Source organism: Bacillus sp. 5w2, assembly GCF_054353775.1.
In genome coordinates this window covers 115,343-173,013 of record NZ_JBTIWT010000004.1, presented here as the reverse complement: position 1 = coordinate 173,013, position 57,671 = coordinate 115,343, and the positions used below count along the sequence as shown (strand labels likewise).

Here is a 57,671-nt window from a genome sequence, read left to right as displayed (position 1 = left end):
TGATTTCAATCACCTTTGTTAAATTTGATTCCATCAGTTAACATACCTAAAAATACAGAAGCACCAAACCAAATGCCAACCACAACTATAGTGCCAATTGGTCCCCCTATTGCAGCACCAGTCCGTTCACTAACAGCAGTAGAGCCAATCCCAATTGATGCATAGCCTAAAGCATTTGTTTTTAATTTCAATGAATCTTAAAGAATTTCTTTTGGTGATAAAATATGTCTTTTTACATCGTCTATTTGCTTTACTTCGGCTAAAGGAAATGTAGTATGTAATCTCTAGGAAATATAATACAATAAACAAATGATTCAATCTAGTAATTACCCACACTTATAACTAAAAACTAAAAAAATTCTAATAACAACAAAAGGAAAGGGAATTAATTCACATATATTTTTATCATAATAATGTCTCTTCACTACACAATTTTTATTTTGCAAACTAAAAAAATAAAAGTATCGTCCTATATAAGACAATACTTCCGTAGTTACTTAAACATCACATAATAAATTACCCATAACCTCTCCAAGCACTACATCTGGATTTACTACCTCTTTTACCGAACGCCATCCTATGAAGCCATCTGGTCTAATTAATACAACTCCGTCATTCTCTATACCATATAATTTGCTAAAAATATCTTCTTGAGCAATAAAGTCTCCACTTAAACCAACGCGATACACTTTTATATTTACTCCTAATTTAGCTGAAACAGTATGTGCTGGTTCAGCCCAAGAAGCATTTTCTACTCCAGTAAGTAATACAAAATCATTACCGAATAAGTCTAGTATAGAAACCTTCTGCCCTTCATACATTCCAAGAAAATGTGGTGCTCGCGTTCCAGGTCTTCCGTTCAACTGTACTATATCCATTCTATGCGGGGTAACTAAGTCATCTATAATCGCCTCTGAACTATATTGATACCCAACAGTTACAGCTAAACCGTCCATGATATTCAAATTACCTTCCTCCCTATTAGCAGCACGAAACAGTAAACTACTCGCATAATCTGTCGTTAATTTTGCAACAGGGTATCTCTCTTCATGATATGTTTCTAACAATTTTGGTTGTGCTTTCCCTTTTATAACAGCCGCTAATTTCCAAGCTAGATTGTGCGCATCTTGTATCCCTGTATTTGAACCAAACCCACCCGTTGGCGGCATAATATGTGCAGAATCGCCAACTAAAAAAATGCGATTATCTTGAAATTTTGTAGCAGTACTTTCAGTCGCCTCCCACGGTAAAACACTTACTATTTCTGACTTAACATTTGTACTTCCTATTGCGGTTTGAATAATTTGTTTACAACGTTCTATCGTGAAATCCTCTGGCCCCTCTCCTTTTAATGGATCGTAGGATACATGATAAATCCATCTTCTTGCGTTATCGACTGGAATAAGTGCACCAAGAACTTCCGGATGAAGTACCATAGAAAAACCAAATGCATCTCCTTGTATAAACTCACTTAAATCCGCTTCAAAATAAATATTCATATAATAGCCACCGATTGTACCTCTTCCCTCCGTACTTATCCCTAGCTGCTCACGTATTTTACTTTTTGCACCATCAGCTGCAATTACATAGTCACAATGAATAATACTTTCTTCTTCCGTTTCGCGATTCCGAATCGTTGCTATTACTTCGTGCTCATTTTGTTCATAAGAAACTAATTGATGATAAAAGGATAATTCTCCGCCTAATGTTTTCGCTTCTTGCAACATCATCTCTTCTAAAATTATTTGATAACAAGCAGTTTGTTTTGATGGACTAATCTCTTCTACCTTTTGAAGTAACTTTTCATCGTTTCCATACTGAGTCGCCCTCATTTTTGCCAACGCTTCCTTACTCGCCTCAGCTATTGTATGAACCGCTATTCTTCCTCGGCAATTTTCTAACGCTTTACCCGCCGATCTAATTCTTTGTTCTAAACCCAATTCTCGAAATAACTCCATCGTACGAAAAGTGATTCCACCTGCTTTTGGATGAATTGCAGTAGACAGATGCCTTTCAATAAGTAAATAATCAATATTATGTTTTGCAAGAAATAACGCAGATGCTAACCCCGATAATCCCCCTCCAACAATTAAAACTGGTACATCATTCGATTTCATATATTTATCCCCCACATCATTGTTCTGAGCTCAGTGATATAAATATAATCAAAAAAGCAACAAAGATATAGACTTATATTTCATATTAAATTATCATATAGATAGATTACGCCCCAAATTACTTTTACTTTTTCATACAAATATAATCCGCTTGAATTATGCGTGTATGAAAAAGTAAAACGAAAGAACTCGCTTTAGTAGACACCAAAATAATGAAAACATTATAAGCGGTCGTAACCCTAAAAATTATACAGGGTTACGACCGCTTAATTTTTTGCCCAATGGCTTAACCATCCTCATCTGGAAACAACGTATTATTAAATCATTTTCTTTTTTAAAACTTTATCCATTCTGGTATGTAATCTTTTTCTATCCCCCTATCATTTTCAACATAAAAAATTCATTCGTCTCGATTTTCTTTCCCAATATTGCAGCTCATTCAACAATCATGTAGCATTACCGTATCGAAGTAATGGTTCATCATCTTAAACCTTTCGACTCATTACCAGGAGGTATAGTGATTGAAATGAATAAACAAGAACAATTAAATGTTATAAAAAAAGATTTTGTTGATTCTCAAAAAGTATTATTGGCAATTGGCGATGAAACACGTCAAGCTATTTTGTTAGTTCTCATGGAAACGGAATGTCAAACCGGATTACGTGTAGGAGAAATTACGAAACAAACACACCTTTCTCGACCAGCAGTATCACATCACCTTAGAATTTTACGAGAAGCCGGTATTATTTTAATGCGAAAAGAAGGTACAAAAAACTTTTATTATATTGATATACGTACAAAATTAAGTTTATTAAAAAATCTTGTATTAGATATTGAAAAGCTATTGCACAACTTTTATTGAAATTTGGAGGGATAAGAAATGAAAGCAATGATAATTGACAAGTATGGAAAAGTCCCAATGCGTATGGCAGAGGTACCTACTCCTGAAATAAATGAGCATGAAGTGCTCGCAGAAATTCATGCAGCTAGTATTAACCCGATTGACTTTAAAATACGCGATGGAAAAGTGAAGCTGTTACTTAAATATGAAATGCCCCTAATCCTTGGTAATGACTTTTCCGGTGTCATCGTGCAGGTTGGATCAAAAGTAACTCACTTTAAAGTCGGCGATGAAATATATGCACGTCCAAGAAAAAATAAGATCGGTACTTTCGCGGAATATATAGCCATTCATGAGGATGATATAGCTTTAAAACCAGAGAATTTAAGTTTTGAGGAAGCGGCGTCTATTCCTCTCGTTGGCTTAACGTCATATCAAGCATTACATGACATCATGCAACTAAAAAAAGGGCAAAAGATTTTAATTCACGCTGGATCTGGTGGTGTTGGTACTTTCGCAATTCAGTTAGCAAAAATAATGGGTGCTACCGTTACAACGACTGCAAGTGAAGCTGGTGCGAATTTAGTAAAATCTCTTGGCGCAGATGAAATTATTAATTACAAAACAGAAAAATTTGAAGATATACTAACAAATTATGATGCAGTTTTTGATACAATCGGCGGTACAACACTTGAAAAATCATTCAACATTATAAAAAGCGGTGGCAACATTGTTTCCGTTTCAGGTATGCCGAATGCTCGATTCGGTAAAGAATTTGGTTCTGGATTTTTTAAAACACTCTTATTTTCATTAGCAAGCAAAAAACTTACTGCACTTGAAAAAAAGCATAATGCGCAATATTCATTTTTATTTATGAAACCAAGCGGAGATCAATTACGTACTATCGCAAATTATATTGAAGATGGAAAAATCAAACCGGTAATCGATCGAGTTTTCCCTTTTCAAGATGCTCAAAAAGCAATGGAATATTCAGAGGCTGGAAGAGCAAAAGGAAAAATAATCGTAAAAATTAAGTAATAATAAAAACTCCATTTTTTTAAAATGGAGTTTTATATTTGCTGTTAAATAGACATAGGGCAATGAAGTCCTTACAATAGATTGCAAGGGGAAATATCATATTATACTTTTAGCTAACTTTACAAAGAATACATACGTACAAATACATAATAAAAAATAAACAAGGAGGAGATAAAATGACTAAAAATAATGAAGCTGGTTGGAATTTAGATAATAGTTATAAGACTTTACCACAATCATTTTATACAGAAATCCCCCCTACTCCAGTAAATTCACCGGAGCTAGTTAAACTAAATCATTCACTAGCAATATCTCTTGGCTTTAATCCTGAAGAATTGAAAAAGGAAGCTGAAATTGCTATTTTCGCTGGTAATGCACTCCCAGAAGGAGCTCATCCATTAGCTCAAGCATATGCCGGTCATCAATTCGGACATTTTAATATGTTAGGCGACGGTCGTGCTCTTTTAATTGGCGAACAAATTACACCTTCAGGAAAACGTTTTGACATTCAACTGAAAGGTTCTGGCCCTACTCCGTATTCACGCCGCGGTGATGGTCGTGCTGCACTTGGTCCAATGCTACGTGAATATATTATTAGTGAAGCAATGTATGCACTTGATATTCCGACTACCCGCAGTTTAGCAGTTGTCACAACAGGCGAGCCAACATATCGTGAAACAAAGTTACCTGGAGCAATTTTAACTAGAGTAGCAAGCAGCCATATACGCGTCGGCACATTTCAATATGCTGCAGCTCGTGGTTCTACCGAGGATCTTCAATCACTAGCTGACTATACAATAAAAAGGCATTATCCAGAAATTGAAGCTCATGAAAACCGATATACTGCATTACTACAAGAAGTTATAAAGAAACAAGCAAGTCTCATCGCTAAATGGCAACTTGTTGGATTTATCCATGGTGTAATGAATACTGACAATATAACGATTAGTGGAGAAACAATTGATTACGGCCCTTGTGCATTTATGGACAATTACGACCAAGGAACTGTATTTAGCTCAATCGATACACAAGGTCGCTACGCATATGGAAATCAGCCATATATGGCCGCATGGGATCTCGCGCGACTAGCTGAATCTTTAATACCGATTCTACACGAAGATGAAGAAGAAGCATTAAAAATTGCTCAAGACGAAATTTCAAAATTTAGCGTACAATATGAAAACCAGTGGTTCATTGGAATGAAAAAGAAATTAGGACTATTTAGCAGTGAGGAACAAGATCAATCACTTATTGAGCAACTTTTAAAAATGATGGAGAAACATAAAGCAGATTACACAAATACATTCCGTTCATTAACTCTTCATACGATCGAAAATACAGCTCTATTTGAAAGTCCAGAATTTAAAGAATGGTACAAACTATGGCAATCTCGATTAGAAAAACAAGAAGAATTGAAAGAAAACGCCTACGAAATGATGAAAAATAATAATCCATCCATCATCCCAAGGAACCATCGCGTAGAAGAAGCACTAGAAGCAGCTGTCACAAATAGCGACTATAGCGTAATGGAGAAACTTCTTGAAGCTCTATCAAATCCTTATGCGTATGCTACAGATCAAGAAGAATACTGTGTTCCACCTGCGCCGACGAATCGTCCTTATCGTACTTTTTGTGGGACTTGATTGTGTAATATCTTTTAATGTGCTTTCAATTATTGAAGGCACATTTTTATTTTATTCACCATTGACGAATGAAGGAATTATACTCCAACTTATAATTTGTACCCCTAACAAAATATCTTTTCTATTTTAGAATAACTATTTCCTCTTTTCTTTACGAAATGAAACAAAACATAATACCAATTATTCCGATTACCCTAATAATAAACTTACTTAACAAATGTTGAGAAATAATATTTCCACTTTTAAGTAGTATCATTTCTGTTATTATATTTTATAAGAATATTCAAAAAAGGAAGAGCTTTTATGTTTACATCCACTAAAAGTGAACAAATCACACAACTGTTAAATGAATGGTACATAGAAATACGATCTAGACATATAAATAATGCAACTCGCCTTAAAGAGCAAATAGATATTAAAATCAATGAATTAAAAACTACTTCTCAAGAGATTGGACAAGATCAAAATCTTTTGCTTTATTATTCTTTATTATTCTTTATTAGACTTTCGTTATAACTATTTAATTGATAACTTAGGTGTATCTAAAGCTAGTTTTAATCAAGTTGAATCATTTGAAATCCCAACAAATAATTTCTTATCATATTACTACCATTTCTTTAAAGCAATTCATTCTGACGCAGTCGGAAACTATGTACTAGCAAAAGAGCATTATTATAAAGCCGAAGCTTCGCTTCAATATGTTCCCGATGAACTTGAAAAGGCGGAATTCTATTATAAACTAGGGTATTCTTACTACGATAATCAACAAGCACTTCAAGCTATCAAAGAAGTAACAAAAGCTAAAGATATGTTTTCTAATCAATCTGGATATGAACTGAATACGGCTTTTTGTGATAACATTTTAGGCCTAGCCTGCACATATTTAAAAGAATGGGAACTAGCCGAAGAGCACTTTACAGCTGCAATGGATCAATTCCAAAAAATCAGCGAAAAAAGATTTATTTTAATGGTTCGACACAACTTAGGATGGATGTATGCAACACAAAATCTCTCCGCTTTAGCTATTCGTTATCTTTCGGAAGTTGTTGAACAGTCTCCAACTCACTATAAAGCTATCTATGTTAAAGCAAAAGAACATTACAAAATAAATCAGCCTGATATCGCTCATGATCTAATTGAAAAAGGAATAAATATTTGTAATAAATTAGAACAAAAAGAATATCAACATCGTAATTTCATTTTAAGAGAAATGAACAATAATTCACCAGCTGAAGAGTTAGAAAAAGTAATTCTAGCAGGAATTTCTTATTTTAATAACGAAGAGCTATATGATAATGTTCAAGAGTATTATGAAACTCTAGCAACTAAATTTCATGAAGAAAATCAACACTCTAAAGCAAGTGAATATTTTTATTTAGCATTACAAGCAAGACAAAAATCTTTTGAGAAAGGAGCATTAAAATGAAAAAAATACTATTGAGTCTGATGGGAATTATCACTCTATTAACTTTAACAACTAATGTAGTAAGTGACAATTCATCTAAAAATTCTGACATACAAAGAGTTATGTTATCAGAAGGCGACGGTGGTGGTTGATTTTTATAAGATTTTATGAAATACTTTTGCAATTCCCACTAAAAAAGAAGCTTATATAAACACAGCTTTCTTTTTAGTGGGAATTCATTTAATAACATTCAACTCTAAATGCTTTGACTAATATACTCACTCCCTCATTATTAAACCCATATTTTTTTGATAAAATTAAAAGATTCTTTCATCGCCCCTCTTACTTATTACAAAAAACTTCTCATCAACTCCGCAATCCCCCTACTCCCCTCACTACCAACTTTCTCAAGTTCCTCCACAACTACATTCCGTCTCTCTACAGAATGATTTTGACTTAACTTCGCTTTTCCTTCTATTTTACTAATCTTAATTTTAAAACCAACTATCCCCTTACTTAATCCTGCCATATAATTCGGATCTACATCGTTTAGTGAGTACGTGCTCTTTGAATCTTCATATTTATGTACTAATTTTTGAAGAGAGTCTATTAATTCCTGTTCATCCTCAACAATTTCTAATTCACCGTATACATGTACAGCAACGTAATTCCATGTTGGTACTGCATTGTTTGTTTCATACCATGACGGAGAGATATAACTATGCGGCCCTTGAAATATAGCTAGTACTTGCTGATTTCCACTATCTTTCCACTGTTCATTCGGCCGTGCGAAGTGACCATGTAAAGTAAGAGTCTCCCTATTTAATAACAACGGTAAATGCGTTGCATATGGTTCCCCGTTATGTTGAGAAAATAATGTCGCAAAGCTATTTTGTTCCATTATTTCGTACTTCATCTCTTCATCTTGTATTGCGAAATATTTTGGTATGTACATAATCTCCCTCTTTTCCGGTCTTTTATTTCTCATTATATTTAAGTCTCGTAGCATTCAACAGGGCCAGTTTGTATTTGTTTTATAATGGCAGCGTTCTATTTCAAAAGAATAGGCAGCATGTATTCCATGCTGCCTTAGTTTATCTTTTCTAATATATTTGTAATAAATTCCGTCTTACCTTTACTATAGCTCGTTCTACTTTTTGACTCTCTTGCTAACGCTTCCTTTAAACGTCCATATTCAAAAGCAACATCTTCATGTTCACGAAGGTAATCCCGAAATACTATATGTCTTCTTAGCTCTTCGCTATCTTGGTCACATACATACAAATGATGTTGCATCCAAACTGTACTTTCCCCGCCCCAAGGAACGAAAGCATCCTTTCTGCCAAACGCCTCTCTTCCTTTAAAGCTCCATTCCACTTGATGATAGTATCCTATGGCTTCAAGCTTTTTTACTACTCCAGGAAAAATTTTGTACTCTTCTATTACTATATCAATATCTAATATTGGCTTCGATGCAAGTCCTTTAATAGATGTACTTCCAACATGTTCAATGGATAAAATGCTGTCTTCCATTACATCGTTAATGAGAGTTTGTAGCTTATTAAATTCACCTTCCCATTTGGTGTTATATTCTTCAATAGTAATTCTCTGTTTCAATATATCCCTCTTCCCAATACAATTTACAACCTTTGAATATGAGTATCTTTAAAATCCGTCTCATATTTCAATCCATATCCAAACATTCGATCCATCCCAATATGTGCTGTCCATATTAAGCCAATCATTATAACGGTATCTATCTTAAAATAGACACCTATGATAGCTATTAATATAGATATAATATATGTGTGACATATATTATAAATTTTAGCACCAACACGATTATTTATACCGTACGCTAACATTGATAAATCCGGTGCTAAAAGGAATACCCAAAATATAATCCAACTATATTCATATATCGAATATGTATAGATCGTAGCTAAGAAAACAACAAGTCCTTCAAAATGTACAATACGTTTTTGCATTCTTTATCATTCCTATTTTTCTATATTTACCGATAAATTTTCATCACTGAAAGTATTCTTTGCATTTTTTGACCAGATGGTTGCTAAAATCGGTCCTGCAATGTTATGCCATACTGCTGCTAATACACTTGGAAGTGCAGCGGCTGGTCCAAAATGTGCTGTTGCCAGCGCAACACCTAAGCCTGAATTTTGCATTCCTACTTCTATTGAAATAGCTCTTCTTGTCCCTTCGTCTAGTCTCAGTACGAACGCTGTTATATATCCGAGTAAAAAACCAAATGCATTATGAAGCATAACGGCGATAAAGATAAGAAGACCTGAAGAAGTAATGCTACTTACATTCGCTGAAACCACCGCTGAAACTATAATGATAATTGCTACAACTGATATTAAAGGAATAACAGTCATTCCTTTCGTAACAGTTGTAGGGAAAAACTTCTTCACTACTAATCCTAAAATAATAGGTAGGATAATAACTTGTACGATAGAAAGAAACATAGAAATAGCATTCACTGGCATCCATTGTCCCGCAAGTAATAATAAAATAAGAGGTGTAGCAATTGGTGCTAGTAACGTTGATAATGACGTCATTGCAATAGACAACGCTAAGTTCCCTTTTGCTAAATAAACCATAACATTTGATGCAGTGCCACCCGGTACTGAACCGAGTAACACTAATCCAGCTGCTAACTCAGCTGGCAGATTCATAACGTAGGCTAGTACGTATGCGACAAGTGGCATAATGATAAACTGAGCACATACACCGATAATAACTGGCAATGGTTTTGTAGCAATGATTTTAAAATCAACAGCTTTTAGTGTTAATCCCATCCCAAACATTACAACCCCGAGTAAAATTGTTATGTAACTAGTTAACCCGAGAAATGGTCCAGGAATGAAATATGCAATAGCTGCAATACAAATAACCCAAAATGCAAAATACTTTCCAGCTATATTACTTATCGCTTCTAGTACTTTCACCCCATCATCCCCTATCCTTCAACTGAAAAACTTTATTCGGATTCAAAATGTTTTGCGGATCAAGAGCTTTTTTTATTTTTTCCATTACGAGTAATGCCGCCCCATGTTCTTCTTCTTGATACTTCCGTTTTCCGATTCCAACGCCATGTTCTCCCGTACACGTTCCCCCTCGTTTAAGAGCATATAAAACGATACTTTCATTTATTTCGTCTGCCTTTTCCACTTCTTCTTTATCGTTTGGATCAACCATTAAGAGCACGTGGAAATTCCCATCTCCTACATGGCCAAGAATACCGCCAACAAGGCCAACCTTATCTAATGTCTCTTTCGCATGTTGAATTGCCCCAGCCAATTCTGAAATTGGTACACATACGTCTGTACTCATAAGTTTTTTGCCAGGATAACTATGAACGTAAGAGTATGCTAGGTTATGCCGTGCATCCCATAATTTATTTCTCGCTGCAGTTTCCGTTTCAAAAGCAACTTCTTTACATTTATGATCAAAAACAATTTCCTTCGTAAATTCAATATCTTGCTTTAGCCCTGCTTCATTACCGTGAAACTCTAAAAACAATGTAGGTTCTTCTCTGTAACTTGTTTCACTGTAATGATTGACTTGTTTCATAGATAGTTCATCAACGAGTTCAATTCTCGCAATCGGAATACCGGCTTGCAGTATGTTAATAACAGCTTCTACTGCATCATTTATAGCCGGAAACGACGCTCTCGCGGCCATAACATGTTCTGGTATACCGTATACTTTTACAGTTAATTCCGTAAAACATCCAAGCGTCCCTTCTGAACCTACGAAAATACCATTTAAATGATAACCTGATGATGACTTCGCCGCTAAATTCCCGGTATGTATTACTTCTCCATCAGCAAGAACAACTTCTAAATCACGAACTTGATCACGCATTACCCCATACTTCACCGCTGTCGTTCCGCTTGCATTTGTAGCAGCCATTCCACCTAACGTTGCATCTGCACCTGGATCTACACTAAAAAACAATCCATACTTTTTCAATTCTTTATTAAGCTGAGAGCGAGTCACTCCCGGCTGTACTCTCACAAGAAAATCTTTCTCTCTTATTTCGAGTATTTTATTCATAAGAGAAAAATCCATTGTAATTCCTTTTTCATATGGAATAACGTGTCCTTCTAAACTAGAGCCTACCCCAAAAGGAACGACAGGTTTTTTATGCTCACCCGCCACTTTCATTATTCTACTAACCTCTTCAGTCGTTTTCGGAAAAACAACTACATCAGGTAAACTACTAGTATGATAAGATTCATCTTTACTATGTAACTCTCTTACTGTCGTATTTACAACTACTCGATCTTCGGGAAGTACTCCCTTTAATTCATTTACTAAACGCTCTACCGTTATGCCCATTGTACACTCTCCTTCTTTCTATACATTCGAATTACAAAATATGTTAACTATTTTATACATAATAATCCGAAAAATTAAATAATTCAAGTTTTATACATATAAAATTCGTTTCCTACTGTCGAATAAACAAAAAGAACTCGCAATAAATATTGCAAGTTCTTTTCTATAAAACTATATTTTAAACGACTTCTTTATTAACAACATAAACCAAATTAAAGTAACTGCCATCAACGAATGAGAAAAACCAACAATATAAGTTAACCCTTTAAAGTCCGCTCCATTTAACTGAAGAAGCCCTCTTGCTGCCAATGAACCTAACATTAAAATTAATGCGATATTATGTACAACAAACCACTTATTAAAACTTTTCGCTTCATGAAACGCGAATACTTTTGCTAATCCTAAAGCAATTAAGAAGAAGAAAAAGCCAAGTACAAGTGTATGTGTATGCAAAAGATTTAACAAAGTAGATCCTACAATCCCCTTATACTTTCCATACTCCCTAGCGAAAATTCCTGATAATAAACCGATAATCAAATACGTAAACGATGCATTATATAATTTCTTCATTATGTACCTCCTTGAGTAGAATGTGTAGTGTGTCATATTTAGTAATAATGATAGTTATATAGTAAAAACTCCTAGTCACCTAGGAGTCATTGTATAAGCATCTCACTCTTTACAATCAAATCTAATTATAAAATATCCTTTTATACAAAACAAACGAACTTTATGTGAACAAACAAAGCCCCATTAAAATATGTTGCACTTTTGCATTACACAATCCATACTAATTGTTATAACTTTTAAAGGTGGTGCAATAGATTGATAGTTCTTGAAACTGAACGCCTCGTTCTTCGCTGGTTCGAAATTAAAGATGCTCCATTTATTCTTGAACTAGTAAATGATCCTGCATGGATTCAATTTATCGGTGATAAAGGCATTAGAAATTTAGAAGATGCCCAAAAATACATCTTAAACGGACCCGTAGATATGTATAATAAAATGGGCTTTGGTCTTTATTTAGTTGAACGAAAAGAGGATCTCACACCACTTGGTATGTGCGGCCTTATTAAAAGAGATTCATTAGAAGATGTTGATATCGGTTTTGCCTTTTTAGAGAAATTTCGTTCAAAGGGGTATGGCTACGAGTCAGCTTCTGCGGTAATCGAATACGGTGTACAACAGCTCGGACTGAAACGAATAGTAGCAATTACTACTATCGATAACATCAATTCAGGAAAGCTTTTAGAAAAAGTAGGATTACGATTTGAGAAGATTATTTCAGAATCTGGAGAAAATCTAAAGTTATTTGGATATAACGTATATTAAATTGACAGAGTTCTCTTTTAACCTAATCAAAAAATATTTCTTCAATATACATTCCTAAAAGTTATTATGATTAAAATACTCATCTGTTTTTTAACCATATAACCACGCAAATATTTAAATCACAATCCTGATTTTCAGTACTGTATTTATTCTTAAAAACTCTCTATCTTGTTCTTAAATTTGTCAAAACTCTTATGTAGTCACATGAAAAGTTTATGCTACTATATTACTAAGAAACTATGCGTTCCCTTAACCCTGTATCCGGCCCTGTATTTTTTACAGGGCCTTTGTTTATTTAATTTACTTATCACGTGCTTATACACATTAAAAGTCATTTCAAATGTAATAAACAATAAATCATAAAACAATTTAAGAATGAAGTGTCCAAAAAAGCCTAATTCCTCTACAATACATTGAGAAATTAAGCTTTTTAATAGGAAAATTAAAATTCATAAACAATGAATAATTTACATGTTAGGCTTATCTGTTAAAGCAGAAATAATCCTGCTCACCAAGTCTTCTGGCATCCATTCATAATTTGTATCATTCGTTTCATTTGGTCCTAAAGAATCAATGAACTTTTTAAACTTTGGAAATAAAACAATAGAAGTGATCCAATGTATCGTATGATTTATAGAGAAAAAATGAAATACTTCTTGTTTTTCCCCCTCCTGCAATATTTCTTTTAACTGTTCAAAACTACCTATAAAATACGGTTTAATCTTTTCTAATCTTGCACTTTCCTTAATAATCTCCTCATATGCTAATGTGCCAATTTCAGGATTTTCTTTTATATGTGTAGTAAAGACTGTTAAATATTCTCTTAGAGCATTAATAGGATTAAATTGATTCTTCTCAAGAAAATTAGGTAACTCATTAGCAAGGCCATATTTCTTAAACACCTCATAATATAGGTTTTCTTTCCCATTAAAATAGTAAGAAGCCATAGCAACATTCACTTTCGCTTCTTTTGCAATTTCTTGTATGCTCGTACCTTCATAACCACGCTCTCCAAATTTTTTCTTAGCAGCTTTCAAAATATTTTCCATCGTCTGCTCTCGAGATTTCCCCATTTCACACACCTCAAATAATATATATTTCACTTCAAAAATCCAATAAGGACTTTGAATAGAGTATCTTTTTAATGAAATTTAATTATATATTTAAAGTATTAACTTAACAACCGATGAAGTCTTGATTACTTTAAACTATTCACCACACAACGTAAGCCTCAAAAAGAAACATCTCCCGAAACTCTCCTATCCTAGGTCATCATACAAAGAATTCATTTAAAAATGAAATAAAAATAAACACCATACTTAAAACGACATCCCGCTGTGTAGCATGAACAACTTTCAAATACTTCACGCTCCTTTCTAATTGAGTATAAGAATGAACAAAAAATAATAAGGACCAAAGTTTATCTGTTTTTACAGATAAACTTTGGTCCTTTCATTACATTATGCAGATTTAAAATAAATCTTTATACTCATATTTTGATGAAATAATTATCCATCAATTGTACTTCATTTACTGATTAGATTTGTTTAATCTCAATATAAGGTCCTTTGATATTTAATTTGTTAATGTCATTTGAGATATTGCCTACAGTTGTTTTTTCATTAAACGTGTAGACCTTTTCACCATTTACAAAGATACCCCAATTTTTATCTTCGTAACTGATACCATAACCAGCATTGCTAGATGTCGCTTTGAGTTGGCTTCCATTCATTGAAAAAGATAATTTCCCTTTTCCTTTGTTAAGTTGATTATTCACATTGTTGATACTACTCATTTGTTCTTCAAGGGCTTTTTGGTTATCAAGAGTAACTTGATGGTTTTTCCAGTCTAATTTATAGTTGTTTGTAAAGAACTCATTATATGTATCTTTATTATTTGTTCCCCACCATTTTGAACTTACCCATTCAATATTGTACTGATCTGAAATTCTACGATTTGTTATTTTTAAATTTGATGTAGATTCTGTTTTATCAGCAGTAATAACCGCTACTACATTAGGAGAAAAACCATACCCTGTTAAAGCTGGTACTGTATCTTTTGAAACAAAATTATTCATTCCTTCATTATAACTACGTGATTTCATAAATAGTTGATTACCGTAGAAAGTATTAAATGAATCACGATTATAAATTCCCCACTCCGGGTAATTAAATGATTGGAATCCTACTTTCCAATTTAATTTTTTATCTGTGTGAGTCTCTAATACCGTTTTATAGTCTACTTGATCGTAAGATACACTTTCTTTCCAAGCAAAGCTACCCGTAATACTCGCATCGGCATTGGGTCCTTTATCATTTACTCCAACTTTAACACTTCCACCAAGTGTATACCCAACCTCGGAAGTAACCTTTGCTGAAGTCATTGTATTAACTGGGGCAGCTTTATGAAATTGAGCGCTATCACCACTTGTTATTTCTGCTTCCGTATGATACGCCGATGGCCATTTTAAACCTGCGTTATAGTATCCGCCATTAATTGTATATTTAGCATCTATATTACTACCATCAGTGGTAACAATTGCAATCTTTTTGTCTGCGTAAGGATCCTCAATAAAAGAAACCTTTATTGAATTTTTGATATTCTGCTTCATGTCATAAGTAGTTTTAAAACTATTATAGACTTTTCCACCATTTTGAAGATTTTCTACAGTTCCTTTAGAATCTGCAAATGCAGATGTTGCTTGTAAACCAAGTGATCCAGACATAATAACGGACGCTACCGCAACACTTTTAGCTATTCCATTTGCTTTTTTCATACAGACAACCACTCCTTTTTAAACATTTATAAGATATAAACGTATTATTTTTAGCTCTCAATACTAGAGATAGGTTCATAACGTTACAATGTAGAAATTTATTAATCTTTATGACAATAACTATCAACACTTGTTTTGCTAATTTCCATCTCTTTTTTACTGATAACTATTATCAATATTATTAAAACACATAATAACGATTTAAACAAGAATTTTAAATACATATTTAAAATTCTTGTTTAAAAAAGTGCAAAAAAATTATAGAATTCTTTATTTCGAGAATTACTATATTTTCATTTACTTATTGCAACCTATATTCAGATACATTATTTCCTTTCCATTCATAATAATCTAAAATCCCCTCATAAATGGCTTCTGCTGCAATCTGCCTTCCGTTTTCTGTAGATAACTTACTATAATCGATACCATTATCTATAAAAGCAAGTTCCGTTAACACAGCTGGCATGTCATTTTCTCTTATAACATGAAGATCTCCATGTTTAACACCTCTATCACGTGTTTGAAGTGCGTCTACTAATCGTGTTTGAATTTTTTCAGCTAAAACACGACTTTCTTCCACATGAGGATTTGTTTTTTCAGATTTAGAAGATTTATAGTAGTATGTTTCTGTCCCTTTTGCATTACCGTTAAAAGCATTTGCATGAATACTTATAAAGATATCACCCTGATTTTGCTTAGCAAACTTAACACGTTCCTGTAAAGAGCTTTTTTGATCATGTCCAGGTCTAGTATCAGATTCACGAGTTAGTAAAACTGTAAATGGAGTATGTTTTTCAAGCAATTGTTGTAGACGTAAAGAAGTGTCTAGTACAATCTTACTTTCAGGTAATCCCTTTGTGTTTTTTCCAGGGTCTTCGCCGCCATGTCCGGGATCAATAATTATTGCTTTATTTTCTAAAGGATTACTTTGACTATATTGAAGCATATCTGTTTTTGCGGTTAGTTGTGCAGCTTCAGCACGTGTTATGAATCTATTTGGTTGCCAACCATTATCTGTACCAACTGAAATTTTTAAATTAATTAAGGTATTTGCGAACTTTTCACCCCAATGTCCCTTTAAATCTTCAAATTTACTTTGTCCATTGTTAGTGCTTTTATTTTGTAGTTTATATGCATTCACTAGCATAGTAGCCATAGCAGCACGAGTAACTTTTCCAGAAGGATTAAATATTCCATTTCCTTCACCTTTAATTATTCCTGCCTTTTCAGCTGCGGCAATATAAGGAGTTCCCCAGTGGTTTTGTGAATCTTTAAAAGATGGTTTTGCATTTAAATCAATGTGTATACCAAGAGCCTTTGTCATAATGGTTGCTGCAGAAGCTCTATCTAATGTGTCATTTGAACCAAAAGTTCCATCTGGATAACCACTCAATACTTGCTTATCAACTAAATAAGTAACTGATTTGTCAGCCCATGCAGGAACATCTGGGAATTTGTGAGTATCTGCAAAAATACTAGAAGAATAAGATAGTAGACTTCCAGCAAGAATTCCTGTAGCAATTAATTTGTTCTTCAAAATTTAGCACCTCTAAAAATTTATTACAAGTTAGTAAATACATCATTTATAGTTAATCTTTAAATAATACTCCTTAGAATAAAGAATAGATTACGTTGGCACTAACACTATATTACAAATGAATAAATTTAAATCGAACTATTATTCCGAAAAGAATCTTCAGACATACACTTATAGATTGAAACTATTAAATATATTCACCAACATTGTGTAACTAGTATAGTTACTTATATATATGAGTGTCAATTGAAATAACCTTACATTTTTGTAAGGTAACCAACTTAATAATATATTAAGTAATTATTAAACAATGTAAATAATTATCTTTTATAGTAGACATTCTCTCGTTGACACAAACTAGTAGATTAGCAATGGAAATATCAAAATGTATTGATAAGTGGTTGGAAGTAATTGTTTTTTGTTTAATAGCAAAAAACGAGCATCCTCTCACAATTAGATAAGATGCTCGTTTTTATTTTTATCGGTAATTCTCAATTCAATTTAGTTTCTTTCCAATAAGTAAAGATTCAATCAACATAAAAACAAAGCGTTTTAAATTTAATTCATAGATTTTACTGAAACTTTGAATTGCCCCTTAGAACCATCATCATTTGAAACGTAAATTTTATATGTTCCGATCGGTAATGGAGACAAAGCATTCCGTACATTTGTAACATTAATTTGTTGTTCTCCAGGTTTTATATAACCACCAACAATTAGCTCTGTATTTGGGCCTTTCACACTATATCCCATTGTATTTTGGCCATTATTTTTCATAAAGAAGCTTAAATCAGTACTCCCATCATATACAAAAGAAGTTACAGCCTCGCCACTATAATCCATTGTTTGAGTTAATAATAAGTCTGCAGAAACATGTTCAACTACATGAATTGTATCATTCGTTTTGTGTACTTCTTCAGCATAAGTATTATTCCCTAACACTCCAAGTGTTAATGCTGAAATTACTCCACAACTAAGCACTAATTTATTTAACTTCATTTTAAGTTCCCCCTTGATGTTTGTAATCTATTACCATCATACATTCTTTTTCAAATACGTTTTTATGTAATAATTCATATCTTTAAACCTATATATCTTAACTTTATACCTTAATGGTTATTGAAGAACTCACATTGATAAAGCTACAGTATTACGATTCATAAAAAAGAACATGTAAATTTCAAAGTCTTTTTTAACAAGAATTCATACAATTAAGTACCAAAGCACTCAAATAAATATCGTTTCCATTTTAGATAAAATATACTAATGAAAAATTTTGAAATTTCCACTTTATAATTTGATATATTCCATGTTAATATAACAAAGGCTACAAAATAAGATTCACAAGATATATTATTTTCACAGAATATTCACACTTAAAAACCCATTATTTTATTAGTAACTCAATCCCAATTTTACCTATATAAAAGTCAATTTCTAGTTTCATATGCATAAATATCTAAGTAGATTTTTTATCTATTATTTTTTCTAACTTCCTTATCAATTCTAATACGAGTAATATAATAGTACTTTTTCAAGCGCCCTTCCTTTTTTAGATAGAAAGTCTACTGATACTAAACATCTAAGTTTAACTCGTACATAATCCAATATACAAACTATCGGAGATGCAAAACTATGGGAATATCTACTCTTTTATTAAATACCTTTATAATAATAATTTGTATCCTTAGCTACCACGTATTTTGGCTAGAATTTAAAGAAAAAATAACATGTAATAATATATTGATTGCTATCTTTTCCTCCATTGCTATTATTTTTTGCATGACTTTTCCTTTTCATTTACATGCTGGATTTATTTATGATTTACGTTTTATTCCTATCATATTCGTTTTTCTATATGGAAATACAAAAAACATTGTTTTTATAGGAATTTTATATCTTTCTTATCGATTTTACTTAGGCGGAAATGGCGTTCTTCCATCATTTATTATCTTTACTATTATTTCTGTTATAACAATGCTCTTTCGTTACTTATTACCTATGTATGTTAAAGAAAAAAAGATATTATTAAGCTTGCTTCTTATTTTAGTATGTACAACTTCACTTTCTATCTGCGGTATTGTAACTCAAATACATACAGGTAATAAAATAGACTCTACTCTCATAGAATTTTTATTAAATTATATAATCATTAATATATTCACAGTATTATTATCAGTGTATTTAATAGAGGGAATGATTGAGAAATATAAAATGAAAGAAAAGCTGCAACGGGCTGAAAAATTTTATATAGCTAGCGAACTAGCGGCGTCCATTGCACACGAAATCCACAATCCACTAACCACAGTACATGGATTCACTCAATTGTTAAATGAAAAACATGCCTCTAAGCTACCTCAGGATCAGTACTTAGAAATCATGTTAATTGAAATGCAGCAAATACAATCTACGATTAATAACTATTTATCTTTAACAAAACCACAGAACACCCTAAAAGAGAAAATAGACATTAATCATATTTTAAATCAAGTGAAAGACACTAATTCACCACTTGCTCTATCATACAAAGTTGAAATAAAACAAAATAGTACAGATTCCTTTTATATAAATGGGGACCCCGAAAAATTCAGACTCTGTCTAAACAACATCATACAAAATGGAATTGAGGCCATGATAAATGGTGGAGTATTACAAATAAATATACAGAAAATCAAAGATAATATTATAATCGATATTATTGATTCAGGGATTGGAATGTCCTCTCAACAAATAAAGCGGATTGCTTTGCCATTCTATTCAACAACAGAAAAAGGGACTGGACTTGGTACTATGATTGCTTATAGTATTATTAAAGAATTAAATGGTGATATAGAGATAGAGAGTAAATTAGGTCAAGGTACACGATTTTCCATTAGTATCCCCTGCTAATATGACGGAATTATTTACATGATAAAATTTTTACTACTTAACTTATTAAATAAATTTCAAAAATGCTGCTACTTGACTTATTAATCCTCTTGATTTCGTGAATAAATTAAAAGTAATACGGACCAAAGTTTATCTGTTTTTATGGATACACTCTGGTCCTTTAATTAAATCAAACACACATAAATTTTATTACTTTGCTCACATCTCTATGAAATAATAATTCATAGATTGTATCTCATTTACTGATTATATCTACTTAACTTCAAGATAAGGTCTCTTGATACTTAATTTCTTAATATCATTAGATACATTACCTACAGTTATTTTTTCATTTGAAATATTAACTTTTTACTATTCATAAAGATACCAATTTTTAACTTCATAACTGATATTGTAACCTGCATTACGTGATATAGGCTTAAATTGATTTCCATTCATTGAAAGACAATTTCTCTTTTTCTATTTTACTTCTACCGTATAATTCCCTGTTCCCCCGCCATACTGATACACATGTAAATAATATTTTCCTGGATACGTGTAATAACTTCCTACTAACTTATTCCCCTCTTGCTGGGCATACGTAACATAATTATTTAAATCTGCTTCCGAATAAAGAACCCAGTTTACTCCGATATTATTTTCCTTCGTCACATTAATTTGTAGATTTTTCGCAGTTTCCACATTTATTTCAAAGAAATCACTCGTATCACCATTTCCTAAACTAGCACGTAAAACTTGATTTAATTGCAGTTTATTTGCTGTTTGGAATGAATTGTTTGGTTCTTTTTCTACACTGTTATCTTCTTTCTTTTGAACCGTTACAGTCGTTGTAACAGTATTAGTTAATCCTTTATCATCTGTTACTGTTAATTTTGCCGTATATGTTCCTTCTTTTGTATACACGTGAGTCGGATTTTGTTCATTGCTTACAGTACCATCACCGAACTCCCATTTATAAGCAAAAATTTTCCCATCTTCATCTTTTGATCCATCGCTTTTAAATGAAATTGCTTCATTTATATTTCCACTATATGGACCATTTATAACTGCGACCGGTGCTTTATTGACAGCACCTTCTTCTGTATTAATCCCATGGAACACAACATCATACTCAAATTGTCCTGATGTATTCACACGGTAATTTACAAAGTAAGCTGTTACAGTTTTATAACCTGTCCATTCTTTTGCACTTAAACGTTTTAACGTATCATTCACATTTTGTGTAATTGTTTTCCAGTCTTCATATTCCCCTTTTGCAGCAGTACCTGTATACGTTCCTTGTAGTGTAAATGTATTAAAGAACTGTGATTTATTTTTCTTAACTGATACATTACTTAATTTTGCTTCTGCTGTAATTTCTGCCGCAATATCTGAAACTGGTTTTGATGCGTGAGTTGCTAAATAATCATCTGATACTAATGGAACATTATATTTCTCACGGTTATCGACTAACTTTTGCATATAATCTTGATACTCTTTATTTAAATTCGCATCTTTACTTAAAGCAGAGCGGTATGCATCATATGCTGTTACATCATTTTTTCTAATAATATCATGAATTTTGTCAAACATATCATATCTCTTATTGTACATATATGATTGTAATGCAAAGGAATAATTATAGAAATCCCACGTTCCATACTTTGCATTTAACGTTCGCTCTGCCGTATAACGTTCCGCTGGATTTGAAGATAATCCGCCTATAATACTCTTTCTCGGTACAACATTATCTGTTCTCGTTGCACCTGCAAAAAACTCAGCATTCCCTTCTTCAAACCAAGATAATCTCTCATTCTCATAAATCTTACCTTGCCCCCAAAGTCCTGGCACTTCATATCTACCTTGTAAGTAATGTGTAAACTCGTGTCGGAACAATTCTTCTAAACTATAAATACTTTCTTCTGGCGTACGTTCATAAGTAAAGAACGTACCTGTTCCTTCTATATAAAGACCGCCGTTATTCGTTTCATACCCGTACAATTGACGGTTAAATTGATATTCAGCTGGACTATTATAAATAACCATCGTTAATACATCATCAGGATTTCCCTTTTCTAAAGGTTGATCACTTTCAACCGTACGATGGAATTGTGCCTTCACTTCTTTTGCCGCCCAATATAGACGTTTTACTTTTTCTTCTGTCACTTTGTCTCCAGCTTTTAACACAATTGCCCCATCATCAAACGTATACGTTTTCGGCAAATATTTTTTCTTACCCTCTTCTCTTATTTGATCTAAATTGACAACGTTCCCATTTGCATCTTTCCCGCCATAATTCGTTGTAATTTGCTCAGCTGCTACGAAATATTGCTCACCTAAATACGAATAGGTTTTCATCGCATCTGTTAAAACTTGTAACCCTTTCGTCCCTGTACTATGGAATGTACCGAGTCTACCTGTATAATAAATACCATTATTAATAAGCCATCCGTTTTTCTCTGTAACCGTTCCTATTAACGCGAATCTACTTAATTCGTTAATATAACGATCTATTTTTTGATACCATAGTGTATCTTTCGGTGCTTTTCCCGTGTCATATAAATACGATTGAATATCATAATCTACCCCTTGCATAATATCGTACACCGCATTACCTGCTGAACGATTATCTATAAATATAGAAAGATTATCATTATATTGTTTGAAAATGTTCGCAGTCGATGAAATCGTTTCCCCATCACTAGAAGCGTTTCCTATTAATTTTCCATATGATGATACAACTTTATTTTGTTCTAATGTACCAAGTTTGAAATTTGGGTTGTTAGCAATCGTTTTCAATGCAGGTAAACACTTGTCATGATAGCTTCGTTCATTTAATTTGCTTAATTCTGTATGGTAAAACCCTAAATAAAACCCAGAGCGCAATACCTCTACTAATGTTTCAATCCCTTTTGAATCATCCTTTGTATAAGCTTGTCCTTGCTGCTTCAATCGATCAATAATCGCCTGCATCCTACTTTCATTTTGATAGAATGCAAGGCTGTCTTTATTAAACTGAAATAATCCCGTAATTTGCTCCCAATCGATTGTTACAAGTAAATCTACTAACTGCTGATTGCTTAATTGATTTAATTCAGCAATTGTATAAGTTTTCGCTACCGCTAATTGCTTACTTTCCTTTTTTACTTCAGGTGGTCTTTGCGATAAATCAGCAAATTGTATCCTTTTCTCAAAAGATTTATTTTCTAGCACTTTCGATGAATGAGCTAACTCTTGCACTGGAAGTTGTACACCAACCGGTTCCATTTTGAGCACATTTCGATAAGAAACTTGCCCTCCCTTAGTATCTTCCGCCGATATGTTTCCTTGCAAGCTACCTAACATTAAACTAGCAAAACTTACCCCTACCTTACATTTTTTTTGAATAGCCTTTCATACTCTCCCCTACCTTACATTTTTTAGTGTCCCGCTCCATTATTTTACTATTCTGATTATTTATTCTGTATTGAGAAAAAATAAGGTAACGTTCACACATGTATCCATGCCGCGTAAAAATTAACACTTGACTTTACGTGCGTTTTATATCAAAAAAAGATAGATAATAGCGAAATTCCTGCTACATCTATCCTCGTTTTCAACACTATGATTTTAACTGTATGAATGTAACTTCCGGTAATGTTTGCATATGCTGAATAAACTCATTCTTTTCTTTTGACGATATATTTTTCAGTTGCATCCCTACCTTATAAATAGTTTCTGTACCTTGCTGTAAAGCTTCCACTTCATATGAAAGTATTGGAATACCTTTCACTTGTAGCGTTTCTAATATTTGTTGTACCGCTTCATGCTTATTTATACACATTTGTACCGTTATATTTTGCGGAAATAAAAATTGCACCTTAAAAATACGACTTACAATCTCTAAACCAATTAAAACGAGAATCGTCGCTCCAATTCCTACCACATACATACCAGCACCAATTGCTAATCCAATTCCTGCTGTAGCCCATAAACCAGCCGCTGTCGTTAAACCTTTTACCGCCTGTTTTTGAATAATAATTGTACCTGCACCTAAAAAACCTACTCCACTAACAACTTGTGCTGCAATACGGCTCGGATCAAGAGCCATATGTTCTTCATTCATAATATCTGAAAAGGCATATTTTGAAACGACCATTATTAAAGCACTCCCTACCGCTACGAGGAAATGAGTCTTTAATCCAGCTTCTTTTGATCGAATTTCCCTTTCAATACCGATTATTGCTCCTAACAAACCGGCAACACCGATTCGTATAATCAAATCAAAATTTACACTCACGAGCCCTTCCCCCTTTCATTCATTATAGATAGATAAAACAAAAATTATCACACACATCCTTTTATCAATATGAAGGAATTCCATCAAAATACTCTTAATATTCCGACTGTTTTATGTTAATATTTTTAATATTAACATAAAATGAATAGCTTCTAATTTTAAACTTCCACTAATTTTCTTAAAAAACAAAGGTCGATTACATGAAATGAGGTTGAGAAAGTTTAGAAAACGCTTTCATTTAGTTTCGTAATTTTTTATACATACTACATAAATAAAGGAGCTTACCAACAATGAACGTCTCTTTACTTACACCTACTACCGATTTACAAGACGAATACTTAGATTTTTATAACGAATGGAAAAATAGTGGTGAAACGATGATTCCCTGGGTTATTTCAAAAGACCCTTCTAACTTCCCCACTATGATTCAAGAATTACTCGATGCACATAACGGAGTAAACCTTCCTAAATCTTGGGTACCAGACTCTACGTATTGGCTCGTTACAGATGAAAATAAAATTGTAGGTGCTGTTAATATACGCCATAGTTTAACCGAACATTTATTTAACGCTGGCGGTCATATCGGTTATGGCATTCGCCCTTCCGAAAGAAGAAAAGGTTATGCTACGAAGTTATTAGAGTTATCACTGGAAAAAGCGAAGGAATTAAACATTACGAAAGCACTTGTCGTTTGCGATGAAGTGAATACAGCTTCAGAAAAAACAATTTTACATAACGGCGGGCTTCGTGATGATGATTTCACTGAGGGAGATGGAAATGTAGTAAGACGGTTTTGGATTGAGCTATGAAGAAGCCATCCAATGAAAACAATCTTGTTCTAGAGAAATATAGTAGAAGTAATGAGCTACAAGTAAAACAACTTATTGATTTATACAATGAAGATTCTTATCTATTTAACTTATTAAGAGGTAATAAAACAAAATGTGCATATATTGCCTACTATAAAAAAGATGTAGTAGGCATCTTTTTCGCCTGGAGCAATAACTTCCATCCATACTGCACATACTTTCGAATATATACGAATCCTTTCTATTCAGGGCTACACATTGAAAAATTTTTATTAAACGAAATTCAAAAACGAGAAAACTTCAAACTACCATTGCAAACCTCTGTATGGGAAACATCAGCTCATTTAAAAGCCTATTATGAAGAAGATAATTTTATGGAAATTCGAAGAACATTTTTGCCGATATTAGACGTACAAAAAATCATACCTATCGATACAATGCTTCCTTCAAATTATCATGTACAAACGTTATCAAATATCGTATCCAATAATAGCTTCTTTGAAAAACTAGCTCACTTAGTAAAAACGAATTACGAGTATACTCACTTAGCAAATCCGGTTGCCTCATTCTCTCTCGAAACTTGGCAAGAGATGCTTTTGGCTGATGATGTACTACTAGATGGGAGCTTTCTCATTATAGATGAAGAACATCAAATTATGGCATACTCTTTCCTCCATACATCAGAAAAGGATAATACGGTAGAACTAGGATGGTGTGGGACTCACACTATAGAAGATTTACCCTTACTGAAACTGCTCGTTTTCAAACAAGCTATGTATGCAAATAAACACGGCTACTCTTTCATTCAAGGTGAATTTGATTCAACAAGTATATACGCAATGGAAATATTAAAATCCTTTCTTTTTAATCCTTGTGCTACTTGGATTACGTATCAAAAAGAAGCCGGAAAGTGATTATACACTTCCCGGCTTCTTTTATGCTGTTTCTATTTCAAACTTTACAGTAATACCACTAGGATCTACTACTGTAAATCCATTTGTACTTTCGTTTACTTTATGTTGTTTTTCCATTAACCTTTCTTTCACTTCATCTAACGCTTCTTTATGCGGTAATACAATTGTATATACTTTAAGTCCAGTTGCATGTGCTGGTGGGTGCGGATTATGTATACCATTCCACGTATTTGCACCTATATGATGATGATATCCTCCTGCAGAAATAAATAAGCAATCATCTTCACGCTGTTGCACTTCAAATCCTACTGTTTCTACATAAAACTCATGAGACTTCTCTACATCCGCTATGCGTAAATGTACGTGTCCAACGACCGTTTCAGCTGGTAAGCCATCAAACTCATAATCAACGAGTGTTGCTAGCTCTTTTAAATCAAGTGGCGTACTTCCTCCTGGTCCTTCTCCCCATTGATCACGCGGACGGTCTGCATAAATTTCTATACCATTTCCCTCTAAATCTTGTAAATAAAACGCTTCGCTATACGTATGATCACTTGCACTATTAAACCTTGAAATTGGTAAAATTTCATTTGAATATGTATAACGCCCTTTTTGTTCAGCTGGGCTATCAATTACATTCTTATTACGAACCACCCCAAATAATGCCGAAGCAAAGGCCTCACGAGTCGGAACTAAAAAGGCTACATGATATATACCAGTCGTACGCGGCTCTTGCAGCACCCCGTCCTCTAACTTTTCAAGAACAAGTAACGTGTTCTTTCCACCTTTTCCTGATAAATATGCTTTATTCCCCTCTTGTTTAATTACGTCTAAGCCTACTACATTCTCATAAAAAGCAATTTGGCGCTCTAAATCTACCACTTTAAATTCAACATGACCAATACGAGTTTTCGGATGAATTTGTACCATGAATAACTCCATCTCCTTATCCTTATATATTTCCAATACATATAACCGTTACTATGAAGGATACAACTAAAATCACCCTATGTAAATAAGAAAAGTCAGAATTTATAATCTTTTTTTATTTACATAATAAAAAAGCCCCCTCTTCTAACTTTCAGAAAAGGTGACTTTACGAAACAGTCTACTATTATTCTTATCTCATTTTATGTACTTCAGCAACTAACTTTCCGCCCTGAATGCCCATATAAAGTTTCACAGGTGCATCATTCGTGTTTTCAAACACTAAGTCTAAGTATGGATATGCAATTGTAGCATCTCTTCCTTGTGGAACATAACCTACCGTTTTAGAATGTGTCGTTCTCTCTACCATTTTCAAACCAGCTTGATCTGCTGCATTGTATAATGTTGATGATGTTTGACAAACACCACCGCCATATCCATCTACTAATTTACCATCTACAATTTCTTTTCCTAGTTGATATCCTTTATCTGGAGTTGTATCACCAATTAATGCATTGAAAGAGAAACGGTCTCCTTTTGCTAATACAACTCCATTTATGCTCGCTGCTGACAAACGAATATTCTCAATACGTCCACCTGTTGAGCCACCTAAATTCGTTTCATATCTACCAATTACCGTACCACTTCCTTGCGCATCACTTAATGTTGCGGTAGGCTTTTTCTCAGCAATAGGTAACTGATATGAAGAATCCCACATACCAACGTTTAATAATTTATCTACTAATTCTTTTTCCATTAATTCATAAGAAGGTTTTCCTTCTTGCCAACTTCCATCAGGTGCTACACGTGAAGGAACCATCTTTTTGTCAACACTTTTCCCAACCTCGCTAGCAACCTTCGTTACCGATTTTTTAAATTTTGCTTCGTCTTCAAAATAACCTAAACTCGATAAATCTAGTTTTTTCACTTCAGTACCTGTACGACCATCCACTAAACTAATAGAATCTTGTACTTCTGCTTTAGCTTCTACCGTGTGGCCACCAATATCACTTACTAATGCAACATCACTTACTTTTGTACCACAACCACTCACTACAGCTACACATAACACCCCAACTAATATACCCTTTACTTTACGGAACAATATACTCTCCCCTTTTCCCCAGTATTACTTTTATGTATTATTTCATTTTTATGTATGTTTTGTTACAATCATTTTACAATATATTTATAAAATGTTACAAGTTATTTTTTACTCTATATAAATTACTCTTTTCTTTTGTAAATGTCTATACATATTTACATAAAAGTTTGAGTTTGATAAAATTGTAACCTTTGTGTAACCCCATTCTTTTATCCAGTATATACCATAAAACAAAAGAAATACAAATGTAAAAACTCCATATTCTTATTTATAAAGAAACATCCCTTGAACATAAATAGGTATTTGCCGTGCCGCCGCTCCGCTTTTGCACATACATTATGGTGAATTAACCTAATTTAAAGAAATGGAGGATGTTTTTATGTACCCCTACAATCCATACGATCCATATAACCAAAATGCTTATCAGCCTCAATATGATTTACAAGCACAATATCAACAATATATGGATCCAGTAGAACAAGTTAATCCATATGATCAAAATCGACAATTCCAACTTCCAATCTCTTTTCCTGGTACTGGAAACCGTCAATTAGAAAGACGAGTAAATGAGCTTGAGCAAAGAGTACGTCAATTAGAAAACACGGTTGAGCGTCATACACGTAGATTAAACCGCTTAAACCAACGTTTACGCACAATAGAAAACAGACTAAACATTCCATTTTCAGCATTAGAAGACGGATTTTAATTTCGAAAATAAAAAATATATGAAGGAAGGGGGCTTCCCCTTCCTTATATAAATTGACGAAAGTTTTTTCCATCTCTATACTGATAAGAGTTAATGAAATGAAACAAGGTGATAAATATGGATTTTGAAATAAATTATCTTTCCTTTTATGTTGTACAAGTAGAAGGAAAAGGTGAAGCTGTTGATAAGCGCTACAAACATTTTCAAACATTAGACGCTGAAGAGTATGAAGATAGCTCCTTAAAAGAATTTTTGAATGGAGAATTATTAAAAATTTCAAAGCGAAAAGTAGAACGTCATGCGAAAACAGAACAAGCTCCGACAAAAATCGGTCGCTTCATTGTAGAAGAAGGGCACGAACTTGATTCAAACCCTCATTACAACCTATTTAATCGCATTCGCTTTGCGGAAACAAAAGAAAACTTCAAAGATATGAGCGAACCTCTCGTTTATACATATCTTGACACAAGTGCTGTACGCGGTGGTGTATTTTTAATTGCACAAGCAAAACTACGCAAATACTTTGATGATCCATTCGTCTTCGTTATGAAATGTGACTTCGAGCCGAAAGTCGCTTCTATTTCCGATGAATCCACACTGATTCGTAACGTTGAAATGGCTATCACAACAAAAAACATGAAATCTATCCAATATCCGTACATGCCTGAAGAAGGTATGGTCGAAGTCGGCGAGCTAAAAATCCATCAAGCATCACACGCCCGCTACTTTGAAGACTTCTTAAAATTCGTCGAATATGAACGCTCTATGCCTGAAATTATGAAAACACAAGTAATGGACATGGTATACGACCAAATTGAAGATGTATTTGAAGAAGGTACGGAAGAACGCGAACAATTCGACCAAGCAATGGAAGTATGGGCTGCCAGTCCGAAACGTGAAATTATGGAACAATTTTCAACAGAAGAAGTAATGGAAGCTACTGCTCAAATCGTCGAGCATGCCCCTGAAGTGGAATTAAAGCTAAAAGCAGATCATATCTCTGTGAAGGCCTTGCTTGCTGATTTCGGAGATCAAATACATATCGCAAAGGTAAATGATCGATACGTATTAATGATTGAGGCTGATACACTTACGTTTGAGAAAGGCTTCTCTCCTATTGAGTTCCTGAAGCCGGATGAGTTGCAAGATGTGATTGAGCGGATTGAGAATAAGCAGCAGTATTCTTATGATCCGAACGGGATTGAATAAATCTTTCCATAAATCTGTTTTTACAGGGCGCTTTTAATAAGCGCTCTTTTATTTGGAACATAGTTTTCATTTATATTAAAAACCGATTCCACTAAGAATCGGTTTTTCTGCTTTATAACAAAATATGCTTATTTGAGATGTTCTCTACAATATTTTCTTGTATACCCAGTATTAAAAACTTTTTACTAGTAGACCAAGTCCTTCTATAAGCTCTTAATAGTTTTCCTTTAAGCCACTAGGTGTTTTATTAGAATGAAAAATTTCACTTCACTACCTCAAATTTATTGTACTCGTAAAAAGATAATTGAAAACGATATTCCGGATGCTCTCTCACCCAATCGTAGGCTTCTTCTAAAATTCCCATTATATTTTGCGCGTCATTAAGTTCACTACATTCATTCCTTTTCTGTTTACACAGAGGGCAGAACCCATTCACTATTTCGGTATTCATCGCACGAATCGTTTTACTTTCTAAGTCAACTACTAGACGAAGAATAAAAGAATGCTCTTCTTTTGTAGTAACCATCATTTCAGCAATTCCATCCTCATTCCAAAAGACACCGTTTAATTCCATCTGTAAGGTGACATCTTTGATATCTAAGTCTATCATTATCACACCTCCCTTGTATAAAGTGAAACTTTAATCAGTGGGGGGGGGTTGTTTACCCCCACTGATTATTAGTTGAACCAATCGAGCTTTTACGGGCAGTTGATCCCCCTTAAAATTCTATACTTTCACTGAATTTTAAGGGGGGTCTTACTGCCCGTTAATGCGGGATAAAACTCTTACCTTGCTCTTCGATTTTAATCTTTAATACACTACGACTTAAAGGATATATTAAGCTTTTCCAATTACTCTAGATCCGGTTACTTTTCCTTTCATTTATACATATACTACTACAGATTAAATTTAATTTAATAGAATGGAAGATATATATGGGGTGTTACAATTCATCCGAAAGAAGAATATACGAACTTGAACAACAAATAAAAAAGTTAAACTTTCAGGTTTATAGCTTAAATGAAAGAGTTCGTCAATTAGAAAATACAGTTGAGCGACACACCCGCCGGCTGAACCGTTTAAATCAACGTTTACGTACTGTAGAAAACAAATTAAATATTCCATTTTCAGAAGATGAATATTAACTCGTTAATTTGAACAATGTAAACAATAACATTTCCATTTATTTCAAACTGCAAATTCAATTTATCTCTCTCAAAACACCAATAATATGTATATTCATACCAAAAACAATAAAATATTCCATTACTAATACGGGGCAAGCCGTGAATTTTCCAACTAAACTTCAGCGATTTAATCCTGAAGTCTAGTTGTACATATGAATAAAATAAATTTTATTACTAACTCTCTTCTACTACTTTCTCCATCTCAGCCAAATACCTAATCTGCCTTTCCGCCTTTCTCACCGCCGTACGAAAATGCTTTTTCAATAGTTCTATTGTAGATTCACTTATATAGTATCTTTCCGTTATATTTTCCCACGTGTCACTACTTTCAAATGTACTCCAAACGAAAGGACGCTCTGTATTTTTTCTCATTTCTTTAAATACCCATTTTCGCATCTTTTTTTTCGCTTTTTCTGTTAGTTTTCCGTTCTCTACAAGTTCAAGCTCACCGTGTCTTTTGTACCGTTTATGAATATCTCTCTCGCTATATACTTTAAGAAGTATCTTGGCTGTATTTTCAGCATCTGCTAAAGCTCGGTGTTGCTTCCCTTCCCATGTTAAGCCGAGCTGTTCTACTGCAAATTGTAAACTTGGTGTATTCTCAAACAGTTCTTCATACGCTTGGAAAACAAATTTCTGTAAATCAAATTTTCTCTCTTTTTCCATACATGGGCATTCTACACCATGTAACGTACAATCATGCGATAGAAAACGATAATCTTCTCTTCCCCATGAAACAAATAGAGAGTCTTCTCCGATAAACTGAATAAATTTCTCTATAATTTGCGGGAATTTCTCCACACCAATTAAATCTTTCTTTGTAATTCCCGTTAATTTTGTCGTATGACGAGTAAGACGTGCACCTGGTTTTACTAACTCCGAAAATTCTCCGATTACTTTCATTGTACTTGCTTCTATTTTTACAGCCCCGATATCAACTATCTCTGACGGATCGTCTGATTTATACGGCCTGAAATTTCTCTCTATATCAAACACAATAAAATGTGTAACGTTTTCCAATTTATTTACCTCTTTCTACATTCCTTTTCACACACATACTCTATTTTCAGTATTTATTTATTCATGTACTTTATGCATGTAATACTTCGTCTAAAAACGAAAATTCAATCTCATTATGATATGTACATAGAAGGTTATTCAATAAAAATGCAAAAAAAAAGAAGGGCAAGCCCTTCTTTTTTCCGTAATTACTTCTTGTTAACGTTTGTAGCTTGAGGTCCACGGTTACCTTGTTCTACTTCGAAAGTAACTTCTTGACCTTCTTCTAAAGTTTTGAAGCCGTCGCCTTGGATAGCTGAGAAATGAACGAATACGTCTTCTCCGCCTTCAACTTCGATGAAACCGAAACCTTTTTCTGAGTTAAACCATTTTACTTTACCGTTTTGCATGTAAAAAATCCTCCTACAATGTACCTATATGTACATATTCATTTTCAACCACTTTACAATAATACTTCAGACATAAAAAAACTGCAACCCCTAAGGAGATTTAACATTGCTATCCTCCTCGGAAGTTACAGCTCATTTAAATCTCTATATTATTAAAAGTAAAATGGTTTAAATATAATATATCATATCAATATAATAAAAGCAAAGTTTTTTTTGCTAAACAACTTTTTTCTTCCACTGCATCGCTTTTAATTCACCTGATCCAGCTACTACATAGCCTTCTTTTTGGTTAACGATACGCCAGCCATGCCCTTTAACTGAGTCACATACTGTAACAATTCCTTCTTCTAGAAGTACACGACAAACAGTACTAATCCCCGCCTTATTTTGCGTTGACGTTGTATATAGCACATGTTGATCTACACTTAAGTCTAAATAGCTACTTGCTTTCTGCTCGCTTTGACATGTGTGCCAATATGTTTTTTCACTCTCAATACTTTCATCTATTTTACAAAAAGAAATATTCCCACTAATCCCCTTGCACGATCCACTGGCTGCTACTAAATAAGAATTGTGTAAAGTCAACGCTGAAATCATCTGATTCATCACGATTTTAATCCTCTTTAATTTACGTGTCTCCAAATTAAAGAGCCAAACACCACCATATTTAGCATGTATTTTCGTACCGATAAATAAGTAATGTTTATATAAAAATAACGATCGAATAGATGGTGCCCCGCCACCATACTCAAGAAATGGATGAATGGTTTCCCATGTCGAACCAAAATCATTAGAATGATACAACGTTTTATCTCCATGAGCAATGACAGTTCCTTGTACATTACTACATACATTCCAACTCGTTGCTTTTGTTGGAAAACGCTGAACCGTCCAGTTCTCTCCACCATTCATACTACGAATAAAAATCCCTTCGTCACCTACACCATACACTACATTATCTTCGCTATGTAAATCCCTGATTCGTTTTTGAAAACCATTTAAAATTTGTTTCCATTCTCCATCTTGTTCAATAAATAATCCATTATATGTAGTAGCTAACATAAGCTTTCCATCTCTTAACTTTGTAATAGCGGTCGCACTTAACATTGTCTCCACGTTGACACTCCCATTCTTAGAACTTCTCAGCAAATGCAATTGCAAAATTACTGCATTTTTCAACATCCTCTTCATCTTCTGGAGCTAGTTCGATTTTCAATCCTTCTTGTACAAGCTCTGCACCGCGTTCTACAAGCCTTTCTTCAAATATCGTTACCGCTTCACAAAATAATTCATACGCCGTATCACCTGATCCGAATACTGCTACTTTTTTTCCTGATAAATCTATATTTTCTAGGTCCTCATGGAAATCTTCCGCTTCAAATGGTAGTTCACCATCGCCCCACGTATAAGATCCTAAAATGATTCCATCATAGGCTAATAATTCTTCAGCATCCATGCCTTCCATTTCTTGCAATACTACTTCATGATCAAAGGCATCTAAACTAACTTTAATTAAATCAGCAATACTCTCTGTATTTCCTGACATACTTGCATAAGCTATTAAAATTTTCGCCACTTCGGCATCCCCCTCTTACAATAAATGATTCTCATTCTCATTATATTAATAATGAGAATCAATTTCAATTGTATTTTTCATTTTTATTTATTCCATACAAAAAAGCACAGATGACTATACAATCATCTGTGCTTTTTTATTACTTTTTAAAAATACCAAACGGTTTTCCAACTGGTAAAACAACTTTTCCGAAGTGTGTATTTAACACTGCTGCTGCTGAACCATAGAAAGATAATAATGAAATAAGAAGTTCAGAATATGCTGCTAAATTATGCATTGCGTGCGGCATAACACCTAAAGTACTTAATGAAAGACCAATAAATAAGAAATCAATAAGGACGAAAATCATAAATAATACTTTATGTGTTTCCATTGCACCAATTGTCATAAAGATTGTGAAAATCAAATATCCGATAAAGGCTATACCAAGCTGTTTTGAATCTGCAGCTTGTGCTAATTTTTCGCCAAATACTCCAAGTTGAATTAACCAAGTCATTCCAACACCTAGCCAAAATAGGCCGTACGCACCGAATGCTGTTGTACCGAACGTATTGTTATGCTTTGCATCGTGAATGCAAGCAAAGATTTGTGCAAACCCTCCTAAAAAGATTGCCCACGGTAATACAAGTGAAACGCCATCTGTTAAGCCTAACTTTTGAGATGATGCTACAAGTGTTACCATCGCTAATCCAAATAGACCAATTCCAGATGGATCTGCTGTTGTCATTTTCACATGATGTGTAGTAGTTTGATTGCTCATATAAACCTCCTGATTATAAACATACTCGAATACAATACTTAAATCAGAAGACTATGTCAATGGTTTTTTTTGTATGTTGTCAGACCTTATATTTTATAATGATTGAATATACTTCCTACCACTTCATACGGTTTTATATTCACTTTTTCCAACTCGTGTATCGGCAACCACAACGGAATATAACTCCCTCTATCTTTCAGTTCAAATTCTTCAGCTTTACCACTTCCGAAAACTCCATCTATAATATGGGCATTAAAATAATACTCCGTACATTTAAACTCCACCTTTGCAATTAGATGCTCTACTTTTATATGTACCCCTAATTCTTCATAAATTTCTCGCTTCGTTGCTTCTTCAGGTGTTTCTCCTTCTTCAATTCCTCCGCCTGGAAAAACATAATATGTTTCACCTTCTCGAATACGTTTTATTAGAGCAATTTTCCCTTCCTGCACAATGATAGCCCCGCCGCGATTTCTTATCATTTTATTACCTCAATACCAATGGCAACTGTTCCCCACTTTTTTTCTTGTTCTTTCGTATATATTTTGTATGTACTTTCTAGCATCTCCTCTAAACTATCATTTTCACAATCCAAAAATTTTTTATCAATTTGCTCGTACATTTCTTTAAAGCTTTTGTATCGCTTTACTTCCGTTACTTTTACAGCCATCGTTTCTGCTGTCGTAAGGTTCGTAAATACAATTTCATCGCCTTGTTTTATAAGTTGACGCTTCGTATCGTATAAGCGTACTTCATATACCTTTTTTTCTGATTGAATTGACTGAAAAGGTTTATTATATAACCCCATTTCGTATCTCATTCATTCCACTCCCCTTTATTCATTTTCCCTACTAACATACTTACATCTTACTAAGTCATACAACACAGTTCGCCTTATTCCAAGTTGCATATAATGTTCCATATCCATTACTTGCTTTAGAGAGGATGCTAAATTCGTTATGTTATATTTAAATCAAAAACCTGAATATAATAAATATGATATTGGTGATTATACTTATAGTAAAGTAGGGCCAACCATTTTTTCTTGGAACGATGAAACAAATTTAAAAATAGGTAAGTTTTGTTCATTAGGAGAAGAAGTCGTTTTCATACTTGGCGGTGAACATCGCGCAGACTGGATAACGACTTACCCATTTAATGCACTTTTTGATGAAGGAGCACATATTACTGGTCACCCTTCTTCAAAAGGTGATATCGTAGTCGGCAATGATGTATGGATTGGTTATCAATCCTGCATTCTATCTGGTGTTACAATTGGTAACGGAGCCATTATCGGGGCAAAGAGTGTTGTTACAAAAGACGTACCTCCATATGCAATTGTAGCTGGTAATCCTGCAAAATTTATTCGATATCGTTTCCCGCAAGAAACGATTGACAAACTAGAGAATCTCGCATGGTGGGATTGGGATATTTCTGTTATAAAAGGAGCTATTCCATTTCTACTCTCCAACAAAATCAACGAGTTTTTTACCTCTCCCGAAAATGAATCTACATGACCGATACACACAAAAAGAGCATCCTATTCTTTCAGGATGCTCTTTTTGTTTTTATTTTTTATGTCCGTGTAACTGATTACACGGAGAACATTGAAATGGAATTTTATCTAAGCAATTAAAGTTCGTTTCGCAAATTTGTTCTATCGTTGGAACAAATGGGATGACTACTATGTTACTTTCTATTATTTGTGTAACAGGTGGCAATACTGTACCTACTTGATGTTCAAAGCGAATACTCGCTTGGTTAATATAATTTCCTGAACCACTTGGTGCGCTCTGAACTGCTACTTGAAACGAAACTGTCCGCGCTTCACCCGGATTTAAATTTCCTATAAGAAACCCTGATACTGGACTTACATTTGGTAATGGAACACTATCGACTATTACGCTTCCAGGGATAAATCGAACACTACTATCTAACGTGTCTTGAAAACGAATATTTTGCATGACAGTATCACCCGTATTTGTAATGACTGTCGTAAACGTAATGACATCTCCAATTGTTGCTGTTTGAAGATCTGCCGTTTTTACGACTGTCGTTGAGACATTTTGAGGAATAAATGGGATAACAACTGTATTACTATCGCCTTCAACTACTACAGGCCGCTCATCCGGATTTACAGTTGCGAGCCCATTTGCTATAGCAGTATTTGTAACTAAATTATTTATTTGCCCTCCTGTTATTACAACTTGGAAGTTAATAATCGCTGCATCATTTGGCTGAAAATCACCTAACGGAATACCGGTATTCGGATTGGCAAACGGAAGAGGTACATCATTTACGGTTACCGTTCCGTTTATAAAGAACGTATTCGGATCAATGATATCTGTTAAAACAATATTCGTCACAGGAACTGTACTATCATTTATAACGGCAATTCCGTAAGTGATAACATCCCCTACCATTGCTACTTCAAAGTTTGCTCCTTTTGCAACAAATAAGATTGCAGTATTTACCGTCACTATAACTGTATTGCTCGTATCCATCACTGTAACTGGCGGCTCTCCTGGTACTAAAATATACTCTGCTAACGCGCCAGCAACGTTCACTGCTGTACCACCATCCGGAAAACTTATAATTGTAGCTTCATATGTTACAATCGCCGTCTCACCGACTGGAATGTCTAAAATCGTAAATCCAACCTGTGGATTTACTCCCGGACGAGCTACTCCATTTACAGTTACACTATTTGGTACAAAAACAGCTTCCGGAGATAGCACATCGATAAATTGAACATTCATCGCGTCAGCAGTACCAGTATTTAATATACGAACAGTATACGTTACCGTTTCCCCTACTCCAACAATTGAATGATCTACTTCTTTCAGCATATCTAAACTGCCTCTATTTACTGGTGTGACTGTCGTATTACTTGAATTCGTAATTGTAAACGGAGGTTCCCCCGGAATCAATTCAAAATCACCCGTTATTCTCGCTGTATTCATAATGCTACTTGAAGGCGGAATTGCAATTACATTTACTTCAAATGTAATTAATACGCTATCCCCTACTGCAAGATCAGGTAATGAAAAGCCTACAAATGGATCTAAACCTACTTGCGGAATTCCATTTATTTGTACACTTCCAGGAACGAATTCTAAACTAGGTGATGGAATATCGATAAACTGAACATTCGTCGCTGTTACCGTTCCCGTATTTGTAACTTGCACACTATACGTTAACGTATCTCCTACACGTGTCGCTTCTTTATTTACAGATTTTATAACGCTGAATCTTCCTCTATTTATCCTTGTTATCGTCGTATTACTCGGCTCTATTATTACAACCGGTGGCTCTCCTGGCACTAAAGTAAAGCTTCCTGTTATATTTGCAACGTTCGTAATTGTTCCTGATGACGGTATGTTTGTAACTGTCGCTTGAAACGTCACTATAACTGTTTCACCAACTGGTATATCTCCTACTCCAAAGCCAGTAATCGGATTTAAGTTTGGTTGCGGAGTTCCATTTATCGTTACACTATTCGGTACAAATGATGCTCCAGCTGAAATCGTATCAATAAACTGAACATCATTAGCTATTACTGTTCCTGTATTCGTTATTTGCACTGTATACGTTAATACATCTCCAACAAGGGTAGCAGCCCGGTTTACTTGTTTAATAACAGTAAATCGTCCTCTATTTACAGTTGTAAGTGTTGTATTGCTCGGTTGGTTTACTATCACTGGTGGTTCTCCTGGCACTAATATAAAACTTCCCGTAACATTTGCCGTATTAGCAATTGTTCCGTTTGATGGAACACTAACAACGGTTACTTGGAATGTGACTTCTACACTTCCCCCTGGATTTATATCTGGAAGCGGGAATCCATTATTCGGATTGAATCCAGGTTGTAACACACCGTCTATCGTTACACTGTTCGGCACGAATGCTATAGAGGAAGGTAGTACATCACTATATTGAACATTCGTTGCTGTCACTGTCCCTGTATTTTGAACTACTGTTGTATATGTGATTGTATCGCCTACTGCAACAATTGGCTGACTTACTGATTTTAATACATTCAAACCAGGTTCATTTATTTCTGTTAATGTCGTGTTACTTGTCGTCGTCTCCGTAATCGGTGGTTCTGTTTCACTTACAGCAAATGTAGCTGTAACGTCTACAAAGTTAACAATCGTTCCACCTTCTGGTATGCTTGTAACCACTTCCTGATATGTGACAAGTACAAAATCATCTACAGGTATATCTGGAACTGTAAAACCAATGAAAGGATCTAATCCTGGTGCTGGTACCCCGTTTATGCTTACACTTCCTGGCACAAATGCTACACCCGCGGAAGTCGTATCGATAAATTGAACATTCGTCGCTGGCACTGTTCCGAAATTAAAAATCAATACATCATACGTTAATATTTCTCCTACAGTCGCTACTTCTTTATCTACTAGTTTCAATGGAAAAATAAACGCTATATTAATTGTCGTAACGACTAAATTTGTTAATATCGTTTCCGTAATCGGTGGTTCCTGCGGATTTGGTTGTGAAGTAAATGTAACGTCTGCATCATTTAATATGACTTCATTATCTGGAATTTCTGTAATCGTCACTTGGAACGTTACCTCAATACTTCCACCATTAATTAATAATGGCGTAACTGTAAATCCTATTTCTGGATTTAACCCAAGTTGCTGCACCCCACCTATCGTTACACTATCTTCTACAAATGTCGTTCCTTCTGGTATGACATCTTGGAAGAACACATCTGTAACTGGTATAATTCCTACGTTTGAAATGAGCACGGTATACGTTAATACATCCCCTACCGCTCCAGTTGCAACGTCAACTGTTTTTGTTGCTGTTACTTCACCAGGAGGAGGTAACGGTATTGTAACTACCGTTGTATTGCTTGAGTTCGTTGTTGTTACAGGTGGTTGTAAAGGATTTAATAAGAAAGTGGCTGTAGCAGATGCTGTATTTAATACTGCTCCACGTGTAGACGGTGCAACTACCGTAACTTGAAATGTTACTGTCAATGATGTTCCAGCTGCAATATTAGGAAGCGGGAAACCAACATTTGGATCAAACCCAGGTTGTGGTGCTCCATTTATCGTTACACTATTTGCAACAAATGTTGTTTCTGGAGAAATTGGATCAATAAAAGAGACATTCGTTGCTGTTACTGTGCCGTTATTTCGAATGACAACAGAATACGTGTAAGTTTCTCCTAGTGCTGCTTGTTGTACAGATGCAGATTTTTGTATATTTAACTGTGCTGTGTTTACTTGCGTCACTACAAAATTACTATTTGTAACAGTCGTTATTGGAGGGTTTGCTGGATTTATAAGAAAACTGGCAGTAACGTTCGATTGGTTTCTAACATTTCCACCGCTCGGAACACTCGTCACTGTAACTTGAAACGTAATCGTAGCCGTTTGCCCGACCGGAATATTTGGTACCGGGAAACCTGCCATAGGATCCGCGCCTTGCTGTACAACTCCATTTATCGTCACACTATTTGCTACAAACGCAGTACCAGACGGAATTGGATCTTGGAAAATAATATTCGTTGCAGGAACAGTTCCTGTATTTTGAATAAGAATCGTATACGTTAACGTATCTCCTACTCCTGCTTGTGGTGTATTTACACTCTTCATTACATTAAGTGATCCTACATTCACTCGCGTCACAACAATATTACTAATCGTTACAATTGTAATTGGGGGCTGGAGAGGACTTACTTGGAAATCCCCAGTTACATTCGCATTATTCGGAAGAACTCTATTTGGTGGTACACTCGTGATTGTCACTTGAAAGGTAACTGTTACCATCCCTCCTACTGGAATATTAGCAAGTGGAAATCCAGTTGTTGGGTTTAAACCCGGTTGAGAAACCCCGTTTATTGTTACACTATTCGCTACAAACGTTGTTCCAGATGGAATCGGATCAAGGAATGATACATTTGTTGCTGCTACTGTCCCACTATTTTGTATACGAACTGTATACGTTAACGTATCTCCTACTCCTGCTTCAGTAGCGCTTACACTTTTCATTACATTTAACCCTGAAGAATTCACGACTGTCATAACAGTATTACTTGGTACTGTTACAGTAATCGGTGGCTCTGTTGGATTTACAAGGAAATCTCCAGTGACATTCGCATTATTTACAACATTATTTCCTTGGGGAATTTCATCAATTAACACTTCAAATGTAACAATTACATTCGCGCCAGTAGGCAAATTATTTAATGGGAATCCAAGTTCTGGATCTGCCCCTTCTTGTAAAACACCATTAACAAATACACTGTTTTCAATAAATAATGTCCCTTGTGGAATTGAATCTTTGAAAAACACATTTGTAGCTGGTACACTACCTGCATTTATTATTTCAATTGTATATACTAAAACATCCCCTACAGTTGCAACATCCGTATTCACCGATTTCACAACTTCAAAGTTCCCTGATTGTACTGTTGTATTCACAACATTACTCAGAACATTGATTGTTACTGGAGGTTCACTCGGATTCACTTGAAAACTTGCTGTTACATTTGCCTGATTTAAAATATCTTCATTTTCTGGATCCTGTACAATTAATACATCAAATGTGACTACAACTGTTTGAGCCGCAGGAATATTCGGAAGAGAAAATCCTGTGTTTGGATTCGATCCACTTTGCGGTAATCCATTAATTGTTACAGAATTTGCAACGAAAGAAACAGCGGAAGAAATAGCGTCTTGGAAAAATACATTTGTTAACGGAACGTTTCCTGTATTTTGGACCGCAATCGTATATGTTAAAGTATCCCCTACTGCCGCTTGCATTGTATTCACTTCTTTTATTACATTTAAACCGCCTGTATTAATTTGTGTCACCACTGTATTCGTTTGTCTACTAATCGTTACTGGTGGCTGATTCGGAATAACGACGAAATTAGCAGATACATTTCCACGATTCGCAATCGTACCTCCCGATGGCGTAGATGTCACTCGTACTTGAAAAGTCACTGTCCTACTTCCGCCGGGAGATATATTCGCTACTGTAAACCCAGTCGATGGATTTGCCCCAGGTTGTGAAACTCCATCCACAGTCACACTATTTGCGATAAAAGCCGTTCCGATTGGGATCGGATCTTGAAAAATAACATTTGTCGCAAGTACATTTCCGATATTCTCAATTGTAATGGTGTACGTAAGAATATCGGAAACCGTCGCAAAAGCTTTATCCACTGTTTTTCTCGTTCTTATATCAGCTATATTAATAGTAGTAAATACAGTATTACTTGTCGCTTGACCTGAAATTGGTGTTTGACCAGGCACTGGAGTAAAGTTAAACGTTACACTCGCGCGGTTCGGAATTGGATTGACAAGCGGATTAGATGTTACTCGAACTTGAAAACGCACTACAGTCGTTTGCGAAGCATTAACACTTCCAAGATTAATACTACTTGCTGGATTCGCTCCTGGACGTGCTACTCCATTCACCGTAACACTATTCGGAACAAATGTTGTTCCAGCAGGGATACTATCAACAAAAACAATATTATTTGCAGTAACATTTCCATTATTAGTCACATTAACTGTGTACGTTAATACATCATTAATGGTTGCGGTCTGTAAATCTACAGATTTTTGCAAACTTAAATTCGCTCGATTTACCGTCGTCTGTACTGTATTTGAAGTAGATGTGCTTGTAACAAGTGAACTTCCTACAAGAGGACGGAATTGGTAAGATACCATTGCACGATTTGGAATGGGATTCGGACTTGGGAATGTTGTGACCCTCACTTGAAATGTAACAATTCTTTGAGCATTGTTAGGGATTGTACCTAAATTAATTCCACTAACTGGATTCGCACTCGGCTGTGTTACTCCACCTACTGTTACACTACCAGCTATAAATGTTGTTCCATTTGGAATACTGTCTTGTAATACCACATTTTCTGCACTTCCTGTTCCTGTATTCGGAACGGTGATCGTATATGTGAGAATATCTCCTACCCCTGCAACTGTTTTATCGACTGATTTAACAGGGTTTATAATTGGACCTGTTGCATCAATTTGAACACCAAAACCAGCTGCAGCGTATCCATCTCCATTTGTAACGAAACGAACAGTCGCGGACGTTTGATTGTTTACTAATGATGAAGAGGCATCTACATTCGTAACGTCCCACCCTTGTCTTCGAACTGCTAAAGCGATTCCTAACGGCTGATTCAAATTTCCAAACGTGCCGCTCGTATCTAAATTCCCACTGTCATTACAAATTTGTGATTGAAAAAAATTATTTGCAGGATTTCTCGGTCCGAATAAAGCAACTGTAGCAGTTGCATTCGGTCCAAAGCGAAGTTGATCTCCAACGATGTTAGAATCACCTTCTTGGGCAGTTACGAGTACTCTTCCTGTAACAGTTCCCGTAGACGGCGTTGCAAAACCTGAAATAATAGCATCAACTGGTGGTGATGAGGCCTCAATAATTTCTTGTCCTGCATACACTGATAAATTCCTTAGTGGTAAACTCGCATTTTGATAAACCACTTCAAGAGTCCAGCCAGCAGAACGACTAATTGTTGAATCAGCTGAAGTTCTTGCAGCTGGCACGGCACCTGTTGTATATGTGCCAGCCCCAGCTGCACTCACAAGGTTCGTTACATTAGCAGAACGACTATAATAAAACTGCTTCCCTACTGAACCTTGCTGCGCAGTAGCGGGATCTGGTGTAACAGAAAATGTTCCCACTGGTGTTATAAAGGTGATATCATCATTTAAAAACGCAGTAACATCCTCCGTATCAGTCCGGTATGTGCCAGCCCACACAAGTTCTGCGTATAAGACACTACTTCCTGCTGGCAGGTTCAAAATTGCACTTGAAGAATTTAGTGGCCAATCATTCGTCGTTCCTGCTGGGAATCCAGGTACTTGTAGTGATGTATTCACCGTTGTGAATACATCAATCGTACCAAAGTTATTGCCTGGCGCAGGTGATGTCGGACTTAGTCCTAATGTGTTCCCAGTGAACGTGACGGCACCAGTTACTGTTGTAGTAAAGCGATTCATAAAAGGCACATAATCATCTCATTTCATTTATAGTAAAAAGTGCTCTATACTATAAAATGTAGACAAACTATGCAATGTACTTTGTCCAACAAAATTCCGCACATACGAGAGGAGCTTACTACACTATGCGCTATGTTATCGTAACAGGAACTTCACAAGGTTTAGGTGAGGCAATCGCCGCGCAATTGTTAGAAGAAAATACGAGTATCATCTCTATTTCTAGAAAAGAAAATAAAGAGCTTACGAAACTCGCAGAACAATATAACAGCAACTGTGTTTTCCACTCCTTAGATCTTCAAGATGTACATAATTTAGAAACGAACTTTAACGAAATCATTTCATCTATTCAAGAAGACACAGTATCGTCTATTCATTTAATTAATAACGCTGGTACACTCGCACCAATGAAACCAATAGAAAAAGCTGAAAGCGAACAATTCATTACGAACGTTCAAATTAACTTACTTGCACCGATGATTCTTACCTCCACTTTCATGAAACATACGAAAGACTGGAAAGTAGATAAACGTGTTATAAATATTTCATCTGGTGCAGGAAAAAATCCTTATTTTGGATGGGGCGCTTATTGTACAACGAAAGCTGGCGTAAATATGTTTACACAGTGTGTAGCAACCGAAGAAGTAGAAAAAGAATATCCCGTAAAAATCGTCGCTTTTGCACCTGGTGTTGTTGATACAAGTATGCAAGCACAAATTCGCGACACAAATAAAGAAGACTTCATCAATTTAGACCGCTTCATCGCACTAAAAGAAGAAGGAAAACTACTATCACCTGAATACGTTGCGAAAGCTATTCGTAGCTTACTAGAAACTGAGAATTTCCCGCAAGGTGAAGTCATTCGGATTGATGAGTAACAAAAAGGCGTACTATTTTAGCACGCCTTTTTGTTCTACTTCTCTAAAAATATGAGTACAGACTCCGCAATTTGTTCATAACCAATCTCTTGATAAATTTTATTTGATGTTGGATTTGCCAGGTCCGTATATAATGTCGTTGTTTTGTAACCTTCGTCTAACATACGTTGGCTAAGTGCAGCGACACAGCTAGATGCATACCCTTTGTTCCGCGCTTCTTTCGGTGTATATACGAAATTAACTGTTATATTGTTTGTAGTTGGTCTCGTTTTTGCAGCTACAGAAACAAGCTCTCCGTCTACTTCTAGAGCAAATAGACGACGATTAGTAATTAATGTATGGGCGGTTTGTTTCGCTTCTTCTTTCGTAGTAGGAAGATTCACATCTTCGCAGAATTGATATATCCACTGTTCTATTAACGTTAGCTCATCACTACTTACTTCTCGAAAGATTCCATCTCCGTTCCACTTTTTCTTTACTTGTTTTAATTCATATATACCTTGCTCCATTGCAACATTCGTTTTCTTATTTTCTAACACCGCAATTTCTTGCGCTAATTTCTGTACAATTTTCTTATTACCGATTAATCCAGGAACATCTGGATATACTTTCGTTAATTTTTTTGCAAGTTCCACTATGGCCTCTTCCGTAATTTCAGACGTAGCAACAATTATTTGTTTCTTTTCTTCTGTTTGAAGAAATACAACTGCTATTTCTTCCTCTTGTTTTGCTACCCCCATAAATATCGGTTCTTGGACCATTTGTAATACACCTAATATGAGATTATTTTCCTGCTCATGCTTCTCTAAAAATGGTATAACCTCTTCTTTAAAAGTAAGAATCTCTTCACATACATGTAATTGAATCATCGACAATCTCTTCTCTCTATTTATAGTTTCATTAAGTATTGGCGATTAATTCATTAAATTCCTCTTTTACGATTCAATAATATTCAAAGTTAACGTATTTAAATCATTTTCAGCTTGTAAAATTCTCTTTTTTTCCTTTTCAAATACCTCTTCTTCTTTTCGAAATGACTCTTTTCGATTTTTAATCATACGCTCCATTTCTTTTTTACTCGGTCCACCATATACCTTTCTTTTTTGAATAAAAGCTTCTGGTGATACAATTTCTTCCCACTCTTTTTCTGACAAATGTATTTTAAATTTTTCTTGTAAGTATATATTTACATCTTTGAAATGTAATTCATGCAACTCCTTTTGCTGCTCCAATGACATATTCGCAATAACACTTGCTGCATGATGAGCTTGCCGAAATGGAATGTCATAGTTTTTTGTTAATACATCTGCGAAATCAGTTATCGTAATTGCATGTTTATAGGAACGTTTTTTCAACGTTTCTTCTTCTACTTTCATCGTTCGAATGACTGCATTCATAATACAAAAAACACGAATAGTCTTTTCAATTCCTTTATATAAATACGGCTGCAAATCATCTTCCGTATCAACAATATCACCAAATGGTGTATTATGAATCATTTGAAATACTGTAAATGCTTCCCCTAAAGCACTACTCGTAATCGCACGGGCGTGTTCAATTGAAACTGGATTTCGCTTTTGGGGCATAATACTACTAATTTGTACATATGGCTTTGCAACAGTAATACCATCATATTCTTTCGTCGCTAATAATAAGAAGTCATGAATCCATCTACTCGTATTCGTCATAATTACCATAAGTAACGAGCTAACTTCTAATAAATAATCCGCTCCAGCAACAGCATCATATGAGTTCTCGATTACATTTGTAAATCCAAGTAAATAGGCAACTCGCTCTCGTTTAATTGGGAAACTTGTTGTAGATAGAGCGGCGGCTCCCATTGGAGACTGATTTAAAAGTTTGTACGTTCGTTTCATTCGTTCTAAATCTCTTTGCATCGTATCATAAATCGCTAACGTATAATGACCAAATGTTGTTGGCTGCGCTGGTTGTGTATGCGTATAAGCTGGCATAATCGTTTCCTTATGATCAGCAGCGAGTTGCAATACACTTTCTTGCAATAACAAATGATGTTCCATTAATCGTAGTACATATTGTCTTAAACTCATGCGATACATCGTTACACCCATATCATTTCTACTTCTACCAATATGCATATTACTGACAAAATCGCATTTCGCCTCTTGAGAAATTAAATGTTCCACTAAAAAAAAGAGATCTTCATGCTGCTCTGTATATAGCAATTGATCTTTTGGAATTCCCTCTATCTTTTTTAGTGCGTGTAATATAACTTTAGCTTCTTCCTGTTTCATTAACTTTTCTTCAGTTAGCATCGCAATATGCGCTTTATGCACTTGAAACATATCTTTCAATAAGTAATTTCGTTGAAAATCAAATACATGTTGTAATACGCAATTCACATATGTTTTCCCAGGGAAATCAGCGCCTTCACTCTTTATAAATTCTTCTTTACTTTGTTTCATCACCTTTTCCCCTCTCCCCTAAGTACTACTACCCATCATACCCAGTGATGGCGAAAAAGTGCTTGTACATAAAAATAAACTCGGTGCTCTCTGCACCGAGTTTATTTAATAAAGGTCGCATCATACTTATCACTTTGCAACACTTGAAAATGTAAGTTTGCTAAATGTTTCCGTATTTCTGCACTGTCGTCCTCATTTAAATCATTTGCTAAGAACACTATTTCTGTACAGTTCCCGCGTTTATCCATCGCATAAACTGCTTTTGTAACTGTCCATGGCGTATAGCCATTTTTTTGCCCTGCATGTCTAAATGTTTTACGGTATTTCTTAGCACTCATATCTGTTTCAACGATATTAGCCCACACTTTTTCTTCGGCGTCTGTCAGGCCACCTTTATGATTTGCCTTTTGAAGCAGTACCATATAATCGTTTGCAGAAGCTGCTGGTAAACGATCTGACCAAATTTTATCGTAACGTTCCTCTAAATAAAGAGGAATTTCCTTCTGTAATAATGGTCCCTTCTTTTTTAAGCGTTCATGAATAATCATCGCATATTCACGATATTGCTCTTGGGACATTTCTTTTAACTTTTTCTCTATTTTATATTTCGGAACATGTAGTTCTTTATGCAAATATCCAGGGATGTATAAAGATGAAACAATCGGAAATAGCGGCTGATGTGCTGGAAGCGATAAACTTTGTAAATTCCGATTAATATTATCTAATCCTAACACTTCCATCAAATATTCAGCATTTGCATTCGAACTAAACTTAACCATTCCTTTTGCTACTTCTTCTAAAGAAACTGCTCCTTCTGTTATCTTGTCTGTCTTTTGCAAATACCTTTGCCATCTATCTTGTGCACCACCATCTGTATTCGGCACATAATAGCGATTTACATCATTAATGGAAACGAAACTAGACGGATCAATTTTCCCTTCGGTAACTTGTTTCGTATATTCAAGCGCCACAATTAACTTCATCGTACTAGCAACTGGCAATACAACATTTGGATTAACAGAATAAACAACTTTATCATTTCTCTTTACTAGAAGCGCACTATTTTTTTCATCTTTATGTTCTTCAATAAAGGATGCGATATACTGCGCATCATCATTATTTGAACTCCACACTTTTTTCACTAAAAAATTACCCGATATTAGCAAAACGAAAATACCCACAATTACTGCGCATACTATAGTTTTTTTCAAGTAAAATTCCTCTCCTATTGTGTAACTCTTCTCTATCTATCTCTTACAAACAAAATAATGGAGATGATTATTTTAGTAACCATCTCCATTATTTTAACTTGTATTCTCCCATTATGTCTACGTCATAATTTTCACGAAGTCTTCGAGAAATTTTTTATAATGTAATGACCATCCAATTCGCACCCAATTTTTTAAAGCTTTCGAGTCAGGTTGAGGACGGAAATCAGCAATACTCTCTCCCTTTGCAATTCCAACTGTATCTACATCAACACGACGGTACACATAATCCAAAATAGACGGATTCGCCGCAACCATCATTGTAACAACGTCATGTACTGGACTACCTGTTATTTTCGGGTTTAACTTTTTATAAGCTTTATAATAATACGTAAATATCGGTTCAATTAACTTATTAAAACTCGTTTTAGAGTGTTTCGTAATATATTTTACCATCTCCGGCGTAATAATAGCTTCAGATGTAACGTTCAGTGGCACTAATGTCACATTCTTGGCATTTTGCATCACTAATTGTGACGCAATCGGATCACCATGAAAATTCGCCTCTGCGACTGGTGTCACATTGCCGGGCATTAAAAAAGCACCACCCATTATATAATATTCTTTCACATACTTCATCATCGGCTTTTCTAAAATAAATGCTGTCGCTAGTGTCGTTGACCTTCCCGCATCAACAATGATTAATTCTCCTTTATACTTTTCAAGAATATCAAAAAATGCACAAAAAGGTTTTATATTTGGTGAAAAAGCTTTTGGAGGTTTAATTGGTCCTAAACCGTCTGCTCCATGAATTTCTGGATAATACGTTATAACATCTCCGGATAAAGGAATTTTCGCACCATTAATAACAGGTATATCTTCCCTTCCTGCCATTTGCAATAAATATGCCGCATTACTCGTTGCCTTTTCTTGCGTTACATTTCCATATCCCGTTACTACGCCGACAATATCAATATCAGGATGCAACAATCCATACATAATTGCTAAAGAGTCATCAATTCCCGGGTCTCCTAAAAATAATATTTTTTTCATCGACCTCAACTCCATCCCCCTCAATTGTTATTAATTTATGAATAGCAATAGGTATACAGAATAAAAAAGAACAAATTTACACGAAAAAACGCAGTCCTATAAGGACTACGTTCTTCATCTAACCTATACTGTTTTTCTTCACAACACTCATACTTCCAATGATATAAGCGATAAACGCAAAACAAATCGGGAAGACAACTGTATGTATACCGAACGGATTTGGATAGAGAAGATGAATGCACATATATGAGCCTACCCCAACTAAAATAGAGGCCAGCGCTCCTCTTGCATTTCCTTTACTCCAATATAACCCTAATACGATTGGCCAAATGAATGCTGCTTCTAATCCACCGAAAGAAAATAAATTTAACCATATTAAAAAATCTGGTGGTTTAATTGCTGCTGCATAAACGAGCAGTCCTACGATAGCAGTAATCCATAAACTTCCTTTTCTAATCGTACTGTCTGCCGCATCTTTATTTATGTAATTTACGTATATATCTTTAATGATTGACGAACTTACAAGTAACAATAGCGAGTTTACTGTAGACATAATCGCTGCCATTGGTGCAGCCAAGAAAACTCCCGCTAACCAAGGTGGCAACACTTCCATCGCGAGTAGCGGCATTACTTTATCTGGTACCGTTATACCCGGAAGTACGACTCTTGCAAATACACCCGTTAAATGCATACCGATCATAATTGTACCTACAACAATCGTTCCAATTATAAGCGCTTGATGCATCGCTTTTGAATTTTTATAAGACATGGCACGCACACTAATTTGCGGTAAACCGACAACGCCAATTCCAATTAAAATCCAAAACGATGTCACATATGATTTCGTTAAACTACCATCTGCTCCGAATGGTGTAATTAAATTCGGATTGATTTGAACAAGTTCCTGCATAATCTTTTCAATTCCACCACCAGCAATGACAGTAGCAATTAAAATGATTGTCGTTCCAACTAACATAATAATTCCTAATAACGTATCTGATAAAGCAACTGCACGAAATCCACCAATTAATACGTACACAAGTACAGAAAAAGTAAATAAAAATAGTGCTGTTGTATAAGATAGACCCGTTAGTGATTCAATTAATCGGCCACCGCCGACCCATTGAGCTACTGTTGCTGAAAATAAGAAGATAATAATACATAACGCTGAAAGTATAACAACTGCTTTATTATTGTATCTTCCCTTTAAATAATCGATAAGAGTAATGGCTTCCATCTTCCTAGCGATAATTGCAAACTTTTTACCGATAACCGTTAAAACGATATACCCTGTTACAACTTGAATCGCAGATAATAATACCCATCCGAGGCCCATATTGTACGCAATACCTGGACCACCAATAAAGCTACTAGCACTACCGTACGTAGCAATCATTGTCATCGCTAATAATAAACCGCCAAGTTCACGCCCACCAAGAAAATATTCTTGTAAAAATTTATTATTAGCAGTCGCTTGTACGCGTCTTGAAGCATATACACCAATTAAAAACACAACGATAAATGAAATTATCATTGGAATGATTACATACCAATTCATCTATTATTCCTCACTTTTTTCTTCCTCATCGAGTGAAATATCTTGAAATACAAAACGAACAACTAAACTAAGTAAAATAACCATAACGACAAATCCAACGATACAGCTATAAAAAAACCATGCTGGAAAACCGAATATATATGTATATTCACTTGGATTTTTACTACCAAGCCCATAAGCAAATCCGTACCATATTATAAAATTAATAATAGCAAGTCCAAGACCAATTAACGCTTCTCTATGGGCGATTCGAAAGCGTGGATCATCATGATAATTCTTCATTTCCTCCCTCCTCTCACGATGTATTATTGTACCATTGTTCTTCTAGTTTTTCCTACTAGAAAGCAAAAACAAGCAGGATTTTTTATAATCATATAGAAGATTCTCTTACATTACATATTTTTTACAATTGTAACACAAATGAAATTTGAATTTTCAGTAATTGTTAATTATGATTTTAATTAGAGGCTTTCCATCTAGTTCCTACATCCTTGATTTCGGAATAAACGCCGTCTCGTACTGCGTTTACATTATATTTTCAAGGGGGTTATACTATGAGTCAACTAGCTGTAAATCTTCATGAAAAGGTAGAAAAGTTTCTTCAAGGTACGAAAAAGTTATATGTGAATGGATCCTTCATTGAAAGCGCTTCCGGTAAAACGTTTAAAACACCTAACCCAGCAACTGGCGAAACACTTGCCATCGTTTCTGAAGCTGGTCGCGAAGATATTCATAAAGCTGTAGTCGCAGCTCGCATGGCTTTTGACGAAGGTCCTTGGTCTCGTATGAGCACTGCTGAGCGTAGCCGTCTTATGTACAAGTTAGCTGATTTAATGGAAGAACATAAAGAAGAGCTTGCACAGCTTGAGACGTTAGATAACGGAAAGCCAATCCGTGAAACAATGGCAGCAGACATACCACTTGCAATTGAGCATATGCGCTATTATGCTGGCTGGGCGACGAAAATCGTTGGTCAAACAATTCCTGTTTCCGGTGACTACTTTAACTATACACGCCATGAAGCGGTTGGTGTTGTTGGTCAAATTATCCCTTGGAACTTCCCTCTTCTTATGGCAATGTGGAAAATGGGAGCGGCACTTGCTACAGGATGTACAATCGTTTTAAAACCTGCAGAACAAACTCCACTATCCGCTCTATACTTAGCTGAATTAATTGAAGAAGCTGGATTCCCGAAAGGTGTTATTAATATCGTACCTGGGTTCGGTGAATCAGCTGGACAAGCTCTCGTTAATCATCCACTCGTTGATAAAATTGCATTTACTGGTTCTACTCCAGTCGGTAAACAAATTATGAGACAAGCATCCGAATCATTAAAACGCGTTACACTTGAGTTAGGCGGTAAATCACCAAATATCATCTTGCCAGATGCTGATTTATCTCGCGCGATTCCTGGTGCACTTTCTGGTGTTATGTTTAACCAAGGACAAGTATGCTCTGCTGGATCACGCTTATTTGTTCCGAAGAAAATGTATGATAATGTCATGGCTGATCTCGTCCTCTATTCTAAAAAACTAAATCAAGGTGCTGGCCTAAATCCAGATACTACAATTGGTCCTCTCGTTTCTGAAGAACAACAAAAACGTGTAATGGGCTACATTGAAAAAGGGATTGAAGAAGGCGCTGAAGTACTTTGCGGAGGAAGTAATCCATTCGATCACGGTTACTTTGTTTCTCCTACCGTATTCGCTGATGTAAATGATGAAATGACGATCGCAAAAGAAGAAATTTTCGGTCCAGTTATTTCTGCAATACCGTTTAACGATATTGATGAAGTAATTGAACGTGCGAATAAATCACAATTCGGATTGGCAGCTGGTGTATGGACAGAAAATGTTAAGACAGCACACTATGTTGCAAGTAAAGTACGTGCAGGTACAGTATGGGTAAACTGTTACAACGTCTTTGATGCAGCATCTCCATTTGGAGGATTTAAACAATCCGGTCTTGGTCGTGAAATGGGATCTTACGCATTAAATAACTATACAGAAGTGAAGAGCGTTTGGCTCAACTTAAACTAATGAAAAGAACCTGGCCTATCCGGTCAGGTTCTTTTCATTATGTATTCATTTAAACTTGCAGTCCCCCGCTCACATTTAATACTTCTCCTGTAATATAGGACGCGTATTCTGATGCTAAAAAGGCCGCTGCGTTCGCAATATCTTCCGGGGTTCCAATTCTACCAACTGGAATCGCGCCAACCATCTTTTCTTTCACTTTATCTGGTATCGTTTTTGTCATATCTGTATCCATAAACCCGGGACAAATCGCATTACAAGTAATACCGAAACTTCCAACTTCTTTCGCTGCTGTTTTCGTTAAACCTACAACTCCTGCCTTTGTAGCCGCATAATTTGCTTGACCTATGTTTCCTTCTCTACTGATTGAAGATATATTAATAATGCGTCCATACCCTTGTTGTCTCATGTAAAGAAGTGCTGGTTGCATACAATAAAAAACACCAGTTAAGTTTACTTGTAATACTTGTTCCCAAGCAGACTTCTCCATTTTATGTAACATTGCATCTCTTGTAATCCCAGCATTATTCACCAATATATGTAATGTTCCGAATTTTTGAACCGCATATTCAATTAACGACTTCGCTTCATTTTGATTACTCACATCACATCGATATAAGCTCACTTCATATCCTTCATCCGATAACTCACGTGTCGTTTTTTGTAGCTTCTCTTCATTTACATCGCTAATTAATACTTTAGCCCCTAGTTTTGCATAAACTCTTGCAATCTCTTTTCCAATTCCCTGTGCAGCTCCTGTTACAACAGCTGTTTTCCCATTTAAAAATTCCATCCCTATCCCCCATTTCTATTACTTATACTGTATATTTCGGCTTTTTCCTTTCCAATTCCTCTTTGTATAAAAAAGTCTATTTGTGTCAAACTAACTTTGCAACGTCGCATAAAGTGCAAGGAGATTGTGTCGAATGAACAAAAAAATTTCAAACAAAACAAAGCTACTGATGGCATTGATGTTGAGTTCTCTCGTGAGCTCGCTGACCACAATGACTTAGAAGCAAACGCACGTGCAAATGCCGCTGATGCACGTCAAAAACGCCAGTCAAACGAAAAATAAGGAAAGCATAACCTTATTCTTTTCAACAGGGACCTACTACCCAACAAAATAAACCGAGAGACATCTCTCGGTTTATTTTCTATATTTTTTTATATAATGTGCAAAAGTAAGTAGCGGATATACATATGCATAGCTATGATAACGAATATAAAACCCACCTGGTAAACCTGTTCCGGTAGGATATTTTTCATTACCATTAGAATTCGCAAGCAAATATGAAATGCCTTTTCGAATAGCTGGTGTTTCTGTATCATTATAAGAAATGAGAGCATCTAACGCCCATGCTGTTTGGGATGGTGTACTGAATGGCAAAGTAATAAACCTTTTCTCCACACTACTGTGGCAAGATTCCCCCCACCCACCATCTTCATGCTGTATATGTTCAAGCCATAAAGCTGCTCGTTTCAATGAAGGATTGCTAGATGGAATTCCTAGTGACCGTAAACCAGTCATAACAGCCCACGTACCATATATATAACAAATACCCCATTTCCCAAACCACGATCCATTTTCCTCTTGTACATTCATTAACCAATTTACCGCACTTTGTTTTTGTTTTTCAGACAATTCATTTTGCGCATATGTCCCAAAAAACTCTAACACTCTCCCTGTAATATCTGGTGTAGAAGGATCTGTAATCATATCGCTTGCATTTTCGATTGGTAAATTTGCTAATATATTGCTCGTCACACCTTTTTCAAACGCGCCCCAGCCACCATTATTATTTTGTAATCCTTTAACCCAATTGATTCCTTTCTGCCAAGCACTATCTACATTTTCGTTTCTTCTACTTCGTGCCAATGCCCTTAGCACAGCTGTTGTATCATCAACATCCGGAATAGTCGTATTCACATCCGAAAAGCCCCAACCTCCTGGAGTAAGCGCCGGAGCATGTACGCTCCAATCCGCTTTTTTTGTATGCTGTTTTTTTAATAAATATGCTGCTGCATGTTGAATCATCTTATTATCTTTCGGAACGTGGGCCTCCTGTAACGCATAGCTGAGTAAAGCCGTATCCCATACAGTTGAAGGAGAGTTTTGCAAATGACTCCCTCTTTCCACCTTCCATATATAAGATGTTAACCCGGTTATAGCATTTTGAATTATTGATGATTGAAGAGAATGTCCTAACGCAAGTAAAGCATAAATCATATAAAACGAGGCAGTTGCGTAACTATATAACGTTCCATTTTCATCAATACGCTTTTTCATAAAACGTTCTACTTCCTCATATCCTTTATGATGTAACGAAAGTGGATATGATAGGATTTGTTTCATATCACCTAATAACGTTTGAAACAACGGAGACCGATCCTCCCGAAACCATTCTCCGCCTCCGCCCGCAATATGATTTAAATTTGGCAATAACTTTTTCCCTACTCGAAATCTTTTATTTAAACACAGCATCATCGGAATTAAATGGATACGTGCTGAGCTACTCAATTCAAATATACTGAAGGGAGAATCATTCTGTAAAAACATGATTGGCGTTGGTAAATGAAAGAGTGAAGGATATTCATACTCTCCGTGAATTGCTAATAAAAACTTCGTCATAAAATGAGCACGCGCTACCCCCCCGCGCTCATTTATAAACATTTCCGCTCGCTTCATATTCGCATCTTCTTTTGTATATGTTTCCGAAGCAAGTAGGGCAGCATAAGATTGAATTGTAGCAGATAAATTACCACCCACTTCATCTTCATACAATTTCCACGTTCCTTCATTTGTTTGAAGTGATGCTAATCTTTTTACAAACGGTTCTATCTCTTTATCTCTACCTAATAATTTTAATAAAAAAATCATATGACAATCTGTTAATGGAGCCCCTTCAAAACAAAACCGCCACGTACCATCTTGCCGTTGCATCGTTTGAAGCGCAGTTTTTCTTCTCGCTATTTCTTCATGCACTTTTTCATATAATAACAAGTTACTCACCCACCCTTTCGAAATCCGTATAACGATATTCAAAAAGGTAGCTGAATATGTATGAAAACAAAGAAAAGCAGAACATATAAAATGTTCTGCTCATAAACAATATCCTACTCCGACAATTATCCCTACTAAAGCACCGACTACTACTTCATACGGTGTATGCCCGACAAGTTCATTTAATTTCTTATATTCTGTTTGTCTACCGTGAAAAAATTCATTCAATATTTTCGCCTGTTTACTTACTGCAAGTCTTACCCCTGAAGCATCATACATAACAATTATTGCAAAGATAGCAGCAATAGCAAATAAGGTACTTTCCACACCTTCCACTACGCCAACACCTGTCGCAAGTGCTGTAACAGTTGAAGCATGAGAACTTGGCATCCCACCTGAAGCGAAAAACTTTGCAAAATCAAATTCACCCGTTTTGACTAATTTAAAGACTACTTTCGTTAATTGTGCTAAAAACCATGAAATTACAGCGGCCATAAGCGGATCATTATGTAAAATTGTTTCCACGTTCTCAGCTCCCTACTAGCTATAATGGAAATTCTATATAGTATCAGTATAAAGAAAAATGCGTAGAAAATACTACGCATTATGATACTTTTGCTGATTTATTTTTTATAAATTTCGGTTGTTTCTGCACTAAAAACTTTGTTTTCGCTACTGAGAATACAAATAATGCAACCCATATACAGAAAAATGCCATCATATGAGTAGATGTGAAATGTTCACCAAATACGAATACACCTAAAATTAAACTAATCGTCGGTGCAATATATTGTAAAAACCCTACCATATAAAGCGGAATAAGTTGTGCTCCTTTTGCAAAATAAAAAAGTGGTAATGCTGTAACAATGCCTGCTCCTATTAATAGTAACGTTGATAACATGGAAATAGATCCAAATGAACCGAATCCATGCGCTCCAGTCATAACGAGATAAATCATTGCAAACGGCGTCACTAACATCGTTTCCATCGTAAGACCAATTGTCGCATCATAATTTAACAATTTTTTCGTTAATCCATATAATCCAAATGAAAAGGCAAGTGATAAAGAAACCCACGGAATAGATCCGAAACGCACTGTTAAAATGATAACCCCTACTCCAGCTAAACCAACTGCAACATATTGCCAAAAGTTTAACTTTTCCTTTAAAACAACTGTACCAAGTAAAATACTAATAAGCGGATTAATATAATATCCAAGACTTGCTTCAATGACATGATTATGATTAACGGCCCATATATAGACAAACCAGTTTCCGCTAATCAAGACTGAAGCTATTGTTAATGACATTAATAATTTAGGTCGTTTAAAAAGATTCACGAACTCTCCAATAAACTGACGAAACCTCTTCGTAACACCTAATACAAGTAACATAAAAACGAACGCCCAAACGATGCGGTGTGCTAATATTTCATCTGCCGGAACTTCCTCAACCCATTTCCAATAGATTGGTAGAATTCCCCACATCGTATAAGCACCAGCCGCATATATAATCCCTTTTTTTTGCTGTGCTGATTGACTCCCCATCTTCCTTTTTCTCCTCTTCTCATTTTTCTCCATTATAAGGTCCCACGTGCTCACTTTACCAATAATCAATCTGCGATTCTTTCGACATTTCTCATACAGCAAAAAGTAAACATA

Annotated in this window: 49 protein-coding genes and 4 pseudogenes (2 of these 53 running past the window's edge); 16 read left to right on the top strand and 37 right to left on the bottom strand. The window is 35.1% G+C overall.

What is annotated here, in order from left to right:
- Both ACXY7N_RS10640 and ACXY7N_RS10635 read right to left on the bottom strand, forming a co-directional pair.
- Nucleotides 1–275: pseudogene (locus ACXY7N_RS10640) on the bottom strand (WXG100 family type VII secretion target) (its annotated part extends 73 nt beyond the left edge of the window); the annotation flags it as partial.
- Between the two features lie 222 nt (nucleotides 276–497).
- Nucleotides 498–2,117, bottom strand: a complete 1,620-nt coding sequence (locus tag ACXY7N_RS10635; RefSeq protein ID WP_016086909.1) for an FAD-dependent oxidoreductase — start codon at nucleotides 2,115–2,117, stop codon at nucleotides 498–500.
- 517 nt (nucleotides 2,118–2,634) lie between these two features.
- On the opposite strand from ACXY7N_RS10635, the gene ACXY7N_RS10630 reads away from it, so the two are divergent.
- The 5 genes and pseudogenes from ACXY7N_RS10630 to ACXY7N_RS10610 all read left to right on the top strand — a co-directional run bounded on the left by ACXY7N_RS10630 (nucleotide 2,635) and on the right by ACXY7N_RS10610 (nucleotide 7,196).
- On the top strand, nucleotides 2,635–2,979 hold the full coding sequence (locus ACXY7N_RS10630; protein ID WP_016086908.1) for an ArsR/SmtB family transcription factor: 345 nt from the start codon (nucleotides 2,635–2,637) through the stop codon (nucleotides 2,977–2,979).
- Nucleotides 2,980–2,997: 18 nt separating this feature from the next.
- The gene (locus ACXY7N_RS10625; RefSeq protein WP_016135090.1) at nucleotides 2,998–3,996 is read left to right on the top strand and encodes an NADP-dependent oxidoreductase; all 999 of its coding nucleotides are present in this window, start codon (nucleotides 2,998–3,000) and stop codon (nucleotides 3,994–3,996) included.
- 176 nt (nucleotides 3,997–4,172) lie between these two features.
- Nucleotides 4,173–5,639 (top strand): protein adenylyltransferase SelO, encoded by a 1,467-nt coding sequence (locus ACXY7N_RS10620; protein WP_016135091.1) that lies wholly within the window; start codon nucleotides 4,173–4,175, stop codon nucleotides 5,637–5,639.
- 303 nt (nucleotides 5,640–5,942) lie between these two features.
- Nucleotides 5,943–7,065, top strand: a pseudogene (locus ACXY7N_RS10615) (response regulator aspartate phosphatase).
- Entirely contained in the window at nucleotides 7,062–7,196 is a 135-nt protein-coding gene (locus ACXY7N_RS10610) for a hypothetical protein (protein ID WP_016086905.1), read from the top strand. The pseudogene ACXY7N_RS10615 and the gene ACXY7N_RS10610 overlap by 4 nt, the downstream one beginning before the upstream one ends.
- A 197-nt stretch (nucleotides 7,197–7,393) precedes the next feature.
- On the opposite strand, the gene ACXY7N_RS10605 is transcribed toward ACXY7N_RS10610, so the two are convergent.
- From ACXY7N_RS10605 to ACXY7N_RS10580, 6 genes are all read right to left on the bottom strand, one after another.
- Nucleotides 7,394–7,999, bottom strand: a complete 606-nt coding sequence (locus ACXY7N_RS10605; protein ID WP_116363485.1) for an FMN-binding negative transcriptional regulator — start codon at nucleotides 7,997–7,999, stop codon at nucleotides 7,394–7,396.
- A 134-nt stretch (nucleotides 8,000–8,133) separates the two neighbouring features.
- Entirely contained in the window at nucleotides 8,134–8,661 is a 528-nt protein-coding gene (locus ACXY7N_RS10600) for a GrpB family protein (RefSeq protein WP_016135094.1), read from the bottom strand.
- A gap of 23 nt (nucleotides 8,662–8,684) precedes the next feature.
- Nucleotides 8,685–9,032: a DUF4260 domain-containing protein gene (locus ACXY7N_RS10595; RefSeq protein WP_016135095.1), complete on the bottom strand. Its 348-nt coding sequence runs from the start codon at nucleotides 9,030–9,032 to the stop codon at nucleotides 8,685–8,687.
- A 12-nt stretch (nucleotides 9,033–9,044) separates the two neighbouring features.
- Entirely contained in the window at nucleotides 9,045–10,013 is a 969-nt protein-coding gene (locus tag ACXY7N_RS10590; RefSeq protein WP_016135096.1) for a bile acid:sodium symporter family protein, read from the bottom strand.
- Between the two features lie 4 nt (nucleotides 10,014–10,017).
- Nucleotides 10,018–11,409: an FAD-binding oxidoreductase gene (locus ACXY7N_RS10585; RefSeq protein WP_016135097.1), complete on the bottom strand. Its 1,392-nt coding sequence runs from the start codon at nucleotides 11,407–11,409 to the stop codon at nucleotides 10,018–10,020.
- 171 nt (nucleotides 11,410–11,580) lie between these two features.
- Nucleotides 11,581–11,979: a DUF2871 family protein gene (locus ACXY7N_RS10580; RefSeq protein ID WP_000737904.1), complete on the bottom strand. Its 399-nt coding sequence runs from the start codon at nucleotides 11,977–11,979 to the stop codon at nucleotides 11,581–11,583.
- Between the two features lie 255 nt (nucleotides 11,980–12,234).
- Between ACXY7N_RS10580 and ACXY7N_RS10575 the strand changes: the two genes are divergently transcribed.
- Nucleotides 12,235–12,741, top strand: a complete 507-nt coding sequence (locus ACXY7N_RS10575; protein WP_016135098.1) for a GNAT family N-acetyltransferase — start codon at nucleotides 12,235–12,237, stop codon at nucleotides 12,739–12,741.
- Between the two features lie 467 nt (nucleotides 12,742–13,208).
- On the opposite strand, the gene hlyIIR is transcribed toward ACXY7N_RS10575, so the two are convergent.
- From hlyIIR to ACXY7N_RS10555, 4 genes are all read right to left on the bottom strand, one after another.
- Nucleotides 13,209–13,814 (bottom strand): hemolysin II regulator HlyIIR, encoded by a 606-nt coding sequence (gene hlyIIR, locus ACXY7N_RS10570; RefSeq protein ID WP_016135099.1) that lies wholly within the window; start codon nucleotides 13,812–13,814, stop codon nucleotides 13,209–13,211.
- Between the two features lie 464 nt (nucleotides 13,815–14,278).
- Complete coding sequence (gene hlyII, locus ACXY7N_RS10565; RefSeq protein WP_016086897.1) at nucleotides 14,279–15,517, bottom strand: hemolysin II HlyII; 1,239 nt, start codon at nucleotides 15,515–15,517, stop codon at nucleotides 14,279–14,281.
- 301 nt (nucleotides 15,518–15,818) lie between these two features.
- The gene (locus tag ACXY7N_RS10560; protein ID WP_016135100.1) at nucleotides 15,819–17,054 is read right to left on the bottom strand and encodes an N-acetylmuramoyl-L-alanine amidase; all 1,236 of its coding nucleotides are present in this window, start codon (nucleotides 17,052–17,054) and stop codon (nucleotides 15,819–15,821) included.
- 558 nt (nucleotides 17,055–17,612) lie between these two features.
- Nucleotides 17,613–18,053 (bottom strand): hypothetical protein, encoded by a 441-nt coding sequence (locus ACXY7N_RS10555; protein ID WP_016135101.1) that lies wholly within the window; start codon nucleotides 18,051–18,053, stop codon nucleotides 17,613–17,615.
- 636 nt (nucleotides 18,054–18,689) lie between these two features.
- On the opposite strand from ACXY7N_RS10555, the gene ACXY7N_RS10550 reads away from it, so the two are divergent.
- Nucleotides 18,690–19,943: a sensor histidine kinase gene (locus ACXY7N_RS10550; RefSeq protein WP_016086894.1), complete on the top strand. Its 1,254-nt coding sequence runs from the start codon at nucleotides 18,690–18,692 to the stop codon at nucleotides 19,941–19,943.
- A 252-nt stretch (nucleotides 19,944–20,195) separates the two neighbouring features.
- On the opposite strand, the pseudogene ACXY7N_RS10545 reads toward ACXY7N_RS10550, so the two are convergent.
- The 3 genes and pseudogenes from ACXY7N_RS10545 to ACXY7N_RS10535 all read right to left on the bottom strand — a co-directional run.
- Nucleotides 20,196–20,387: pseudogene (locus ACXY7N_RS10545) on the bottom strand (beta-channel forming cytolysin); the annotation flags it as partial.
- Between the two features lie 15 nt (nucleotides 20,388–20,402).
- On the bottom strand, nucleotides 20,403–23,309 hold the full coding sequence (gene colA, locus ACXY7N_RS10540; protein WP_488592419.1) for a collagenase ColA: 2,907 nt from the start codon (nucleotides 23,307–23,309) through the stop codon (nucleotides 20,403–20,405).
- A 214-nt stretch (nucleotides 23,310–23,523) separates the two neighbouring features.
- Nucleotides 23,524–24,201 carry an MgtC/SapB family protein gene (locus tag ACXY7N_RS10535; RefSeq protein WP_016086892.1) on the bottom strand — a complete coding sequence of 226 codons (678 nt, stop codon included), beginning with the start codon at nucleotides 24,199–24,201 and terminating at the stop codon, nucleotides 23,524–23,526.
- Between the two features lie 290 nt (nucleotides 24,202–24,491).
- Between ACXY7N_RS10535 and ACXY7N_RS10530 the strand changes: the two genes are divergently transcribed.
- Together ACXY7N_RS10530 and ACXY7N_RS10525 are read left to right on the top strand one after the other, a co-directional pair.
- Nucleotides 24,492–25,010, top strand: a complete 519-nt coding sequence (locus ACXY7N_RS10530) for a GNAT family N-acetyltransferase (RefSeq protein WP_016086891.1) — start codon at nucleotides 24,492–24,494, stop codon at nucleotides 25,008–25,010.
- The gene (locus ACXY7N_RS10525; protein WP_488592391.1) at nucleotides 25,007–25,924 is read left to right on the top strand and encodes a GNAT family acetyltransferase; all 918 of its coding nucleotides are present in this window, start codon (nucleotides 25,007–25,009) and stop codon (nucleotides 25,922–25,924) included. The genes ACXY7N_RS10530 and ACXY7N_RS10525 overlap by 4 nt, the downstream gene beginning before the upstream one ends.
- Nucleotides 25,925–25,945: 21 nt before the next feature.
- Here the strand turns inward: ACXY7N_RS10525 and ACXY7N_RS10520 are convergent, their stop codons facing one another.
- Entirely contained in the window at nucleotides 25,946–26,854 is a 909-nt protein-coding gene (locus ACXY7N_RS10520) for a VOC family protein (protein WP_016135103.1), read from the bottom strand.
- A gap of 190 nt (nucleotides 26,855–27,044) precedes the next feature.
- On the bottom strand, nucleotides 27,045–27,956 hold the full coding sequence (locus tag ACXY7N_RS10515; protein ID WP_016086888.1) for a VanW family protein: 912 nt from the start codon (nucleotides 27,954–27,956) through the stop codon (nucleotides 27,045–27,047).
- Between the two features lie 364 nt (nucleotides 27,957–28,320).
- On the opposite strand from ACXY7N_RS10515, the gene ACXY7N_RS10510 reads away from it, so the two are divergent.
- Both ACXY7N_RS10510 and ACXY7N_RS10505 read left to right on the top strand, forming a co-directional pair.
- Nucleotides 28,321–28,662: a hypothetical protein gene (locus ACXY7N_RS10510; RefSeq protein WP_116329409.1), complete on the top strand. Its 342-nt coding sequence runs from the start codon at nucleotides 28,321–28,323 to the stop codon at nucleotides 28,660–28,662.
- A gap of 117 nt (nucleotides 28,663–28,779) precedes the next feature.
- Nucleotides 28,780–29,871, top strand: coding sequence for a DUF3900 domain-containing protein (locus tag ACXY7N_RS10505; protein WP_000345047.1), 1,092 nt, complete (start codon nucleotides 28,780–28,782; stop codon nucleotides 29,869–29,871).
- 262 nt (nucleotides 29,872–30,133) lie between these two features.
- On the opposite strand, the gene ACXY7N_RS10500 is transcribed toward ACXY7N_RS10505, so the two are convergent.
- Nucleotides 30,134–30,481, bottom strand: a complete 348-nt coding sequence (locus tag ACXY7N_RS10500) for a hypothetical protein (protein ID WP_098486158.1) — start codon at nucleotides 30,479–30,481, stop codon at nucleotides 30,134–30,136.
- Nucleotides 30,482–30,894: 413 nt separating this feature from the next.
- Here ACXY7N_RS10500 and ACXY7N_RS10495 point away from each other — a divergent pair.
- A pseudogene (locus tag ACXY7N_RS10495) lies at nucleotides 30,895–31,017 on the top strand (hypothetical protein); the annotation flags it as partial.
- Between the two features lie 216 nt (nucleotides 31,018–31,233).
- Here ACXY7N_RS10495 and ACXY7N_RS10490 read toward each other — a convergent pair.
- From ACXY7N_RS10490 to ACXY7N_RS10460, 7 genes are all read right to left on the bottom strand, one after another.
- Nucleotides 31,234–32,079: an exonuclease gene (locus ACXY7N_RS10490; RefSeq protein WP_098985882.1), complete on the bottom strand. Its 846-nt coding sequence runs from the start codon at nucleotides 32,077–32,079 to the stop codon at nucleotides 31,234–31,236.
- Nucleotides 32,080–32,267: 188 nt separating this feature from the next.
- Nucleotides 32,268–32,468, bottom strand: coding sequence for a cold shock-like protein CspB (gene cspB, locus ACXY7N_RS10485; protein ID WP_001179148.1), 201 nt, complete (start codon nucleotides 32,466–32,468; stop codon nucleotides 32,268–32,270).
- Nucleotides 32,469–32,684: 216 nt separating this feature from the next.
- The gene (locus ACXY7N_RS10480; protein WP_098486161.1) at nucleotides 32,685–33,584 is read right to left on the bottom strand and encodes a WD40/YVTN/BNR-like repeat-containing protein; all 900 of its coding nucleotides are present in this window, start codon (nucleotides 33,582–33,584) and stop codon (nucleotides 32,685–32,687) included.
- Nucleotides 33,585–33,600: 16 nt separating this feature from the next.
- Nucleotides 33,601–34,044 carry a flavodoxin gene (locus ACXY7N_RS10475; protein WP_001062763.1) on the bottom strand — a complete coding sequence of 148 codons (444 nt, stop codon included), beginning with the start codon at nucleotides 34,042–34,044 and terminating at the stop codon, nucleotides 33,601–33,603.
- Nucleotides 34,045–34,183: 139 nt separating this feature from the next.
- Entirely contained in the window at nucleotides 34,184–34,804 is a 621-nt protein-coding gene (locus tag ACXY7N_RS10470; protein WP_016086882.1) for an acetate uptake transporter, read from the bottom strand.
- A gap of 86 nt (nucleotides 34,805–34,890) precedes the next feature.
- Entirely contained in the window at nucleotides 34,891–35,286 is a 396-nt protein-coding gene (locus tag ACXY7N_RS10465; RefSeq protein WP_016086881.1) for an NUDIX hydrolase, read from the bottom strand.
- Nucleotides 35,283–35,624, bottom strand: coding sequence for an ASCH domain-containing protein (locus ACXY7N_RS10460; protein ID WP_016086880.1), 342 nt, complete (start codon nucleotides 35,622–35,624; stop codon nucleotides 35,283–35,285). Before ACXY7N_RS10460 ends, ACXY7N_RS10465 begins: the two co-directional genes overlap by 4 nt.
- A gap of 139 nt (nucleotides 35,625–35,763) precedes the next feature.
- On the opposite strand from ACXY7N_RS10460, the gene ACXY7N_RS10455 reads away from it, so the two are divergent.
- Entirely contained in the window at nucleotides 35,764–36,321 is a 558-nt protein-coding gene (locus ACXY7N_RS10455; RefSeq protein WP_116363490.1) for a CatB-related O-acetyltransferase, read from the top strand.
- A 51-nt stretch (nucleotides 36,322–36,372) separates the two neighbouring features.
- On the opposite strand, the gene ACXY7N_RS10450 is transcribed toward ACXY7N_RS10455, so the two are convergent.
- Nucleotides 36,373–43,845 (bottom strand): DUF7507 domain-containing protein, encoded by a 7,473-nt coding sequence (locus ACXY7N_RS10450; protein ID WP_116363491.1) that lies wholly within the window; start codon nucleotides 43,843–43,845, stop codon nucleotides 36,373–36,375.
- Nucleotides 43,846–43,961: 116 nt separating this feature from the next.
- Between ACXY7N_RS10450 and ACXY7N_RS10445 the strand changes: the two genes are divergently transcribed.
- Nucleotides 43,962–44,711 carry a (S)-benzoin forming benzil reductase gene (locus tag ACXY7N_RS10445; RefSeq protein ID WP_088084076.1) on the top strand — a complete coding sequence of 250 codons (750 nt, stop codon included), beginning with the start codon at nucleotides 43,962–43,964 and terminating at the stop codon, nucleotides 44,709–44,711.
- Nucleotides 44,712–44,746: 35 nt separating this feature from the next.
- Here ACXY7N_RS10445 and ACXY7N_RS10440 read toward each other — a convergent pair whose 3' ends face one another.
- From ACXY7N_RS10440 to ACXY7N_RS10415, 6 genes are all read right to left on the bottom strand, one after another.
- Nucleotides 44,747–45,580: a GNAT family N-acetyltransferase gene (locus tag ACXY7N_RS10440; protein ID WP_088084077.1), complete on the bottom strand. Its 834-nt coding sequence runs from the start codon at nucleotides 45,578–45,580 to the stop codon at nucleotides 44,747–44,749.
- 66 nt (nucleotides 45,581–45,646) lie between these two features.
- Complete coding sequence (gene argH, locus ACXY7N_RS10435; protein ID WP_088084078.1) at nucleotides 45,647–47,155, bottom strand: argininosuccinate lyase; 1,509 nt, start codon at nucleotides 47,153–47,155, stop codon at nucleotides 45,647–45,649.
- A 101-nt stretch (nucleotides 47,156–47,256) separates the two neighbouring features.
- Nucleotides 47,257–48,366 carry a serine hydrolase gene (locus ACXY7N_RS10430; protein WP_088084079.1) on the bottom strand — a complete coding sequence of 370 codons (1,110 nt, stop codon included), beginning with the start codon at nucleotides 48,364–48,366 and terminating at the stop codon, nucleotides 47,257–47,259.
- Between the two features lie 117 nt (nucleotides 48,367–48,483).
- The gene (locus ACXY7N_RS10425; RefSeq protein ID WP_088084080.1) at nucleotides 48,484–49,416 is read right to left on the bottom strand and encodes a nucleoside hydrolase; all 933 of its coding nucleotides are present in this window, start codon (nucleotides 49,414–49,416) and stop codon (nucleotides 48,484–48,486) included.
- 118 nt (nucleotides 49,417–49,534) lie between these two features.
- Nucleotides 49,535–50,974: a sodium/pantothenate symporter gene (gene panF, locus ACXY7N_RS10420; protein WP_088084081.1), complete on the bottom strand. Its 1,440-nt coding sequence runs from the start codon at nucleotides 50,972–50,974 to the stop codon at nucleotides 49,535–49,537.
- A 3-nt stretch (nucleotides 50,975–50,977) separates the two neighbouring features.
- Nucleotides 50,978–51,256 carry a YhdT family protein gene (locus tag ACXY7N_RS10415; protein ID WP_016086871.1) on the bottom strand — a complete coding sequence of 93 codons (279 nt, stop codon included), beginning with the start codon at nucleotides 51,254–51,256 and terminating at the stop codon, nucleotides 50,978–50,980.
- A 272-nt stretch (nucleotides 51,257–51,528) separates the two neighbouring features.
- Between ACXY7N_RS10415 and dhaS the strand changes: the two genes are divergently transcribed.
- The gene (gene dhaS / locus ACXY7N_RS10410) at nucleotides 51,529–53,013 is read left to right on the top strand and encodes an aldehyde dehydrogenase DhaS (protein ID WP_016086870.1); all 1,485 of its coding nucleotides are present in this window, start codon (nucleotides 51,529–51,531) and stop codon (nucleotides 53,011–53,013) included.
- A gap of 49 nt (nucleotides 53,014–53,062) precedes the next feature.
- On the opposite strand, the gene fabG is transcribed toward dhaS, so the two are convergent.
- Nucleotides 53,063–53,803: a 3-oxoacyl-ACP reductase FabG gene (fabG, locus tag ACXY7N_RS10405; protein ID WP_016086869.1), complete on the bottom strand. Its 741-nt coding sequence runs from the start codon at nucleotides 53,801–53,803 to the stop codon at nucleotides 53,063–53,065.
- Between the two features lie 126 nt (nucleotides 53,804–53,929).
- On the opposite strand from fabG, the gene ACXY7N_RS10400 reads away from it, so the two are divergent.
- Entirely contained in the window at nucleotides 53,930–54,085 is a 156-nt protein-coding gene (locus tag ACXY7N_RS10400) for a YfhD family protein (RefSeq protein ID WP_488592388.1), read from the top strand.
- Between the two features lie 72 nt (nucleotides 54,086–54,157).
- On the opposite strand, the gene ACXY7N_RS10395 is transcribed toward ACXY7N_RS10400, so the two are convergent.
- From ACXY7N_RS10395 to ACXY7N_RS10380, 4 genes are all read right to left on the bottom strand, one after another.
- Nucleotides 54,158–56,011, bottom strand: a complete 1,854-nt coding sequence (locus ACXY7N_RS10395; RefSeq protein WP_488592387.1) for a terpene cyclase/mutase family protein — start codon at nucleotides 56,009–56,011, stop codon at nucleotides 54,158–54,160.
- Between the two features lie 99 nt (nucleotides 56,012–56,110).
- Nucleotides 56,111–56,536 carry a divergent PAP2 family protein gene (locus tag ACXY7N_RS10390; protein WP_016086866.1) on the bottom strand — a complete coding sequence of 142 codons (426 nt, stop codon included), beginning with the start codon at nucleotides 56,534–56,536 and terminating at the stop codon, nucleotides 56,111–56,113.
- A gap of 79 nt (nucleotides 56,537–56,615) precedes the next feature.
- Nucleotides 56,616–57,557: an EamA family transporter RarD gene (gene rarD, locus ACXY7N_RS10385; protein WP_016086865.1), complete on the bottom strand. Its 942-nt coding sequence runs from the start codon at nucleotides 57,555–57,557 to the stop codon at nucleotides 56,616–56,618.
- Nucleotides 57,558–57,648: 91 nt separating this feature from the next.
- Nucleotides 57,649–57,671, bottom strand: the 3' end of a protein-coding gene (locus ACXY7N_RS10380) for a DUF1294 domain-containing protein (RefSeq protein WP_016086864.1). Its footprint extends 226 nt past the window's final position; 23 of the gene's 249 nt are visible here — the last part of the coding sequence; its start codon lies beyond the right edge, outside the window; it ends in the stop codon at nucleotides 57,649–57,651.

Excerpts from the sequence above, each read along its gene's own strand:
- ACXY7N_RS10635 (WP_016086909.1), bottom strand. The coding sequence starts at position 2,117 with ATGAAATCGAATGATGTACCAGTTTTAATTGTTGGAGGGGGATTATCG.
- ACXY7N_RS10625 (WP_016135090.1), top strand. The coding sequence starts at position 2,998 with ATGAAAGCAATGATAATTGACAAGTATGGAAAAGTCCCAATGCGTATG.
- ACXY7N_RS10620 (WP_016135091.1), top strand. The coding sequence starts at position 4,173 with ATGACTAAAAATAATGAAGCTGGTTGGAATTTAGATAATAGTTATAAG.
- ACXY7N_RS10610 (WP_016086905.1), top strand. The coding sequence starts at position 7,062 with ATGAAAAAAATACTATTGAGTCTGATGGGAATTATCACTCTATTAACT.
- ACXY7N_RS10605 (WP_116363485.1), bottom strand. The coding sequence starts at position 7,999 with ATGTACATACCAAAATATTTCGCAATACAAGATGAAGAGATGAAGTAC.
- ACXY7N_RS10595 (WP_016135095.1), bottom strand. The coding sequence starts at position 9,032 with ATGCAAAAACGTATTGTACATTTTGAAGGACTTGTTGTTTTCTTAGCT.
- ACXY7N_RS10585 (WP_016135097.1), bottom strand. The coding sequence starts at position 11,409 with ATGGGCATAACGGTAGAGCGTTTAGTAAATGAATTAAAGGGAGTACTT.
- ACXY7N_RS10580 (WP_000737904.1), bottom strand. The coding sequence starts at position 11,979 with ATGAAGAAATTATATAATGCATCGTTTACGTATTTGATTATCGGTTTA.
- hlyIIR (WP_016135099.1), bottom strand. The coding sequence starts at position 13,814 with ATGGGGAAATCTCGAGAGCAGACGATGGAAAATATTTTGAAAGCTGCT.
- hlyII (WP_016086897.1), bottom strand. The coding sequence starts at position 15,517 with ATGAAAAAAGCAAATGGAATAGCTAAAAGTGTTGCGGTAGCGTCCGTT.
- ACXY7N_RS10555 (WP_016135101.1), bottom strand. The coding sequence starts at position 18,053 with ATGAAGTTAAATAAATTAGTGCTTAGTTGTGGAGTAATTTCAGCATTA.
- ACXY7N_RS10550 (WP_016086894.1), top strand. The coding sequence starts at position 18,690 with ATGGGAATATCTACTCTTTTATTAAATACCTTTATAATAATAATTTGT.
- ACXY7N_RS10530 (WP_016086891.1), top strand. The coding sequence starts at position 24,492 with ATGAACGTCTCTTTACTTACACCTACTACCGATTTACAAGACGAATAC.
- ACXY7N_RS10525 (WP_488592391.1), top strand. The coding sequence starts at position 25,007 with ATGAAGAAGCCATCCAATGAAAACAATCTTGTTCTAGAGAAATATAGT.
- ACXY7N_RS10520 (WP_016135103.1), bottom strand. The coding sequence starts at position 26,854 with ATGGTACAAATTCATCCGAAAACTCGTATTGGTCATGTTGAATTTAAA.
- ACXY7N_RS10510 (WP_116329409.1), top strand. The coding sequence starts at position 28,321 with ATGGAGGATGTTTTTATGTACCCCTACAATCCATACGATCCATATAAC.
- ACXY7N_RS10505 (WP_000345047.1), top strand. The coding sequence starts at position 28,780 with ATGGATTTTGAAATAAATTATCTTTCCTTTTATGTTGTACAAGTAGAA.
- ACXY7N_RS10500 (WP_098486158.1), bottom strand. The coding sequence starts at position 30,481 with ATGATAGACTTAGATATCAAAGATGTCACCTTACAGATGGAATTAAAC.
- cspB (WP_001179148.1), bottom strand. The coding sequence starts at position 32,468 with ATGCAAAACGGTAAAGTAAAATGGTTTAACTCAGAAAAAGGTTTCGGT.
- ACXY7N_RS10470 (WP_016086882.1), bottom strand. The coding sequence starts at position 34,804 with ATGAGCAATCAAACTACTACACATCATGTGAAAATGACAACAGCAGAT.
- ACXY7N_RS10465 (WP_016086881.1), bottom strand. The coding sequence starts at position 35,286 with ATGATAAGAAATCGCGGCGGGGCTATCATTGTGCAGGAAGGGAAAATT.
- ACXY7N_RS10460 (WP_016086880.1), bottom strand. The coding sequence starts at position 35,624 with ATGAGATACGAAATGGGGTTATATAATAAACCTTTTCAGTCAATTCAA.
- ACXY7N_RS10455 (WP_116363490.1), top strand. The coding sequence starts at position 35,764 with ATGTTATATTTAAATCAAAAACCTGAATATAATAAATATGATATTGGT.
- ACXY7N_RS10445 (WP_088084076.1), top strand. The coding sequence starts at position 43,962 with ATGCGCTATGTTATCGTAACAGGAACTTCACAAGGTTTAGGTGAGGCA.
- ACXY7N_RS10440 (WP_088084077.1), bottom strand. The coding sequence starts at position 45,580 with ATGATTCAATTACATGTATGTGAAGAGATTCTTACTTTTAAAGAAGAG.
- argH (WP_088084078.1), bottom strand. The coding sequence starts at position 47,155 with ATGAAACAAAGTAAAGAAGAATTTATAAAGAGTGAAGGCGCTGATTTC.
- ACXY7N_RS10425 (WP_088084080.1), bottom strand. The coding sequence starts at position 49,416 with ATGAAAAAAATATTATTTTTAGGAGACCCGGGAATTGATGACTCTTTA.
- panF (WP_088084081.1), bottom strand. The coding sequence starts at position 50,974 with ATGAATTGGTATGTAATCATTCCAATGATAATTTCATTTATCGTTGTG.
- ACXY7N_RS10415 (WP_016086871.1), bottom strand. The coding sequence starts at position 51,256 with ATGAAGAATTATCATGATGATCCACGCTTTCGAATCGCCCATAGAGAA.
- dhaS (WP_016086870.1), top strand. The coding sequence starts at position 51,529 with ATGAGTCAACTAGCTGTAAATCTTCATGAAAAGGTAGAAAAGTTTCTT.
- fabG (WP_016086869.1), bottom strand. The coding sequence starts at position 53,803 with ATGGAATTTTTAAATGGGAAAACAGCTGTTGTAACAGGAGCTGCACAG.
- rarD (WP_016086865.1), bottom strand. The coding sequence starts at position 57,557 with ATGGGGAGTCAATCAGCACAGCAAAAAAAAGGGATTATATATGCGGCT.